General features: G+C 61.7%; 48 protein-coding genes and 1 tRNA gene (1 of these 49 running past the window's edge). 33 read left to right on the top strand and 16 right to left on the bottom strand.

Annotated elements, in window-relative coordinates; translation table 11 throughout:
* From lgt to pyk, 4 genes are all read left to right on the top strand, one after another.
* A protein-coding gene (gene lgt, locus ACFTSA_RS19965; RefSeq protein WP_377953512.1) for a prolipoprotein diacylglyceryl transferase crosses the window boundary here: on the top strand, positions 1–470 show its final stretch. The gene continues 817 nt to the left of window position 1, outside the view; the window shows 470 of its 1,287 coding nt (coding positions 818–1,287); its start codon lies off the left edge, out of view; its stop codon occupies positions 468–470.
* Positions 471–735: 265 nt separating this feature from the next.
* Entirely contained in the window at positions 736–5,352 is a 4,617-nt protein-coding gene (gltB, locus tag ACFTSA_RS19960) for a glutamate synthase large subunit (protein WP_377953511.1), read from the top strand.
* Complete coding sequence (locus ACFTSA_RS19955; protein WP_377953510.1) at positions 5,345–6,802, top strand: glutamate synthase subunit beta; 1,458 nt, start codon at positions 5,345–5,347, stop codon at positions 6,800–6,802. Before gltB ends, ACFTSA_RS19955 begins: the two co-directional genes overlap by 8 nt.
* An 83-nt stretch (positions 6,803–6,885) precedes the next feature.
* Positions 6,886–8,400 carry a pyruvate kinase gene (pyk, locus tag ACFTSA_RS19950; RefSeq protein ID WP_377953508.1) on the top strand — a complete coding sequence of 505 codons (1,515 nt, stop codon included), beginning with the start codon at positions 6,886–6,888 and terminating at the stop codon, positions 8,398–8,400.
* Positions 8,401–8,532: 132 nt separating this feature from the next.
* Here the strand turns inward: pyk and ACFTSA_RS19945 are convergent, their stop codons facing one another.
* Positions 8,533–9,138 (bottom strand): ANTAR domain-containing response regulator, encoded by a 606-nt coding sequence (locus tag ACFTSA_RS19945; RefSeq protein WP_003800911.1) that lies wholly within the window; start codon positions 9,136–9,138, stop codon positions 8,533–8,535.
* A gap of 206 nt (positions 9,139–9,344) precedes the next feature.
* Between ACFTSA_RS19945 and ACFTSA_RS19940 the strand changes: the two genes are divergently transcribed.
* Together ACFTSA_RS19940 and ACFTSA_RS19935 are read left to right on the top strand one after the other, a co-directional pair.
* Positions 9,345–9,426 (top strand) — tRNA-Leu (locus ACFTSA_RS19940).
* A gap of 88 nt (positions 9,427–9,514) precedes the next feature.
* On the top strand, positions 9,515–10,645 hold the full coding sequence (locus tag ACFTSA_RS19935) for a tyrosine-type recombinase/integrase (protein ID WP_377953507.1): 1,131 nt from the start codon (positions 9,515–9,517) through the stop codon (positions 10,643–10,645).
* A gap of 18 nt (positions 10,646–10,663) precedes the next feature.
* On the opposite strand, the gene ACFTSA_RS19930 is transcribed toward ACFTSA_RS19935, so the two are convergent.
* From ACFTSA_RS19930 to ACFTSA_RS19920, 3 genes are all read right to left on the bottom strand, one after another.
* The gene (locus tag ACFTSA_RS19930; RefSeq protein WP_377953505.1) at positions 10,664–10,909 is read right to left on the bottom strand and encodes a hypothetical protein; all 246 of its coding nucleotides are present in this window, start codon (positions 10,907–10,909) and stop codon (positions 10,664–10,666) included.
* A 191-nt stretch (positions 10,910–11,100) separates the two neighbouring features.
* Positions 11,101–11,316 (bottom strand): helix-turn-helix domain-containing protein, encoded by a 216-nt coding sequence (locus ACFTSA_RS19925; RefSeq protein ID WP_076797906.1) that lies wholly within the window; start codon positions 11,314–11,316, stop codon positions 11,101–11,103.
* 44 nt (positions 11,317–11,360) lie between these two features.
* Positions 11,361–11,621: an ArsR family transcriptional regulator gene (locus tag ACFTSA_RS19920; protein ID WP_377953557.1), complete on the bottom strand. Its 261-nt coding sequence runs from the start codon at positions 11,619–11,621 to the stop codon at positions 11,361–11,363.
* A gap of 184 nt (positions 11,622–11,805) precedes the next feature.
* Between ACFTSA_RS19920 and ACFTSA_RS19915 the strand changes: the two genes are divergently transcribed.
* Together ACFTSA_RS19915 and ACFTSA_RS19910 are read left to right on the top strand one after the other, a co-directional pair.
* The gene (locus ACFTSA_RS19915) at positions 11,806–12,147 is read left to right on the top strand and encodes a hypothetical protein (protein ID WP_377953503.1); all 342 of its coding nucleotides are present in this window, start codon (positions 11,806–11,808) and stop codon (positions 12,145–12,147) included.
* Between the two features lie 40 nt (positions 12,148–12,187).
* Positions 12,188–12,691: a hypothetical protein gene (locus ACFTSA_RS19910; protein WP_377953502.1), complete on the top strand. Its 504-nt coding sequence runs from the start codon at positions 12,188–12,190 to the stop codon at positions 12,689–12,691.
* Here the strand turns inward: ACFTSA_RS19910 and ACFTSA_RS19905 are convergent.
* Positions 12,645–12,968, bottom strand: coding sequence for an ArsR/SmtB family transcription factor (locus ACFTSA_RS19905; RefSeq protein WP_377953501.1), 324 nt, complete (start codon positions 12,966–12,968; stop codon positions 12,645–12,647). The genes ACFTSA_RS19910 and ACFTSA_RS19905 overlap by 47 nt on opposite strands.
* 184 nt (positions 12,969–13,152) lie before the next feature.
* On the opposite strand from ACFTSA_RS19905, the gene ACFTSA_RS19900 reads away from it, so the two are divergent.
* The 8 genes from ACFTSA_RS19900 to ACFTSA_RS19865 all read left to right on the top strand — a co-directional run bounded on the left by ACFTSA_RS19900 (position 13,153) and on the right by ACFTSA_RS19865 (position 20,229).
* Positions 13,153–14,067, top strand: a complete 915-nt coding sequence (locus ACFTSA_RS19900; RefSeq protein WP_377953499.1) for an RNA polymerase sigma factor — start codon at positions 13,153–13,155, stop codon at positions 14,065–14,067.
* Positions 14,068–14,592: 525 nt separating this feature from the next.
* The gene (locus ACFTSA_RS19895) at positions 14,593–14,829 is read left to right on the top strand and encodes a hypothetical protein (RefSeq protein WP_377953498.1); all 237 of its coding nucleotides are present in this window, start codon (positions 14,593–14,595) and stop codon (positions 14,827–14,829) included.
* A gap of 332 nt (positions 14,830–15,161) precedes the next feature.
* Positions 15,162–15,944: a C40 family peptidase gene (locus ACFTSA_RS19890; protein ID WP_377953497.1), complete on the top strand. Its 783-nt coding sequence runs from the start codon at positions 15,162–15,164 to the stop codon at positions 15,942–15,944.
* 176 nt (positions 15,945–16,120) lie between these two features.
* Entirely contained in the window at positions 16,121–17,164 is a 1,044-nt protein-coding gene (locus ACFTSA_RS19885; RefSeq protein WP_377953496.1) for a hypothetical protein, read from the top strand.
* Between the two features lie 188 nt (positions 17,165–17,352).
* Positions 17,353–18,108: a hypothetical protein gene (locus tag ACFTSA_RS19880; RefSeq protein ID WP_377953495.1), complete on the top strand. Its 756-nt coding sequence runs from the start codon at positions 17,353–17,355 to the stop codon at positions 18,106–18,108.
* Positions 18,109–18,116: 8 nt separating this feature from the next.
* Positions 18,117–18,932 carry an ETEC_3214 domain-containing protein gene (locus ACFTSA_RS19875; RefSeq protein WP_377953494.1) on the top strand — a complete coding sequence of 272 codons (816 nt, stop codon included), beginning with the start codon at positions 18,117–18,119 and terminating at the stop codon, positions 18,930–18,932.
* Positions 18,933–18,964: 32 nt separating this feature from the next.
* Complete coding sequence (locus ACFTSA_RS19870; protein ID WP_377953493.1) at positions 18,965–19,522, top strand: hypothetical protein; 558 nt, start codon at positions 18,965–18,967, stop codon at positions 19,520–19,522.
* Complete coding sequence (locus tag ACFTSA_RS19865) at positions 19,522–20,229, top strand: hypothetical protein (protein WP_377953491.1); 708 nt, start codon at positions 19,522–19,524, stop codon at positions 20,227–20,229. The genes ACFTSA_RS19870 and ACFTSA_RS19865 overlap by 1 nt, the downstream gene beginning before the upstream one ends.
* Positions 20,230–20,541: 312 nt before the next feature.
* Here ACFTSA_RS19865 and ACFTSA_RS19860 read toward each other — a convergent pair whose 3' ends face one another.
* Together ACFTSA_RS19860 and ACFTSA_RS19855 are read right to left on the bottom strand one after the other, a co-directional pair.
* The gene (locus ACFTSA_RS19860; RefSeq protein WP_377953490.1) at positions 20,542–20,934 is read right to left on the bottom strand and encodes a hypothetical protein; all 393 of its coding nucleotides are present in this window, start codon (positions 20,932–20,934) and stop codon (positions 20,542–20,544) included.
* 492 nt (positions 20,935–21,426) lie between these two features.
* On the bottom strand, positions 21,427–21,711 hold the full coding sequence (locus ACFTSA_RS19855) for a hypothetical protein (protein WP_377953489.1): 285 nt from the start codon (positions 21,709–21,711) through the stop codon (positions 21,427–21,429).
* A gap of 744 nt (positions 21,712–22,455) precedes the next feature.
* Here ACFTSA_RS19855 and ACFTSA_RS19850 point away from each other — a divergent pair.
* From ACFTSA_RS19850 to ACFTSA_RS19815, 8 genes are all read left to right on the top strand, one after another.
* A complete protein-coding gene (locus tag ACFTSA_RS19850) occupies positions 22,456–22,743 on the top strand; it encodes a hypothetical protein (protein WP_056345693.1) in 288 nt (95 codons plus the stop codon).
* Positions 22,744–22,749: 6 nt separating this feature from the next.
* Positions 22,750–24,153, top strand: a complete 1,404-nt coding sequence (locus tag ACFTSA_RS19845; protein ID WP_377953488.1) for a hypothetical protein — start codon at positions 22,750–22,752, stop codon at positions 24,151–24,153.
* Positions 24,146–25,651 (top strand): SCO6880 family protein, encoded by a 1,506-nt coding sequence (locus tag ACFTSA_RS19840; RefSeq protein ID WP_377953487.1) that lies wholly within the window; start codon positions 24,146–24,148, stop codon positions 25,649–25,651. Before ACFTSA_RS19845 ends, ACFTSA_RS19840 begins: the two co-directional genes overlap by 8 nt.
* Before the next feature lie 233 nt (positions 25,652–25,884).
* Positions 25,885–27,099 carry an ATP-binding protein gene (locus ACFTSA_RS19835; protein ID WP_377953485.1) on the top strand — a complete coding sequence of 405 codons (1,215 nt, stop codon included), beginning with the start codon at positions 25,885–25,887 and terminating at the stop codon, positions 27,097–27,099.
* 9 nt (positions 27,100–27,108) lie between these two features.
* Positions 27,109–28,917 (top strand): TraM recognition domain-containing protein, encoded by a 1,809-nt coding sequence (locus ACFTSA_RS19830; RefSeq protein WP_377953483.1) that lies wholly within the window; start codon positions 27,109–27,111, stop codon positions 28,915–28,917.
* Positions 28,907–29,416 carry a hypothetical protein gene (locus ACFTSA_RS19825; RefSeq protein WP_377953481.1) on the top strand — a complete coding sequence of 170 codons (510 nt, stop codon included), beginning with the start codon at positions 28,907–28,909 and terminating at the stop codon, positions 29,414–29,416. The genes ACFTSA_RS19830 and ACFTSA_RS19825 overlap by 11 nt, the downstream gene beginning before the upstream one ends.
* An 88-nt stretch (positions 29,417–29,504) precedes the next feature.
* The gene (locus ACFTSA_RS19820) at positions 29,505–30,662 is read left to right on the top strand and encodes an ArdC-like ssDNA-binding domain-containing protein (protein WP_377953480.1); all 1,158 of its coding nucleotides are present in this window, start codon (positions 29,505–29,507) and stop codon (positions 30,660–30,662) included.
* A gap of 60 nt (positions 30,663–30,722) precedes the next feature.
* On the top strand, positions 30,723–31,232 hold the full coding sequence (locus ACFTSA_RS19815) for a single-stranded DNA-binding protein (RefSeq protein WP_377953478.1): 510 nt from the start codon (positions 30,723–30,725) through the stop codon (positions 31,230–31,232).
* A 266-nt stretch (positions 31,233–31,498) separates the two neighbouring features.
* Here ACFTSA_RS19815 and ACFTSA_RS19810 read toward each other — a convergent pair whose 3' ends face one another.
* Complete coding sequence (locus ACFTSA_RS19810; RefSeq protein WP_377953477.1) at positions 31,499–33,232, bottom strand: ATP-dependent endonuclease; 1,734 nt, start codon at positions 33,230–33,232, stop codon at positions 31,499–31,501.
* Positions 33,233–34,256: 1,024 nt separating this feature from the next.
* Positions 34,257–37,826, bottom strand: a complete 3,570-nt coding sequence (gene mobF, locus ACFTSA_RS19805; protein ID WP_377953476.1) for a MobF family relaxase — start codon at positions 37,824–37,826, stop codon at positions 34,257–34,259.
* 1,368 nt (positions 37,827–39,194) lie between these two features.
* Between mobF and ACFTSA_RS19800 the strand changes: the two genes are divergently transcribed.
* The 9 genes from ACFTSA_RS19800 (at position 39,195) to ACFTSA_RS19760 (ending at position 51,059) form a co-directional block, all read left to right on the top strand.
* Positions 39,195–39,401: a helix-turn-helix domain-containing protein gene (locus tag ACFTSA_RS19800; protein WP_377953475.1), complete on the top strand. Its 207-nt coding sequence runs from the start codon at positions 39,195–39,197 to the stop codon at positions 39,399–39,401.
* A gap of 69 nt (positions 39,402–39,470) precedes the next feature.
* Entirely contained in the window at positions 39,471–41,918 is a 2,448-nt protein-coding gene (locus ACFTSA_RS19795) for an N-6 DNA methylase (protein ID WP_377953474.1), read from the top strand.
* Complete coding sequence (locus tag ACFTSA_RS19790) at positions 41,915–43,171, top strand: restriction endonuclease subunit S (RefSeq protein ID WP_377953473.1); 1,257 nt, start codon at positions 41,915–41,917, stop codon at positions 43,169–43,171. The genes ACFTSA_RS19795 and ACFTSA_RS19790 overlap by 4 nt, the downstream gene beginning before the upstream one ends.
* Positions 43,168–46,269, top strand: a complete 3,102-nt coding sequence (locus ACFTSA_RS19785) for a type I restriction endonuclease subunit R (RefSeq protein ID WP_377953471.1) — start codon at positions 43,168–43,170, stop codon at positions 46,267–46,269. Before ACFTSA_RS19790 ends, ACFTSA_RS19785 begins: the two co-directional genes overlap by 4 nt.
* A complete protein-coding gene (locus ACFTSA_RS19780) occupies positions 46,256–46,993 on the top strand; it encodes a M48 family metallopeptidase (protein ID WP_377953469.1) in 738 nt (245 codons plus the stop codon). Before ACFTSA_RS19785 ends, ACFTSA_RS19780 begins: the two co-directional genes overlap by 14 nt.
* A gap of 971 nt (positions 46,994–47,964) precedes the next feature.
* A complete protein-coding gene (locus tag ACFTSA_RS19775; protein WP_377953468.1) occupies positions 47,965–49,953 on the top strand; it encodes an ATP-binding protein in 1,989 nt (662 codons plus the stop codon).
* Positions 49,954–50,170: 217 nt separating this feature from the next.
* Positions 50,171–50,554: a hypothetical protein gene (locus tag ACFTSA_RS19770; RefSeq protein ID WP_377953466.1), complete on the top strand. Its 384-nt coding sequence runs from the start codon at positions 50,171–50,173 to the stop codon at positions 50,552–50,554.
* A gap of 60 nt (positions 50,555–50,614) precedes the next feature.
* Positions 50,615–50,878: a hypothetical protein gene (locus ACFTSA_RS19765; protein WP_377953464.1), complete on the top strand. Its 264-nt coding sequence runs from the start codon at positions 50,615–50,617 to the stop codon at positions 50,876–50,878.
* A 10-nt stretch (positions 50,879–50,888) separates the two neighbouring features.
* Positions 50,889–51,059, top strand: a complete 171-nt coding sequence (locus ACFTSA_RS19760) for a hypothetical protein (protein WP_377953462.1) — start codon at positions 50,889–50,891, stop codon at positions 51,057–51,059.
* Between the two features lie 454 nt (positions 51,060–51,513).
* On the opposite strand, the gene ACFTSA_RS19755 is transcribed toward ACFTSA_RS19760, so the two are convergent.
* The 7 genes from ACFTSA_RS19755 to ACFTSA_RS19725 all read right to left on the bottom strand — a co-directional run.
* Positions 51,514–52,542 (bottom strand): DUF4192 domain-containing protein, encoded by a 1,029-nt coding sequence (locus ACFTSA_RS19755; RefSeq protein ID WP_377953461.1) that lies wholly within the window; start codon positions 52,540–52,542, stop codon positions 51,514–51,516.
* Positions 52,543–52,823: 281 nt separating this feature from the next.
* Positions 52,824–53,828 (bottom strand): hypothetical protein, encoded by a 1,005-nt coding sequence (locus tag ACFTSA_RS19750; RefSeq protein ID WP_377953459.1) that lies wholly within the window; start codon positions 53,826–53,828, stop codon positions 52,824–52,826.
* Positions 53,828–54,310: a hypothetical protein gene (locus ACFTSA_RS19745; RefSeq protein ID WP_377953458.1), complete on the bottom strand. Its 483-nt coding sequence runs from the start codon at positions 54,308–54,310 to the stop codon at positions 53,828–53,830. Before ACFTSA_RS19745 ends, ACFTSA_RS19750 begins: the two co-directional genes overlap by 1 nt.
* Entirely contained in the window at positions 54,297–55,190 is an 894-nt protein-coding gene (locus ACFTSA_RS19740; protein ID WP_377953457.1) for an oxygenase MpaB family protein, read from the bottom strand. The genes ACFTSA_RS19745 and ACFTSA_RS19740 overlap by 14 nt, the downstream gene beginning before the upstream one ends.
* A 121-nt stretch (positions 55,191–55,311) precedes the next feature.
* The gene (locus tag ACFTSA_RS19735) at positions 55,312–55,947 is read right to left on the bottom strand and encodes an SRPBCC family protein (protein WP_377953455.1); all 636 of its coding nucleotides are present in this window, start codon (positions 55,945–55,947) and stop codon (positions 55,312–55,314) included.
* A gap of 236 nt (positions 55,948–56,183) precedes the next feature.
* Positions 56,184–56,408: a hypothetical protein gene (locus tag ACFTSA_RS19730; RefSeq protein ID WP_377953454.1), complete on the bottom strand. Its 225-nt coding sequence runs from the start codon at positions 56,406–56,408 to the stop codon at positions 56,184–56,186.
* A 114-nt stretch (positions 56,409–56,522) separates the two neighbouring features.
* Positions 56,523–57,671, bottom strand: a 1,149-nt coding sequence (locus tag ACFTSA_RS19725) for a glycoside hydrolase family 3 N-terminal domain-containing protein (protein ID WP_377953453.1), incomplete at its 5' end; no start/stop codon positions are given.

Genomic DNA, 57,671 nt, shown 5'->3' with positions numbered 1-57,671 from the left:
GCCTGAACGTCTGGACCAGCATCTTCGTGTTCATCGCCGCGCTGGCGCTGTTCATCTGGCTGGGCCGGCGCAAGGACGGCAACCCGGACAGCGTCTACCTGCCGGGCCGGGAGCCGGCCCCCGCTGTTTCCGCGGAGGCCGGGGTTCCGGCGTCCGTAAAGGCCGACGGCGGGAAGCCGGCTGCCGCTGGAACGGCAGTTTCGGCGTCGGGCCCGGAGTCGACGAAGGGCTCCGGTTCCGCTTCAATTGTGACCGGCAATCCGGTCCGTGATACGGACCCTGTTGTCTCAGATAGTGAATCGCGTGATAATCTCCCTGATAACCAAAACGGTTCCGGACTAGCTTCTGCCCAAACGGAAGCAGTCCCGGCATCCACCGGCGGAACCACAACCGCCGCGGAGTCGCGGAACGCCGGAAAGTCCGGTGGCACAGACACCGGGACCGCGCCGGAGGCCGACAGCTCACGCTAGAAGGCGCCGGTACCCAGGGCAGCAGAGAGTTACCGCTCGGAGCGCCCACCACCACAGCGTCGTGGCAGAGGCGACTCCGGTCAGCATAGAGCTGCTGGCCGGTCAAGCCTGGGGCGGGAAGCTGCGTAACTGTTAGTTCAGCACGTATGCCTGCCCTACAATTTCCAGTAAGTAGTAACACTTTGTTGTGCCCATCACAGTGGCGCTCTGAGTGGGGCCAACGTTGTCCCTTCCATACGCACGATCAGGAGGAAGGACGTCTCCCATGACCCAAACTCTTTCAAGCCCCAGCTGGTCCGAACCGAACCAGCCGGACGCCGCCATGTCGCCGTTCAAGCGGTTTGCGGCGCTCCCCGAGGCATCCGGGCTCTACAACCCGGAGCAGGAGAAGGACGCCTGCGGTCTTGCGATTATCGCCACCCTGCGCGGCGAACCCGGCTACGACATTGTCGACGCCGCCCTTACCGCCCTGCGCAACCTCGAGCACCGCGGTGCCGTCGGCGCTGATGAGGGAACGGGTGACGGTGCCGGCCTCCTGATGCAGGTGCCGGACGAGTTCTTCCGTGCCGTTACCGAGTTCGAACTGCCTGCCCCCGGCCAGTATGTGGTGGGCACGGCCTTCCTGCCTGCCGAGCAGCGCGAGGCCGATGCCGCCAAGGCCGGCATCGAGGGCCTGGCCGCCGACGAGGGTCTTACCGTCCTGGGCTGGCGCGAGGTTCCCGTCGTCGCCGACCTGGTCGGTGCCATGGCCCGCGCCTGCATGCCGTACTTCTCGCAGCCGTTCTTCGCCTCGGCCACCGGCGAGCAGCTGGACCGCAACGACCTGGACGGCCGCGCCTGGCGGATCCGCAAGCGCGCCCAGAACAAGTTCGGTGTGTACTTCCCGTCGCTGTCCTCCCGGACCATCGTCTACAAGGGCATGCTGACCACCGCGCAGCTGGAGCCGTTCTACCCGGACCTGTCGGACAAGCGGTTCAAGACCAAGCTGGCGATCGTTCACTCGCGATTCTCCACCAATACCTTCCCGTCCTGGCCGCTGGCCCAGCCGTTCCGCACCATCGCCCACAACGGTGAGATCAACACCGTCAAGGGCAACCGGAACTGGATGCGTGCCCGCCAGTCGCAGCTGGCCAACCCGCTGCTCGGCGACTCACCGGAAGAGCTGTTCCCGATCTGCACGCCGGGCGCGTCCGACTCCGCGTCCTTCGACGAGGTCGCCGAACTGCTCTGGCTGTCCGGCCGCCCCATCACGCACGCCATCATGATGATGATCCCCGAGGCCTGGGAAAATCACGCCACGATGGATCCGGCACGCCGTGCGTTCTATGAGTACCACTCGCTCCTGATGGAACCCTGGGACGGCCCCGCCGCCGTGTCGTTCACCGACGGCGCCCTCGTGGGCGCCACCCTGGACCGCAACGGACTGCGCCCCGGCCGGTACTGGATCACCGAGGACGGCCTGGTCGTCTTCGCCTCCGAGGTGGGCGTCATCGACGTCGAACCCTCCAAGGTGGTCAAGAAGGGCCGCGTCTCGCCCGGCAAGATGTTCCTGGTGGACACCGAGGCCGGCCGCATCATCGGCGACGACGAGGTCAAGGCCGAGGTCGCCGCCGCGAACCCCTGGGCCGAGTGGGTCAAGGACAACCTGATCGACCTCAACGAGCTGCCGGAACGCGAGCACGTGGTGCACACGGCCGCGTCCGTGAACATCCGCCAGCGCACCTTCGGGTACACCACCGAAGAGCTGAAGATCCTGCTCGGCCCGATGGCCCGCACCGGCGCCGAGCCGCTGGGCGCCATGGGCTCCGACACCCCGGTGGCCGTGCTGTCCAAGCGCCCCCGGCTGCTGTTCGACTACTTTGTGCAGTCCTTCGCGCAGGTCACCAACCCGCCGCTGGACGCCATCCGTGAAGAGCTGGTCACGTCCCTGACCTGCGCCATCGGCCCCAACGGCAACCTCCTGGACACCAAGCAGGTGCGCCAGCCGCAAGTCTCCCTGCCGTTCCCGGTGATCAACAACGACCAGCTCGCCAAGATCGCCAACATCGAAGACGCCGAGGGCAACCGCGTGGCCATGAAGGTCCGTGGCCTCTACCGCCCCGAGGGCGGCGAGAACGCGCTGCGTGCCCGGCTCACCGAAATCTGCGAGCAGGTGTCCGGTGCCATCAACCGCGGCGTGCAATACGTGGTCCTCTCGGACCGCGACTCCAACGCCCAGTGGGCCCCGATCCCTTCGCTGCTGCTGGTCAGCGCCGTGCACCACCACCTGCTGCGCAGCGCCAACCGCACCAAGACCGCCCTGGTGGTCGAGGCCGGCGACGTCCGCGAGACGCACCACGTGGCAGTCCTCGTGGGCTACGGCGCGTCTGCGGTGAACCCGTACCTCGCCATGGAATCCGTCGAGCAGCTCATCGCTGCCGGCGACGTGGTGGGCGTGACCCCGCAGGACGGGGTCTACAACCTGATCAAGGGCCTGGGCAAGGGCGTCCTGAAGATCATGTCCAAGATGGGCATCTCCACCGTGGCATCCTACACCGGCGCCCAGACGTTCGAAGCGCTGGGCCTGGGCCAGGAGCTCGTGGACGAATTCTTCGCCGGCACGCACTCCCAGCTGGGCGGCGTGGGCCTGGACGTCATCGCGGCCGAGGTTTCCGCGCGGCACCAGATGGCCTACCCGGAGGGCGGCATCGAGCAGCCGCACCGGCCCCTGCTGGGCGGCGGCGAGTACCAGTGGCGCCGCGACGGCGAGCCGCACCTCTTCAACCCGGAGACGGTGTTCCGGCTGCAGCACGCCACGCGTGAGCGCCGCTACGACATCTTCAAGGCCTACACCAAGGGCGTGGACGACCAGTCCGAGAACCTGATGACCCTGCGCGGTCTGCTCAAGTTCAAGGACGGCGTGCGCCCCGCCGTGCCGCTCGAGGAAGTAGAGCCGGTCTCCAGCATCGTCAAGCGCTTCTCCACGGGTGCCATGAGCTACGGCTCCATCTCGAAGGAAGCCCACGAGACACTCGCGATCGCCATGAACCGGCTGGGCGGCAAGTCCAACACCGGTGAGGGCGGCGAGGACGTGGACCGCCTGTTGGATCCGGAGCGCCGTTCCGCCGTCAAGCAGATTGCCTCGGGCCGCTTCGGCGTCACGAGCCTCTACCTGAGCAACGCGGACGACATACAGATCAAGATGGCCCAGGGCGCCAAGCCCGGCGAAGGCGGCCAGCTGATGGCCCAGAAGGTCTACCCCTGGGTAGCCCGGACGCGGCACTCGACCCCCGGCGTCGGACTCATTTCCCCGCCCCCGCACCACGACATCTACTCGATCGAGGACCTCGCGCAGCTCATCTACGATGCCAAGCGCGCGAACCCCTCCGCCCGGGTGCACGTCAAGCTCGTCTCCGAGGTGGGCATCGGCACAGTTGCCGCCGGTGTGACCAAGGCCAAGGCCGACGTCGTGCTGGTGTCCGGGCACGACGGCGGTACCGGCGCCTCGCCGCTGAACTCGCTCAAGCACGCCGGCGTGCCCTGGGAGCTGGGTCTCGCAGAGACCCAGCAGACCCTCATGCTCAATGGCCTTCGCGACCGCGTGGTGGTACAGGTGGACGGCCAGCTCAAGACGGGACGCGACGTCGTTATTGCCGCGCTCCTCGGCGGCGAGGAATTCGGTTTCGCCACGGCACCTCTGGTGGTTGAGGGCTGCATCATGATGCGCGTCTGCCACTTGGACACCTGCCCGGTGGGCGTCGCCACCCAGAACCCCGAGCTGCGCGCCCGCTTCAGCGGCAAGCCGGAGTTCGTGGTGAACTTCTTCGAGTTCCTGGCCGAGGAAGTCCGCGAGATCCTCGCGGAGCTCGGTTTCCGGAGCATCGAGGAAGCGATCGGCCACGCCGAGATGCTGGACACCCAGGAGGCCATCAGCCACTGGAAGGCCGAGGGCCTGGACCTGGATCCGATCCTGCACGGCCTTGAGTTCGACGACGACGCCCCGCTGCGGAACCTGACCGGCCAGAACCACGAGCTGGATAAGCACTTCGACCAGCGGCTCATCACCATGGCCGCCGAGGCGCTGACCGACCGTGCCCCGGTGAAGATCACGGTGGACGTCATCAACACGGACCGTTCGGTGGGCACCATGCTGGGCCACGTCGTGACCAAGACGTTCGGCACGGACGTGCTGGCCACGGACACCATCGACATCACGCTGAACGGCACCGCCGGTCAGTCGCTGGGCGCCTTCCTGCCTGCAGGCATCACGCTGCGCCTGTACGGCGACTCCAACGACTACGTCGGCAAGGGTCTGTCGGGCGGCCGGATCATCGTCCGCCCGGACCGCTCCAACGTGTTCCAGGCTGAGCGCAACGTGGTTGCAGGCAACGTGATCGGCTACGGCGCGACGAGCGGCGAGCTGTTCCTGCGCGGCCAGGTGGGCGAACGCTTCCTGGTCCGCAACTCTGGCGCCACCGCCGTTGTTGAAGGCATCGGCGACCACGGCTGCGAGTACATGACCGGTGGCCAGACGCTGATCATCGGCCGCACCGGCCGCAACTTTGGCGCCGGCATGTCCGGCGGCACGGCCTACGTGCTGGACCTGCGGACGGAACGCGTCAACAAGCAGGCCCTCGAGTCCGGCGAACTCCAGCTCCTTGAGCTGGACGCCGAGGACCGCGACATCGTCCACGGCCTGCTGGTCAAGCACGTGGAGGAAACCGAATCCCAGCTGGCGGCGCGTCTGCTCGACAACTTCGACGACACCGCTGCCCGCATTACCAAGGTGCTGCCGCGGGACTACGCTGCAGTGCTGCAAACCCGTCTTGACGCCATCGAAGAGGGCCTTGACCCCGACGGCGAAGAAGTTTGGTCTCGAATCCTGGAGGTGACCGGTGGCTGATCCACGCGGATTTCTGAAAGTACGTCAGCGTGAAACCCAGCCGCGCCGTCCCGTTCCCGTCCGCATCATGGACTGGAAGGAAGTTTACGAGGCCCAGGAGAAGGGTGTCCTGAAGAGCCAGGCCGGCCGCTGCATGGACTGCGGCGTGCCGTTCTGCCACCAGGGCTGCCCGCTGGGGAACCTGATTCCCGAGTGGAACGACCTCGTGTGGCGGGACAAGGGTGAGGAAGCGATTGAGCGGCTGCACGCCACCAACAACTTCCCCGAATGGACCGGCCGGCTGTGCCCCGCCCCGTGCGAGGCGTCGTGTGTGCTGGGCATCAACCAGCCAGCCGTGACCATCAAGCAGGTCGAGGTGTCCATCATCGATGAGGCCTTCGACAACGGCTGGGTCAACCCGCTGCCGCCGCACCGCCTCACCGGCAAGACGGTCGCCGTCGTCGGTTCCGGCCCTGCAGGGCTGGCGGCCGCACAGCAGCTGACCCGCGTCGGCCACACCGTGGCCGTGTACGAACGGGACGACAAGATCGGCGGCCTGCTGCGGTACGGCATCCCCGACTTCAAGATGGAAAAAGAGCAGGTGGACCGCCGGCTCGAGCAGATGAAGGCCGAGGGCACCCGCTTCCGCACCGGCGTCGCCGTCGGTACGGATGTCACCTGGGAGCAGCTGCGCCGCCGCTACGACGCCGTGGTCATCGCCACCGGCGCCACCGTGCCGCGCGACCTGCCCATCCCGGGCCGCGACCTTGAGGGCGTGCACTTCGCCATGGATTACCTGGTGCCGTCCAACCGCGTGGTGGCGGGGGAGTCCCCGGAGAACCACATCGACGCCCGCGGCAAGCACGTCGTGATCCTCGGCGGCGGCGACACCGGTGCGGACTGCATCGGCACGGCGCACCGCCACCAGGCAGCCTCGGTGACCACCCTTGCGATCGGCAAGCAGCCGCCGCTGGAGCGTGCCGGCCACCAGCCGTGGCCGACGTTCCCCACCCTCTTCGAGGTGGCCAGCGCCCACGAGGAAGGCGGTGAGCGCACGTACCTCGCCTCCACCGTTGAGTTCGTTGGCGAGGACGGCAAACTGACCGGCGTCAAGGTTGCGGAGACCGAATTCGTTGACGGCAAGCGCCTCCCCAAGGCAGGCACCGAGCGCATCATCCCGGCCGACCTGGTGTTCCTGTCCCTGGGCTTCACCGGCGCGGAACCGGCCGGCATCACCGAACAGGTCAACGCCGAGTTCGACGGCCGCGGCAACGTGGCCCGTGACGGCTACTACATGACTAGCACCGAGGGTGTCTTCGTGGCCGGCGACGCCGGCCGCGGACAGTCCCTGATCGTGTGGGCCATCGCCGAAGGCCGCGCCGCCGCTGCTGCCGTGGACAAGTACCTGATGGGCAGCACCATCCTTCCTGCACCTGTGGCTCCGACGGACCGCGCCATCGCCGTCCTGTAACGCGCCATCCTTCGTGGCGGCCGACCCGGGGAATTCATCTCCGCGACAACTTAACCAATGCAAGTGACAAATAGGGTAGGTATATGAGACGCGCAAAGATTGTGGCCACCTTCGGACCGGCCATTGCCAGCTACGAAAACACCCTCGCGGTGCTGGAAGCCGGCGTTGATGTAGCCCGCATGAACATGAGCCACGGCGATTACTCCGTGCATGACAACACCTATGAGAACGTCCGAAAGGCCGCGTCCGACCTGGGCAAGGCCGTGGCGATCATGGCCGACCTGCAGGGCCCCAAGATCCGTCTGGGCCGCTTCGTGGACGGTCCGCACCAGTTGGCTGTGGGGGACATCTTCACGATCACCACTGAAGATGTGCCCGGCACCAAGGACATCTGCTCCACCACCCTGAAGAGCCTCACCGAGGACGTCAACCCGGGCGACGCCCTGCTGATCGACGACGGCAAGGTGGCGCTGCGCGCCATCGAGGTGGACGACGTCAAGGTGGTCGCCAAGGTGACCGTGGGCGGGTTCGTGTCCAACAACAAGGGCATCAACCTCCCCGGTGTTGCCGTCAACGTCCCCGCACTGAGCGAAAAGGACGAGGACGACCTGCGCTGGGCGATCCGCCGCGGCGTGGACCTCGTTGCCCTGTCCTTCGTCCGTGACGCTGCCGACATCAAGCGCGTCCACGAGATCATGGACGAGGAAGGCCGCCGGGTTCCGGTGATCGCCAAGATTGAGAAGCCGCAGGCAGTGGAGCAGCTCCACGAGATCATCGACGCGTTCGATGCGATCATGGTGGCCCGTGGCGACCTGGGCGTGGAGCTTCCGCTGGAGGAAGTGCCGATCGTGCAGAAGCGCGCCATCGAACTGGCACGCCGCTGGGCGAAGCCGGTCATCGTGGCCACCCAGGTGCTGGAGTCGATGATCGACAACCCGCGCCCGACCCGTGCAGAGGCCTCCGACTGTGCCAACGCAGTGCTCGACGGCGCCGACGCGGTCATGCTGTCCGGTGAGACCAGCGTGGGCAAGTACCCGATCGAGACAGTCAAGACCATGGCCCGGATCATCGAGTCCACCGAGGAACATGGCCTGGAGCGCGTCCCCCCGCTGGGGACCAAGCCCAAGACCCGTGGTGGCGCGATCACGCGTGCCGCCGTCGAAATTGCCGACCAGCTGGACGCCAAGTACATCTGTACGTTCACGCAGTCCGGTGACTCGGCACGCCGCCTGTCCCGCCTCCGCCCGATCAAGCCGGTCTTCGCGTTCACGCCGGTGGAGCACGTGTGGAACCAGCTGGCGCTGACCTGGGGCATCCAGCCGCAGCTGGTCGCCATGGTGGGCCACACGGATGAAATGACCGCACAGGTGGACCAGAGCCTGCTGGACATGGGACTGGTGGAAGACGGCGACCTCGTGGTCATCGCTGCCGGTTCCCCTCCCGGAAAGGCGGGTTCGACCAACTCGCTCAAGGTCCACAAGGTGGGCGACCTCGCCGACACCCCGCGCGTCGGCGAAGCCGCCGAGAAGAAGGAAAAGCTCGGCCCGTGGCCGGAAAAGAAGAAGAAGAACAAGGCTCCGGCCGCTCCTGTTGAGTAGGTTGGCCTGAAGGGAGGACCCCCGTCACCGTTGGTGGCGGGGGTCTTTTTTCTTGTCTTGTCCTTCGTTGCACGGAAAGAAGGACCCCGGCGCGCTGCCGGGGTCCTTCTTTGTTCTGCTGCTTTTTCGGCGCTAGTTGACCTGGTTGATGATGGTCTCGGCCACTTCGCGCATGCTGAGGCGGCGGTCCATCGAGGTCTTCTGGATCCAGCGGAAGGCTTCCGGCTCCGTCAGGCCCATCTTGGTGGTCAGCAGGCTCTTGGCGCGTTCCACGAGCTTGCGGGTGGCGAACTGCTCCTGCAGGTCGGTGACCTCGGATTCGAGGGCTTTGATCTCCTCGTGGCGGGACAGCGCGATCTCCAGGGCGGGGATCAGGTCGGCCGGGGTGAACGGCTTCACCACGTAGGCCATCGCGCCGGCGTCGCGGGCGCGCTCCACGAGTTCCTTCTGGCTGAAGGCCGTCAGCAGGACCACGGGGGCGATGCGTGCCTTGACGATCTTCTCGGCTGCGGAGATGCCGTCCATGACGGGCATCTTGACGTCCATGAGGACCAGGTCCGGCTTGAGCTCCTCGGCCAGCTGCACGGCCTTCTCGCCGTTGTCGGCCTCGCCGATGACGTCATAGCCTTCGCCGCGCAGGATTTCGATGATGTCCAGGCGGATGAGGGTTTCGTCTTCGGCCACGACGACGCGGCGCGCCGGCTGGGACGTTTTGTTTGACTCCGTCGGTTCTGACACGGGATCTCCTTGAAAAGGTACGGCGGGACTATGACCATCTTAGTTGGGCCCCGCGCTTGTACTTGGATCGGCATGGCTTGTTGCGACGGCGGTGGCGCGATTCTGGGTTTTAGCCTATCTGCATGTAGAGTAATTCCGCGCACTGGTAGTGGCTGCGTTGATCACACTTCGCTGTGAGCCTACGATTGTTACTCCATGTACTCCGCGCCCGAGTGGCGGAATTGGCAGACGCGCCGCACTCAAAATGCGGTATCGAAAGGTGTGTGGGTTCGAGTCCCACCTCGGGCACAGTATTTGCGCAGGTCAGGGCATGTTTCCGGCGGAGGGTGTGCACAAAAGCTCGTTTTCTGTGCACACCGGGCCTAAAATTTTGCCCATGGCCAGCATTTGGGAGCGCAAAAAAGCAGACGGATCGACCTCGTTCACAGTCCGTTGGCGCAACCCGAAAACGAAGAAGCAAGAAGGAATCACCTTCTCGACCGCCGCTGAAGCCCAAACCCTGAAGCGGCTTCTGGACGCGAACGAGCAATCCTTCGAAATCGCGCAGCATGCGATGGTCAAGAACCAGACCAAAGCCCCAACTGTCGCGGCCGTCATTCAAGAACACATCGATTTGCTGGTGCGACCGTCCGTAGGGACGGTCCACACGTATCAAACGATGCTCAAGCTGCATATCGCCGACGTCATAGGGCACATCCCAGTCGACAAGCTTGACTATCGGCACGTAACTCATTGGATCAAGTCGATGCAGGCCAAGGGCAGGTCGCCTAAGACGATCAAGAACAACCATGCCCTGATCTATGGGGCCATGGAGACGGCTGTGATGCTGCGCTACCGGAAGGACAACCCATGCCAGCGTGTTCAGCTTCCGTCTAGCGAGAAGGCGGAGGACGAGGCCCGGTTCCTGACGCATGCGGAATTCGGGCTCATCCTTGAGTGCATGGGGGAACGGTACAAGGCATTTACAGAATTCCTGGTGATGACGGGACTCCGCTTTGGAGAGGCAACTGCCGTAACTGTGGCGGACGTCGACCTCCTGTCCAAGCCGGCGACGATCCGGATCAATAAAGCATGGAAACGCGGCACGAATTCGGAGTACTACATCGGCGCGACCAAGACGGGTGCAGGGAAGCGGACGGTTTCGCTCAATCCTCAGCTGGTGGACATCCTCGTCCCAATGGTGGCCAGCCGCCCCGGGACGGATCTGCTCTTCACGACCCCCAAGGGCGAGAGGATCATTCACAAGCTCTATTGGCATCACTATTGGGTCCCTGCAGTGGATGCTGCGCAAGCCCGCGGACTGACCAAGTCTCCGCGTATTCACGATCTGCGCCACACACATGCGTCCTGGCTGATCCAGGACGGCGTCTCCCTGTTCACCGTGTCCAGGCGTCTGGGGCACGCATCCACCCGTACCACGGAGCAGGTCTACGGCCACCTGATGCCGCAAGCTCTCCAGGATGCCGCTGACGCTGTAGAGAGATCCGCCGTGATCTGGCGCAGCTAACTTGGCTCGCCCGCGCAGTTACGAGGATTTCTGGCGTGCCTGCGCTCGGCTGCCAATGACCCGGACGGATGATGGCGTCTGAGCGGTGCGTCGGACTTCGCGCAACTGGGCAATCTCTTTCAGGTGGACCGAGGTAAACACGATCTTCCCCTTGCCCCAGACTGAATGGGGGAACTCGCCCTTGGTGGCCCCGTCGCGGAGCCACGCCTCGGAACACTTGAGGACTGAAGCAGCCTCGGCAGGTTCGAAGAATTCGAGTTTCATGCTGCTTCGGTCCCTTCGTCGATGGCGGCGTTGCCCCCTGTATGTTCAGCACTAGCTCATAGAGCAAGTAATCGCCGGCTGCATGACCGGATTGTCGAAGGGAGGGTTTGCTTGCGGTCCCGGGGGCGCCGTGAGGTGCGACCATGTTCCTCGGGCCTTGGGCCCGCTGTTCATCGTCCAGGGTTCGAGATCTATTCCTCGGCGTGCAGGGCGAGCCAGGCGACAAAGTCGCTGCGGTTGATTCGAAGGTGCCGGCCGATTCGATACGCTCGTGGCCCGACGTGCTTGGCGCGCCACTGGTAGAAGGTCTGCTCAGGGATCTGTAGCTGCGCGCAGATTTCCTTGGGAGTCAGCCATGTTTCATCCGCGGCTTCGGTGTTGTGACTGCGTTCTGGAAGTGAGGTCATAAGTGTCTCCGTCGTGCTTGCCAGCACGATGGCCAGCTCGGTTCCTAGTTCATGGGGGAAGAACCAGCGGGCGGCATGACGGTGCCGGTGAAGCTTTCTGCGAGGGCTTCAACCTGCCGCTGGACTTGCTCGGGCAAAGCGTCGAACTGACTGGCCGAGTGCTGCACCAAGCCGGCTCGCCGCAGGAGCAACAGTTGTCGGCGAATTGTGGATGGTGACGCGCGAAGCCCAGTACCAATCTGACCGCAGGTTGATGGGCCGTTCCGCAGGAGGAAACGGATGATTTGGCTTCGCGTCCGGTTCATCAGGATGTTCGACATGGAGAGACCACAACCCAAGAATTTGCGGGAACCTGCTGCTGTAGGCGGGTCTACAGCAGCAGGTTACTCTCGACGCAATCATGTTGGAAGAGGCGCGCCGTGGAAATGATCCTCAGCAGAATCGAATAGTCGGGCGGCGGCATGCCTCCCGACGGGTGAGGGGTACGACATGCAGGACCATCCGCAGATCACAGCCTTTTTGGAGGCGGCCAGAATCCTCCACGCTGATCGCTACTGGCAGTGCGGTTCACTTGGAGAGCAGGTGGAGCTGCTGCGGGCGCTGAGGGACGTCCTTACGGAAGTTTGCTTTCAGCTGGATGTTCACCGCGTGCTGCCGCAGGCTGTTCTACAGATTTGCCAGGATCTGGCTGGTCCGGGAATCCGCGACGTACCAGCCGCGCCGTCGGCCGGTTTCGTGCTGGTGTCTTACCTGGATGCCCGGATCGACCAGTTGATTGCCGACTCGAATGACTCAGGGAATACTGGGGCGGAGGGGAGCCGCGGGTACTGACAGTCACCGCGGTCCCCGGTTGCTGATCGAGGAGGGGCCAATGTGGGGTGCCGAGCCTGGGCGTGGTGATGCGCCGTCCCCGCAGGCCCAGCTGGCACGTCGGCTGAATCTGCTGCTCGATGCTGCGGTTGCCGAACGGGGCAAGCCCTTGACGTTCAGGGAAGTCCAGGCCGAACTCGCGGATAGGGGCATCAAGTTGTCCCGTGCACGATGGTTCTATATGAAAGAGGGAACCGGCCGCCTGGTCAGGGACCCGGCTTTGCTCGCGGGGTTGTGCAGCATCTTCAAGGTCGACCCCTCGTATCTGCTCGGGAACGACACCGAGCTGCCCGAGCGCATTGATTCGCAGCTTGAATTCGTTAAGTCCCTGCGGGCGGCCCGTGTGAAGTCCTTCGCCGCCCGAACCCTGGGCGACGTATCGCCTGAGACGTTGAGGGCTATCTCTGAATATCTGAACAAGGACATTGGGCGGCATCCCGAAGTCGAGCAAGCTGCCGCTAGTCCTCCAGAAGATACTCAAGGTGGGCAGCCAGAAGTTCCTTGATCCGTGCTGGGTTTGCTGAATACCGGGGTGACCTGCCGTGTCGTCTTCCGGGTTCTACGTCAACCACAACGGCGCCAGTGTCCTCAAGCGCAAGCAGGTGCTTTGCGACGCTTGGCTCGCCGGCGCTGACCGCCGCCACGATATCCCCCCTGGTTGCCGGGCCATGCGCTGAAAGGTAGCGCAGGATCTCGTTCCGTGCTCTGTTGCCGAACGTGGCCACGGCAGCCTCGACGTCGGCGGACCAGGCGTCGTCGTGAGGCTGCGTAATCCTAGGCATAGGACCATTCTTATCGAAGGTCGCTAGAAAAGTAAGTCGCGCAGTCTTGACGTTACTTTAGATATCTTTGACAATAGTTTCCGTAGTCTCTTTGTGGTCGTGGTTGGCCCTGATCATTTGCCACCACAGCGGAGGCGCCGGACTCGCTGGGCGCCGGAACTTATTGGATCGTCTACGCAAAGCGGTGAAGACCATGCGAGTCGAAACCAGGGCAGATCAAGCCTGGCAAGATCATGAAATCAAGATTGACGTCGATGTTTCCCTGCGCAGGGCCCCGGAAGCCGCTGCAGCTGCGGTACCGGTGGATCAGATAATGGTCGCCGTTGAAAGCGTGCGCGGCTATGTCGTTTCGCACCTAGGCCGCATAGGCCGGGCCTTCGATGCGGACGACGTACTGCAAGACATTAGAGTCGCCGTGTGGGACGGAGTAGCTCGGGGTCGCTATCGCCAGCTCCCCGGCGTTCCGTTCGGCGCGTGGGTCCAGGGGATCTGCACGAACATGTGCGCCGCTCACATCCGCTGGGAGATGAGCCATAAGACCTACCCACTACTCGGTGATCCTGCGGCCTGCGACGGAACGGCGTCTCTGGACGCTGCCGTGCTCCTTGGAATGGACCGGGCGGGGGGCCGGAGTTGTGAGAAAATCGTCGACCAAGAGTGGGCACGAACGATTATTGAACTGACCCGGACTAGCGTGTCAGCGAAAGATTGGGAACTCGCCCTCGGCAGCATTGGTGGACCACGCCGATACGGTCCACCGTCGCCGCAAGATCGCCGACGGTGGCATGCGGCCACAGTCGTGCGCCAGACGGCCCGGACCGTTGAAAAGGCGCTCGAGGTTGAGCCGGAGGCGGTCTGCAACATCGGCCAGCTGTGCGAGCAGGCGGCAGCGTGCCTGCCCACAGTGGTGCTCCGCCGAACCGCTGCCGCGATTGTCCGCCCGGGGGTGCGTGGACCAGCACGAACCACGGCTTTGGCAGCACTGGCCGCGGAGCTTGGCGTGACTGAGCGCTATGTGGCAGTTCAGATCGGTTTCGCACGCCGGCTGTATCAGGCCGCCTGGAGGATTATCCGGGCTGGGATGCAAGGCGTTGACTGATCATGTCCCTGGTTAGTCGTCCTGCCATGAGTAGGTGAGGAGGCAGGAATGTGGTTATCGCGGATAAGCTCGCTCCCCGGATCCGGCAGGCGTCGATGGTGGTTCATCGTCATCGCCCTCCTGACGCTGGCCGCAGTCGTATTCGTTCTTTCACGTCCTGTGGAGGTGCCTGCAACCCAGCCTGCCTCGTCGTCGCCGACGGTGCCGGCATCCCTAGCGCCGACGAAACCCCTGCAGGCAGAAGCGCCGGCGACGGAGCCTTCCATCACGAGCAGCACAGTGCCGGCAAAACCCCGAACTGTCGACTATCGCAAGCTAGCCTCGGCAACCGCGAAGGCGATCTATACATGGGATACGCGGGCGGCATCATACTCTGAGGTCTACTCCAGGCTCCGCAGTTGGTGGAACGTGCTGCCGGACGGATCCAACCCACTTGCGGTCTTTGTGCAGGAGTTCGAAGCGACCGGGATCAATGCTGGAAGCTACGCCGCTTTGGCTGGGCAACACGCGCGCCGGAGCGCGGTCGTGCAGTATCTTCGCTGCGACGTCGAGCTGGCCAAGGTGCGGGAGCGGCCGGCGCCGTGGGCAGGACTGCACGTGTGCACCGTATCCCTGCGGGTCCTGGACCAGACGAGTTCTTCTCGCAATACGTACACAGCGCCGGTCAGCGTCATGATGAACTGTCCGCCCGCTGATACAGCACCCGTTGATCACTGCGTTGTGGTGGGCTTCTACGCTGCTGCGAGCAGGATCGTCTACTGATGCCGGCACCAGCCTTGCTTGCGTCCTTGGCCAAGCGCCGTGTGATTCTACGGGCGTTTGTGGCCGCAGCTACAGCCCTTGTTATGGTGGGTGCTTTTGCGTTTTCCGCGTGCGTGGCGGTATTTGGCATAGATGGTGTGAGTGCGGCGCCAGCTTGCAGGCCAGAAGGCCTGAGCGGCGGCTTGGCCACCGAAGATCCAGTCCCTGTGAACATCGTTCCTGGCAGTGAGGCGCCAGCCGGGCTGTCCGCCCGCCAAGCCGCCGTTGCACGGAAGTACATATCCGTCGGCACACAGTTGGGGGTGTCCCGAGATGGCCAAATCGTTGCGATCATGATGGCACTGCAGGAGTCGAGCCTTAGGGTCTTGGCCAACTCGAACGTTCCTGCATCGCTTCGCTTCCCGCATGACGGCGTTGGCAGCGACCACGATTCCCTTGGCACCGCCCAGCAACGTCCAGCGGCCGGCTGGGGGAGTGTCGAGCAGCTAATGGACCCGACATACAACGTCCGAGCGTTCTATGGCGGTCCGAATGGGCCGAATCACGGCAGCCCTCAAGGGTTGCTGGACATTCCGGGCTGGCAGTTTATGAGTAAAGGTCAGGCTGCACAGGCGGTCCAGGTTTCAGCGTTTCCTGAGCTGTATGCCCGGTGGGAGCGTCAAGCCTCCGCCATTGTCGACTGGCTCAGCGACGGTGTGGCCACAAGTAGCTGCGTCGAGGCGCCCGACGCCTCGACGCAGGCCCTACAGCACGCGCATCTCAGTCAGATCCGAAAGGACATACTGCGGTTCACTCAGGAAGGTCTCGGGGGCAAGTACGTTTGGGGCGGAACGGCGTTCAAAGCATGGGACTGCTCCGGCTACGTGCAATGGATCTACCGGCAGGCAGGAATCAATTTGCCGCGCGTCGAGCAGTGGAGGGTGGGCGTGAGGACTCGAGCTCCACAGCCGGGTGATTTGGTCGTCCAGAACGCGCAGGGGCCGAACAACTGGGGACACGTGGGCATTTACGCAGGCGACGGCAAAATGTACAGCGCCCTCAATCCCGCCGTGGGAACTCTGCTCCATCCAGTTTCCTGGAACACCGATACGGCATACTTCGATCTGCTGACGTGACTATGCTTCCGACATCCCGCGGTTAATGGGAACGCAGTTACTGTCAGTAGCCTGGGGTATCACCGTCGTACTGGGATGATCTGTTCCTAGACGAGACGTCAAATCAAGGACACACCACGTCTGCGGTCAGTAACGTCAGCACGGAAAATGTCAGGCCTGTTAGATAGCGTTGCTACATGCGCGCCATCGACCTTGAAGCAAGAGTTCTTACTGCCGTAGAGCAGATCCGGTCGGGGAAGTCCGTCGAACATGATTTCGTAGAGTGCAAACGCGATTGGCCGAAGGAAGAGAAGGTTCGCCAGCTGGCAGGAAGCCTTAATCGCGCTGGCGGCGATCCGGTTATCTACATCATCGGCATCGATGAAAGCTCCGGTGAGATCTTTGACGTGAGCGCTACGGAAGTTGCGGACTGGTGGAGCCAGATCATGCCTAAGTTTGATCAGACTCCGCCTGAAATGATTCGGCATCTGCCTATTCACGTGGGAGATGACGGGTCACAGGTAATAGCAGTCGCCTTCGCGTCGGATCGTGCTCCTTACGTAGTGAAAACCGGCCAACAGAGCCCCAACCTTGAGGTACCGATGCGCGAAGGTACCCGAACCAGGACTGCTCGTCGCGACGAGTTGCTTCGCCTTCTGATCCCGACGGTCAGAGTGCCACACGCTGTCGTCCTAGAAGCGGGACTAACTGTCGAAGATCACCTCGCGCTTCCCGGAGGCGTGAACCCTGTCACCGGAAGCGTCATTCGGGAGCGTGCGAGAGAGCTCTTCTCATTTGGGTCACTGCGTATTTACGTCGAGCACGACGGCAAAGATCTAGTGACCTTCCCGGCTTACAGCATGCGTGGCCGGGTAATTGCAGAGGGAGAAAGCTTTCCTCTCAAAGTACGACAAAGCAGAAAAGCAACCTCGCTCCAGGGCTCGCGAGACCTAACAGCAGTTGCTCCGAACTATGACGGAGTATCGATCAGTGGTCCTGGGGCTGTGTCCCTGGATGTCCAGGTTCAAATCGATCCTGATGACGCCCTTTGGTTTGAAACGGCTCAAACTGTCGCCTTCGAGATCGAGCTTGACGTGTTGCACGCTTTCAAACCGCTGAGAGTGGAGGCCTCCCTGAGGCGAAACGAGGATGCCACGGATACTTACAGCACCGGCAACAAGTATGAGCTATTGCTGGGACAGTGGAGCTTCAATCATCCCGGGCGGTGGGTTCATGCCTGATATTCACGGGCCCGCCGCTGACGGGGCCACTTTTGTTGAGTCATGGGACGACGAGCCGGCATGCACGTTCACCCATGATGCCGACTCCGCCATCAACGAACGCAGCCCAAGTACACTCCGCTGGAACTCATTCCTAGGCGCCTTCCCTGATGTGGGGAAGGAAATTGAAGACAGGGACATTCCCTCGCATGACTGATGAGCAACTCGATGAGCTGGTACGAGCCATCCAAGACAACGGTCCCAGTGTTACTGACTGGATTGGAGCTTTGGCCTCCCTCCTGACGTTCTTCATCGCTGCGGCCGCACTGTGGATTGCCAAGGGCCAACTGAAGGAAGCGGAGTCGGCGCGTGAACAAACAAAGAGGCTGGAGCGAGAAAAGTCCCAGCCATACGTTGTTGCGTTCCTGGAAGAGAACGCCGTAGGATCACACATCCTCGATCTCGTAGTGAAGAACTTTGGGCAGACGGCTGGTCGCCATATTCGCCTCACGTTCGAGCCGGCACTGAACCGTACGGACGACAACGGCGGCGTCGAGCTGGTTGAGATCCCTGAGGTTATCTCCTTCCTGGCTCCAGGGCAGGAGTGGCGCACGCTTTTTGACATTACCAACGTCCGGGCTGATAGGGATGACCTACCAACGACGTACAAGGGGGTGGTGGGGTACGAAGGCCTCGATGGGGAAGCACAGAGTAGCGATGTCATCATTGACCTGAACGTCTACAAGTCTCGTATCTACACCGAGATCCTGGGCGTCCACCATGCCGCCCGAGCTTTGCGTGACATCAGCAAGAACCAAAAGCAGTGGAGTGAAATTCAAGGCGGTCTCAAAGTATTCTCACGGGACGGTGATGCCAAGGACGCCAAGAAGCTTGAAGCAGCCCGGCAATGGAGAGCGCGGCGTGCGGCAGAAATCGCTAAAGAGAACAGCGTAGAGGGTCAGTAGAGGCTGGCATGCTTGACGCATCCTTTTGGAACGCCGTGGGGCTGTGGGCGACTGTTTTTGCTGGAGTGGCTGCCGCTGTTCCGTTTGCAGCAGCAGTACGCGCTTGGTGGGCCCGTAGCGGCGGCAGTCGTAGAGAGTTGAAGCGACGGTTGGCCAAGATGGCTATCGGTGTGACGGATGATCACCTACGGTCGCTCTTTGGTGTGCCGATCATGCAGAGTAGGTCGTACACCATAGAAAATGGTGTCCATTACATGTTCATGACTAATCACGCCTGGATAGTTGCTCTGGTTGATAACGGAGCAGTCCTCTCTTGGTCGATCACGGTGACTGATCGTAAGTTCAAAATGAAACTGCGTGACCTCACGTTTGGACTGGTAGACGGAACGCTAGGGCATTCAACCTTTGCGGACGCGGTGGAGCGTCCCAACGGTGTGTACGAAGAACAGGGCGCGGCCACCTATGCCTATGCTGAGAGCGCCTATTTTGGACGACCTTCGCTGTACCAAACTTTCGTCTTTATGCACAATCAGGAAGGCATTGGCGACTATAAACCAAGTGGCCAAAGCGTAGTAGCTTCGGGCCCGTTTGCGAGACATGCACTTCCGACAGGAGATGCCGAAAAATTAAGCGAAGTCCGTAAGGCCACGACTATCAATACATTTTATGGTTACGGTGCTGGCGTCCCCGATTTAGAGGGAGGAGCGGCAGCGTGGCCCGTCGTTAACAGGGACTTTGTTGCCCCTCTGCGTGGTGCTTCTGCTGAGCGCAAGAAGTGGCTCAAGAAGAGGACCAAACAGCGTCGCAAGCTGGCTCAGCGGTAAGGCGAGTAACGGCGGTCCGTAGACATCCTCTGTTGGTACTCCCCCTGAGCAGTCTGGATGACGACGACAAAGATAGCGTTCATCAGCGCGGGAACGGTCAGGATGTATTCTTTCCTTTACGCTCGGAGACCAAGGAGAACTACGTGGGGATCATTCGCAAGACGCTCAGTATCGGCCTTACGGGGGGACTCATTGGTTTCCGATCGAGGTCGGAAAAAGTAGCCCGAGACGTCAAAGTAACGGCCAAGAATTCCCAATACCAGACCGCGCTGCTCAAGCGTCAGAACTCGCTTACACAGCAGCAGACCGACCTTATCGCCAAAAACCACGAGGAAGGCTACAAGATAGCAGGAAGGGTGACCCCCACCCCTGCCTCAACAGAGCCTACCGATCCGGTAGATATTGCGCTCTTCACCAAGGCATCCGACATTGTGGTTCGCGACCAAGTGGTTTCGCGTCGAGTACTGCGCGAAGAGTTGGGGGTGAGTTATGCAACTGTAGAGCACCTGCTCACGCTCTTGGAACAGCAGGGATACGTCAGTGACCAAGGCCCCAATGGCGAGCGTGACGTGCTCTGGCCTAGGAAATGATGACGGACTTCACTGCTGAAGTAGAGCGACTAACAAAGGCGTGTCGCGCTATCTTCGGCGACCCATCTACTTGGATAACGGCTAACGGTTACCCTGACAGCCTGGCACTTTGCGTCATTGATTCTCTTTGGTCCACTGGTCCTAGGTATCAGGCCGTCGAGAATGTCGTTAGGCGCTACTCTTCACATCGTCAACTGAACGGTGGCGACGCCGCCCAAGATGGCACGTTTGAGCTCATGAATGTCATCAAAAAGGCTGGGGGCAGCAACGAGTTCGCCAAGTTGGTGGAAAACCACAACAAGGCTCATACACGTCCAGGGGCCCTTTTGAAGGCGGAAGTCGTTCATCAAGCTGCTATTGCCCTCCATGGAATGGGCATCAGAACCATGCAGGATTTGCGGGCACAGTACGAAGAAGACAGGCATCTACCTGAGCTAAAAAGAGTCTGGTTGCAGTTGCCCAGCCAAAAGTCAGGCGTTACGTTCAACTACCTACTTATTCTCGCTGGCTATCCGTCCGTGAAGCCGGACCGGATGGTTATCCGCTTCGTGAAGAAGCAGGCGGGCATTACTCGGGATGCAACACCGAGTCAGACCGCCGATATGATTATGGCAGGAGCCGAGTTGTATCCGGTGGCAGCTAATCGCCTGGATCACGTTATATGGCGCCAGGCCTCGGGTCGCAAGGTATTCCGGGATGAGAAGTAGGCTCTATCTCGGCGTGGTCTAGCTTACTTGTGCGCCGATAGACGAGCAATGGAAGTAGGAGCTCGTTTATTCTTCACCCGCAAAGAAACCGAACTACAATCGGTGGACTTTTTTACGAAGCTGACGAGATTGAATCCCTGCATCTCTACCGTGACTACATATTCGACCGGCCCGACTTACCGAGCACTTGAACTATTGCGAAGTCTTCGTTGGAACAGATCGTTACTGGCATGCCGGCTGAGGAGCCGTGAGCGTTGGCGGACACATAAGAATGGTCCGGCCCTACTAGTGGCGCGGGAGAAGGCGTGCTGTTCAATGTCCGGCGATCGTACCTATGACTATGGCGACGAACACCATGAACACACAGAAGGCCACAAGGAAGACCGCTGCGCCTATGCCATAGGCGATGCCTTGCTTGTCTTTACCCGATATCGATTTGCTTAGGTATGGCGCAATCCATCGACCGATCACCAGAAAAACTACGGTCCAGCCAAGGGCGACGACGGCGAAGCCAATAAGGAAGCCTCGTACATCCGGCTGCGTGATGTAGCCGGCTGCTCCTGCATAAAGCAGACCTATGATGACGACCAGGAGACCCGATGCCGTGCGGCTGGCGACGTCTTTCCAGAACTTCTCATCCCGCATCCATGCGCCAGGCCATTGCCACGGCTTGGACTTGTGCCGTTCTTCCACCTCTTCGCTCACCGGTTGAGACTACATCAGCAGGATGACATTCCTATTGACGCCCTGACGCGCGAGGATAATCTGCAAGGCAGAAATGTCAGAGCACGACCCTGCGGACAACCACGAACTGCAAAAGTGCATCGATGGCTTGTTTGATGAGTCTGATCAGGTGACGATCGCCATCCTTAGCAAGCACCGGGGCGAGATGCGCTGTGCACCGGGGTGTTCTCAGAGGAACAGTAGTGAGTGAGGGCAGCCGGCCTCCGCTCGATTAGGAACCTACCTACGCCTACATAAGGGATGTCCTCAGCGAGAAGAAGATAGACAGTTGGGCGGCTATCTTCGGTGAAACGGCGGAAGGATCACGACTTCACCAAGGGTGTCGTATACGCGGAGTGTGCATTCCGTGACCGGGAACTGAAGGGACTGATAGCGGCGATCAAAGAGATGGGTGCTGTGGCTTAGAGACCTCGATACAACGCGCAAAGGGACGGCTACCGAGAGCCGTCCCTTTCATAGCTTGCTACTACCCTTCCACTCTTCCGGCGTCACTCGCTTGATGTTTGAAGCCTGCGCCCAACCCAAGTGGTAGCCGCCAGATGAATCAAGCCACTCAATCAGTCCATAAGTGTGCGTCCAGGCAACCGCCTTACCGTAGATGCCGCTGACGTAGACCAAGGGGCGCCCGTACTTGGGGAAGTCTCGTACGGGCGCCGGGTCATCAATCGGACGGGTCTTGTCGGCATCCATCCGCGCCATCATGCGCTCGATGTCTTTCGGAGCTCCACCCTTGATCACACCATCAAGTATAGAACATACGTTCGAATGCGATGGTGCCCTAGTTATGGCGATAGGGACTGTAGTCATCTTGTTTCCCCCCGACATCTGGCGTGATAATCCACTGCGACACAGCGGACTCGCCCGGTTCTATCTGTCCCAGCGTCAGCAAAGATGGACGTGGAGGCTGTGACTGCCCTTGATGGCGATGCTATGCGGAGAATTATGGGTTTAGCTCGCGGACGACCATCAGGCACGAGCAGGAAGCGGCAGACCAGGTTGCTGAACTGATGGACAAGATCAAGATGGCGGCCCGCCTGATGTGCACGGGTATTCTCTTCCCTGCGTTATGGTGCAAGAGGCGTGGAATGTAAACCACTTTTCTTGCCGACACCGAAATATGAACGTCGGGTTTGGAAGCGTTGAAGTAACCCCGTGCAGGGCAGAGTCTGTCCCGCCGGCGCGCGGAGCCACCGACGCAGTCCGATTTCGGCAAGTGAAGCCTTGGTCGCTCGGTTCAGTTCACGGAAGGCATGTGCCTGGGCTGGGGGGCCAAGGCTGTGTCACGGCCGTGACTAGGTATTCGACAACTTCAGGCGCCGCTACGGCTCCAGCTGGTCCTTGTGCCGCCGTCGCTGTCGGCCCTCAACAGACTCAATTGCTCAGTAGACATGATCCGATTGGTCATGCTGCCTCGTCCCAACTTCTCCATGAACCTGTGAGCCAATCTGCTCATCCCATGGAAGTCGACAGACGGAGCGTGCAATGTTTCTCGCAGCGGTGGATCCAGGCATCACCCCAAACGCTGATTTTCCCTTCCTTGAGTCACTCAAACAGATCGGCGGCGGCATCCTGGTTGGAGCCTTCGTCGTCATCGCGATCGTGGCGATCATCGGAGCTGCCATGCTCCTCGCCGGCAAGCTGAGCCAGTCCTCCCGGTTGGCTTCAGGCGGCGGCATGATCCTGCTCTGGACTGGACCCGTAGCTGCCATTTTGGGCGGCATCAACGGCTACATCCTCTGGTCCCAGACGGCGTTCCCGCTCGGATTTTAGGCCCACTTGGTCATGCCGGTTGAATGTGATCTGAATGGATGGTGGCCGCCCGGCTGCGGTCTCGTCTCTCAGGCGAACGACGGCGTCCAGAGTTCCATTACGGCGTTCTTCGCCGACATTCTCGAGAACGTCGCTTCCTGGATCTGGTCGTTCATCACTGGTGCGTTCGGGGCCTGTGACATTGACGATTCCCAGTGGGACTCCGTCAAGGGGCTGACGAACTGGTGGGTCGTCGTCATGATGACACCGCTCGTCATTGCCATGATCCTCCAGTTGTTGTCCGGACTGATCAGCCAGCAGCCCCGCCGTCTGATCCGGGCCTTGGTTGGCGGTGCCGCGGCGGTTCCCATGGTGGCGGGCGCTGTTTACCTGGTCCGGGAGCTCGCGAAAGTCGGAGATTTGGCCGCAACCGCGCTCCTGGACTCCTTGGCTACCGACCCCTACGTCCTGTTCATGCGGCTCTTCGGCTTCGAGAAGGCTCCGGCAGACTTGGGCAGAGAGTGGAACGTTGTCTCATTGGCCCCCGGGACAAGTGGGGGCGCTGGGGGTGCCGTGGTCGTGACGGCGATGGCAGTCATCGTTGTCTGGATTCTGGCCTTCATCCTGATGTGTTCGATGATCTTTCGCTCCTTCGCTCTCATCCTGCTCGCGGCCGTCGCACCCGTGGCTCTCATGCTGATGCCCTGGGAGAAGACGCAATCGTGGGCGCGGCGGTGGGGCGAGATTGTGGTGGCGTTGCTGATTGCCAAGCCGCTCGCAGCGACGGTGCTAGCCGTGGCCATCAAGCTTTTTGCCGAATCAAAGTCTTTCGCCGGACTTGCCGCCGGCGTCGTTGGCATGGCTTTGGCCTGCGGCGCACCGCTAATGGCTCTGCGCCTCGTGAGTTTCGCTGGTGGCGAGTTGGCAGCTGCTGCGCAAACTGCTGGTGGCGGCCACGTCCTTTCCCGAAGCTCCGGTTTTGCTGCCCGGCAGATCAGCCGCCAAACAGGCGGTCGCTTCACCCTGGCTGCGTTGGCGAGCCGCTCCGCCGTAACCCGGCCGGTTCAGTCGAGCCGGCCGCAGTTTCCCACCCGGGCGCTGCCGCCAAGAGTGCCGCTGCCCCGACAACTGATGGGCGCTACGCCGTCCCGCACTTCCGGCGGGAACACCTCGGCTTTGATGCTCGACGGCGATACGTCGCCTCACGGTGCATCGTTTCCGCGAGCGCGAACCGGGGTTACTGAGCCGGGCTGGAGCCCGGAACCGTCCGGCAATGGAACGCCGGCTAGTGCCATAAGGGAATCTCGGCAGTCCCCGGCTTCGAAGGCCCCTGTCGCCGCCGCTGCCTCCCCAGAGGCGGCTGCGCCGCCTTCTCTCATCCGCCCCCAAACCACGGCCAAGCCTCCGATTGACAGTGATACCCATGTCTGAAAACTCTCGAACTCTTGAACCCGTCAAGTTCCCCCGGTACGAGCGCCGAGGCCTGTTCATGGGTCTGAAGTGGTACCAACTGCTCCTGCTCGCGGCCGGTGTTCTCGTGGGCAGTGTGGCTTCGGCAGTGCGTGGACCTGTTGGCCTCTTTACCTCCGGGCCGCTGTGGATGGTTCTGATACTTCTCGGATTACTGCAGTACTCGCGGATTCCCTACCCCGTGTGGATCAGCCATGCCGTGCTGTTCTTCTACAGGTTGGCCGCCAAACAGACCCGCTACCTGATGCGTCCGGAGCAGCCTGTCCTTGCTGGGCGACTGGCGCTTCCAGGCGGGTTGGGGAACCTGGAATTGCGCCGCGCTTCCCGCGGTGAGTCGTTCATTGTGGACTCCCGCGGCAAGGAGGCGATAGCCGTCCTGCGCTGCAGCACCAAGTCATTCGCACTCATGGACGGCGATGATAAAGCCTGGGCCGTGCAGGCATGGTCTCGGGTACAGGCAGGACTGGCCCAACGGGGCTGCGTCGCAAGGATCGCCGTCCAGGACTACACGGTCCCATATCCATCCACGGCCCTTCGGGACTTCTACGAAGGCACCGTCAGACGGCAAACCGATCACTCCGACGTACGCACCTGGGGCGAGCGCTCTTACGAGGATTTGATCGCTGCGGCTGGTTCCGCCATGAGTCATGAGCTATTGCTAACGATTGTTGTGGACACTGCCAAAGCCCGACGTCGGATACGGGAGGCAGGCGGGGGAGTCCTCGGCGTCGAACGGGTACTGCGGCTGGAAGTTGAGGCTATGACTACCGCCTTGGGAACACACAGCGTCAGCGTCGACCAGTGGCTGCCGGAGGCAGGCCTTCTCAACATCGTTCGAGCCGCCTTTGATCCAGCATCCGCAGCAACCATGGACAGGCAGCAAGCCGGCGCTCTAACGGAACCGGAGGGTCAGAGCGAGCCGGAGCCCACGGCTTCCAGTGTCCTCGCTGCGCCCATCGCGGTGGAGGAGCACTGGACTTATGTGCGGACGGACACCGGCTTTCACCAAACCTTCTGGATAGCCGAATGGCCGCGACAGAAAGTCTTTCCGGGCTTTCTCCACCCGCTTATCTACGTCGGTGAATTCCGCCATACGGTGACCGAAGTGATTCGGACTGTGCCGACAACCGAAGCACTCCGCGACATTCGTTCTGCCCAGGAAGCCCATGAGACCCGACGGCGGATCAACACGCGCTTCGACAGACCACTTACCCGCGAGCAGACGGCAGAGGAGGAAGAAGTCGCACAGCGCGAAGAAGAGATTGTGGCCGGCCACGGAGATGTGCGGCCAGCCGCGTACGTGACGATCACCGGATCGACGATGGAAGATCTCGCGCGGCACAGGCAAGAACTGGAGTCGGCCGCCGCGGGAGCCTTCGTTGAATTGCGGCTGCTCGCTGGCCAGCAGTGGGCAGCGTTCGTGGCGGGGGCGCTCCCGTTCGGGCGGGGTCTACGATGAAGCGCGCAACGCAGGCTGTTCAGTACATGCCATCGGGCGCGAAGCGGCAGAGGGAACGGCGGCCACGGGACACCAACGCAAGCCCGGCCTCCAAAGCTCTCATCCAGAGCTTCAGCGAGAAGCTTGGCGCCCGGCTGGACAGGACGGAGCCCGGCGGCGACTGGGGGAGCCGAGAACCGAAGTCCCTCCGCGGTCCACATCGCCTGCGCCCTGCTCCACACCGGGCATCCACCATGACTTTCGCAGCTGCCTACCCGTTTATCACCGAATCAGGACTCGGGCACGAGGGAACGTACATCGGTACAGACGTTTTCGGCTCGGGTGCGTTTTCCTACGATCCATGGATCCTCTACGACAAGGGGGTAATCAGTGGCCCCTCGATTGTCGTCATCGGCACGGTGGGGACGGGGAAGTCCATGTGCGGAAAGTCCTTGGTGGCCCGGTCCATAACCCTTGGTCGGAAAGCCGCCGTCGCCTCCGACCCCAAGGGCGAATGGGTTGCAGTCGCCAACGCGGTCGGCGGCAAGGTCATATCAGTCGGCCCGGGTCGGCCAGCCCGCGTAAATCCCCTCGACGCCGGCCCGCGGTCCAGCGCCCTGAGCGAGGCACAGTGGCAGGCTGTGGTCCGTCAACGCCGCCGCTACCTGCTGGTGGCTCTGGTCTCTCTGATGCGGCAGGGTATGCCGCTGCGGCCCGTGGAGCACACCGCCCTGGACATGGCGCTGACCGAGACCGTCGCCGAGAATTCGAATCCGACTTTGCCGATGGTGCTGGACCACCTGCTGAGTCCGTCCAAGGAAACCAGCGGGCTGGTTGGCAAGGACGGAGGCCTGGCAGTCGCTCACTCTCTCCGGCGGACCGTCTCCGGCGACTTAGAGGGAATGTTTGACGCTCCCTCCACCGTTGCCTTCGACGCCGACGCACCCATGATGGTGATGGACACTTCGGCACTTATCGGCGCTTCGGAGCAAGCACTGGCGCTCGCGGCCGCGTGCGGTGCCACATGGCTCGAGGCGGCCGTCACCAACCCCGACGGTGGGAAGCGCCTGGTGGTCTACGACGAAGGCTGGCGAATGCTGGCAGACCCCTACATGCTCGCCAAAATGAGTGAACAGTGGCGCCTGGCACGCACGTACGGCATTGCGAATCTGCTCATCATGCACAAGGTGGCTGACCTCAATGAAATCGGCGACAGCACCAGCGGTCACCGACAGAAAGCCCTCGGCCTGCTGACTGAAGCAGATACCAGGATCATCTACCGGCAAAAGCACGATGCCATGCGTTTGACCAAGGAAGCCCTTGGGCTGTCCGAGGCTGAATGCGAGCACGTCGAGAACCTCCCCAAGGGCGTTGGGCTCTGGAAGGTTGGTAACCGGTCCTTCATTGTGGCTAACCGGGTCACGACCGATGAGTTGAAAGTATTCGGCACCGACGCCCGGATGCTCTGAGGCCATCCCATGACTACCCGTCGAGGTACCGAAAACCCTCTCCTTACCGCCGGACTTGTTGCCGCGGCCGGCTACATCTGTCTCTGCTATCTGGTCCAGGGCGCTGCAAATCTTGCTACGACTTGGCGCTGCGGCAGCGTTCGGCCGTCGCCGTTCAACCCTGCCGCCGTCGTCGGGCTCTTTGCCGGCCGGATCGAGTGGATCATCCCTGAGCCGAGGCAGTGCGACGTCGGGACCGGAGCCATCTGGTGGATCGTTGGGCCAGTGCTTCTCACCTTGGCTGCGCTCGCCGTGGGGTCTGTTGTGCTGTGGCGGAGGTGGAAGCAATCAGGCGCTTGGCTGCGTCTGGACATCCTGAACCGCGAAGGAATCGCCCGCCGAGCAGAAATTCAGCAGGACTTCGGAAGCAGGGCTGTTCGACGACGGGGAAAGGTTACAAGGCCGGGACTGGCCAAACCACGGACTCAGGACGTGGCCTGGACGCTGGGCCGATCCCGCGGCGTCACGATCCATGTCTCCACCGAGGAGTCGATGGTCATCCAGGGAGCTCCCCGCTCAGGCAAGGGCCTCTACGTGATTATCAATGCAATCCTCGATGCGCCCGGGGCTGTGGTGACGACATCCACACGCGCGGACAATCTGGCTGTCACCATGAGGGCCCGTTCTACCGGCGGGCGGCCGGTTACTGTTTTCGACCCGCAAAGCATGTCGGGTCTGCCGTCAACCCTCCGCTGGTCGCCTGTCCGCGGATGCGAAAACCCTGACATAGCTACCCGCCGCGCCCTCGTCATCACCGCGGACACAGAGATGAAGGGCGAGAATGCCGCGTGGCAGAAGCGCTCGCTGATCATCCTGCAGTGCCTTCTGCATGCCGCCGCTTTGTCTGGGGAAGGAGTCCGGGCATTTCGCCGCTGGTCGTCCAGCCCGGTGCTGGCACGGGAAGCACTCGAAATCCTCAGCCGCAAGGAAGCAGCACTGGGCTGGCAGGCAGATTTGATGGGCATTCTCGAGGACGACCCGAGGAACACTTCCAACTCGTGGATCGGTGTCTCGGCCGCCGTCGCCCCGCTTTCCTCGCCGAAAGTGCTCGCCGCCCTGGATCCCCAGGACAAATCTGAGGAATTCGACCCCAAGGAGTTCATTCGGGACCGCGGCACTCTCTATCTGATCGGCACCCGGGCGGGAGCCGCAGCGGCGGGGCCATATCTTTCAGCCTTGATCGATGACATCGACAACGCTGCCCGCGAGATGGCGTTCGTTGCCCCGGGAGGGAGGCTGGACCCGCCTTTGTCCCTAATTCTGGATGAGATCGCCAACCTGGCTCCGTGGCCTGGGCTGCCCATCGTTCTTTCTGATGGCGGTGGCATCGGAATCTCCACTCTTGTTGTCCTGCAGTCGCTCTCCCAGGCACGGACCGGCTGGTCCGTCGATGAGGCGGCCACTATCTGGGACTCCGCCATCATCAAGGTGATTTTCGGAGGGGGCTCCGACGAACGTGACCTGCGGTCCCTCGCTGGACTGCTGGGGGAGCGGAGCATCACTCTCAACACCCGATCCTGGTCCGCGCAGGGGCGTCAGGACGGAGAACAAATCCGAGAAAGCCCGGTCCTGCCGCTCCATGAGATCCGTCGCCTACCGGCAGGCACGGCGCTCATGCTCGGCCGACGAAGCCGCCCGATCCTCTTGGATCTGAGGGAATGGCATAAGCGCAAGGACGCCGCAGAGCTTGGTCGCTCCAAACGGGAGGTCGAACAGGCGCTGGCGGACGGTCATATTTTGCGACAGCAAGGTGCTGGTGAGGTGAACGATGATCAGTAGTGACGACGTCGAACGCTTTGAGATTCCGTCAGCCGGAGCGGAAGACGACGAGCTGACCGCGGAGCTCTTCCGCTCTGCGTTCCGCCCACCTAGCCGGGCAGCCGGCGTAACCTATCGCTGGCGTGAGTTGACCCCTGAGCAAGCCCGAAGCGTGTGGACCGCTCTGGCGGTCTGGGTGCGATGGCTCGTAGCCACCTATCACCTGACGACGTCGGTAGTACCGGACTGCTGGTGGCGACACTCCGAGATCGTGGCCGAACTCTATGCACTCCATCGGGCGGAACTGGCCTCATACGCCAGTGACGATTCTGGTTTCGGACCCCTGGCCTTTCACGAAAGGCTGCCCCACGCCGTCGAACGTCTGCGGACTCATACCAGGACTGCCGGTTGTGTCGGGCTGCAGGCTCATAAGGACCCGGCGCCGAGAATCCTCCTGACGGACACGCCGGAGTTTATCGAGTGGCAGGCGGCCGCCCACCAGCTCGTCGACGAGTTCTGAAGTCATGCTGCTGGCGCAGCCGAGGACATGAATTGGTATCCGCAAAGAGGTTCCGGCGGATTCCCAAGGAGCAAGGAAGGCGGCTGTCGTGGCCCCTAGACCTGAAGACGCATGGAGCGCCATTGCCGCCGATGTCGCGCACGGCACCGATGAGGCCGGCACTACGCGTATGACACCGGAAGAGCGCATCTCCACTTTGACCGAGGGGCTCCACAGGATCCTGGAGAAAGCTGTGGAGTCCCCTTCGCACTGGCAGGTTCTCCTTAACGCCTCGTCAACTTTGTGGCGATACTCGGGCGGCAACGTCGCACTGCTCATGATGCAGATGGCCCAGCGCGGCACCGAAGAACCCACCCTTGTTGCTGGGTACAAGGAGTGGGCCCGCCACGGCCGTATGGTGACGAGAGGCGAGCACGCACTCTGGGTGATCGCTCCATGCACGGCGCGAGTGCAGCAGGTGACGCTTCCCGACGGTACGCGGCAGCGCATCCCTACGGACGGGCAGCTGCCACGCGGAGCCATCGACGAAGGAAAGAAGACGGTCATCACTGGTTGGCGCGGCCAGGCAGTCTTCGATGTGTCGCAGACGCAGGGCACTCCGCTGCTGGTGCCGCGGGGTCTCGGCTCCGGGGCTGATGCCGCTGAACTATGGAGTTCTCTGGAAGCTGTGGCGAGAAGTCATGGATTCAAGGTCGACGTCACGGAAGCGCAGTATGGGCTGACCAGTGGCTTCACGGATTTCGCCGAACACCGGGTACAGGTTGGTGCTTGGCTAAGCTCTGAGGAGCGGACAGCGGTCCTCGCACATGAGCTCGGGCACGTGCTGCTTCATGGGCCCGATGACAGGCTGGGACGCCTCTACGGGAGCAGTGCCGACCACCGTGGACTGGCCGAGGTTGAAGCCGAATCAGTGGCGTACACGGTGCTGAAGGCCCATGGAATCGACCGAGGCCCCCAATCGGCGACCTACCTGGCTGGCTGGGCTGATGCCGTCCTCGACGCGGAGAAGGATGCGGTGTCTCAAGAGGCGACCAGCAAGCTTCCTGGATCCCGTGCGGACATCGCGAAGTCGGTACTGGGCCGAGTAACTGCCGCCAGCAAGGGAATTCTCGAAATCACGCACCCGCCGGGATTCGGCGGCAAGATCACGGCCGTCGAGGCGGACCCTCGGCTAGACCCGACGGCGACTTACGTCGGGATGGGTCGGCCGGCGTCGACCGACGGGCCGGTGATGGCTGGGCCCTGACGTCGACTGCGTTTATCTGTCCGGCGGGAGAGTCCTGCTGGTTCCTGAAAGGAGAAGTAAATGGGCACCAAGATCCCAATCAATATCGCGGGCAACCTCGTTGCCGACCCTGAGCTCACCGTTGGTGAAAGCGGGGTGGCGCACGCCAAACTGAGGGTCGCTGTCAATCAGCGAATCCAGGGGGCGGACGGCACATGGCAGGACGGAGAGCCCGTCTTCCACAACGTCTCGGCCTTTCGAACGCTGGCGGAGAATGCAGCGACTTCGCTGAAGAAGGGTGACCCGGTCACCGTCGCCGGTGAGTTGGAGTTCCGTTCGTACGAGAAGGACGGCGAACGCCGCGAGGCTCGCCGTATCGTCGCCGATACCATCGGACCAGATCTGCGATTCGGCACCGCGGCGTACCAGCGTACGTCGCATGCGGCGGGCGTGGTGGCCTCTCCGGAAGTTCAAACTGGTGTCGAGGCGGCAGCTGTCGAATCTGTGGCGCCAGCGTACAACGTCTCGTTGAAGCCTCCGGTGTTTCTGCCTCATAAAAGCCAAGCGGCAGGGAATCAGATCAGTTTCTAGGCAGGTGGCCGAGGTCCCCTTAGCTCTCGGTGGTGTTTTCCCGGATCGGGACGGACATCGCGGGGAGGTCGAGGAAAGCGCTTAAACCGCCCCGTAGATACGTGTGATCGTTGGACGAATGAATCGGCGGGCAGCCCAACTGCCTGCCGATTCAGCTTTTGCGCAAAGACATTAGCTTGCAGCGCTGCAACAAAGGGCGTGATGCCAGACCAAGAAGACCTGTCGAATCGAGCCCGGCCGGAGGGTCCGCAAAGGCGCTTCGTTTGTTACCCAAGTTCGGCTTCGATGTCCGTAAGAAGCTGAACCATCTCCCAGTCCAAGTTTTCAGAGGTCACGGCAGCAGCGAGCTTCCGTGCAGTCAACACTGGAAACTTTGTGACCGGAGAACGCCGATTCCAAGCCGTGATTAGATCCTTCGGCGGTAGCATGCTTAGACGTTGATCCAAGTTGGTCTCCCACAGGGTTCGGAAATCCCGAAGTGCCGTCGTTATCTTTGTTGATTCGTCGTGATGTGTCGGAAGGGTCTTGGCAACACTTGATGAATACTGCCCAAACACATCATCAAAAAAGCCCGCGGTGATTGCTTCCAACTCGTCAGTAACGGCGGCTAGGCCCAGCTTGGTTAGGGCAGAAATTAACCGTGGGGCGATGAGGTAACTCTCCAACTCCTTCTTACGCCAAACGTGTGCTTTGACGCCAGATGCGAGGAGATCGCTTTCGATCTTCTCGCATTCAGCGCGCTGACGGTAGTCTCTATCGAGGATCAAGCGAATATTTATGTTGCCACCCATATAGTGGGAGGAAAGCCAGGCAAAGGACTCAACGCTCGGCCACCGACTGAAGCCGCCGATGGGAATGATGGCCAGGGTACGCTCCATTGCCAGTCCGGTACACCCGAGGCGCTCGGCGATGACTCGAAGTATCTTCATGTCCAGGCCCTCGACGAAGAGAGCATTTCTTGCCTTGAGAGCCCGAGCCATTGAAAGGTTGAAGGAACTACCCAATCCATCGGCAATCACCCCCAACCCATTTTGGCTCGATGTGCGGACCGCAGCTGCTGCCGTGCGCTCGATCCAAACGAGTGATGACGGCTGAGCCTCAGAAGCCACTTCCGCTGCATGGGACGACATGATCACCTGCTGGTTGGTCTCCTCAACTACACGGACCAATCGACGTTGCAAATCAGGGTGAAGAAATACGTCAGGCTCATCTAGAAGTATGGATGCGCACTTCCGGCTGCGCCACAGGTGAAAGAGCAGTTGAAGCCAGATCTGAATGCCATCACCAGCCCAAAAAATTTCTTTTTCCGTGCGACTGACGCCGTCCATGTAGAAGACGTCGAGCCAGTCTTCTCCGTCCACGCGGCGTGCCATGAGCTCCAATGAAGTGATCTCGGGAGTGTTTGTTAGCAGGAACGTAATCAGTTCACGATGCTCGGCAAGATCGTTAGCCTGTGACGCGACGAGGTGATTCCTGAAGTGGCGGCTGGACAGGCGCGTCTCCAGGTGTCCCTTCAGGTGGAACGTGGTCAATCGTTTTTCATTACGTTCCAGGGGTGTCAAAGTTGGGACAATACCAATTGTTGGTACCAAGGCCTTGGCTGCGGCGGCTGTCTGCACGTGGCTGCCTTTATGGTCGAGCCAGAAGAACGGCGGGTCGTCTTCAGGCCAAACAATTCTAAGAACAGCGCCAGACGTATAACGTAACTCGAGTCTGGATTCGCTATCATCGCTAAACTCATGCCGTACGTTCTCCAGGTTAAACGAGTCGGTTTTAATTTTCCCCAGAAAGTAGCCGGCCACCGTCCTTCCATCAATTGAGAAGTACTCCTGTGGGCGATTTCTCGTAGCAAATCGTGCTGCCTCATTGCAAAGCCTTATTGCGGCAATGAGGGTGCTTTTTCCGGCATTATTGGGGCCGAGAAGTAGCGCGCTTCCCGAAAAGGAGACGGTATAGGACTTGAAACCCTTGAACATTTTGAGTCGTAAGGACTTAATCATTTTTGATCTTTCATAGGACATCTATTTCTCACAGGAACTGAAGGGCAGACGAGAACGGAGGCGACCAAGGTTTAGCGCCTCGGCAGTAACGACCCGCGAATCCTAATAGGTGTGGATCCGTTCAATACGAATTTGGCTGGTTCATCAGTACCCGCAGATTGTAGACGACATTCCAAGCCATGTGGGCCTTGTCGTTGCTGGCCAGCGTTTCCACTTTCCCCTAACTGCGGGCACTGGAGCGCTCCCACTTTGGCCGATCTGCTCACCTGCTGCCGCAGGGATGGTCCCCAATGCCGTGCAGAGTTGATCTGTCATGCACGTACTTTCGAGAATTGTATGCGCGTGGCAGTGACATTTTCGGGAGGCTGCGCAGGGCGTCAGCAAAGGACGTAACGGTTCATTCTTGGCCGGATCCGGTTGGTCTGCTACGGCCGAGCCGGGCGACATAGCCTGCTGGGCACAAACGAGTGGTAGGCCTAAGCCCGACCAGCTGCCGGAGCCCATGAAAAGTATTCAGCAGAATGGATGAAGTATACGGGCGGCCAAGGGGCGCCTGGCATAACTTGAGCCGGATCTGGAGCGATTAGTAGAACTGTTCCCGGCCAAATCGGTTCTGGCAGAGCTTCGACCCATGCTCGCTGAACGTGGTCAAAGCGGTTCCACTTGATGATGATCCAAGATCCTGTGGGCTCAAGGGCATCGACGCTCAGCACGGTGACCTCCGCCGTCGTGCCGTGTAGACGCTTCGCCGCATCGAAGTTCTTCCACCTCTCCCTTGCTGCCGCCGTCCAAGTGCGCCTCCGACGTACCCGGGCCAGCCAGATCGCACCAACCATGGGCGCAGCGAGAAGGAATGCAATAGCCGCCATCATTGATGGCCATTGAGACGGCCACGTCGCGCCGGTAGATGCTAGAAAAGCGGCGGCACAGATCACCGTCACCACGCTGATGAGGATCAGCGCAGGTGTTGCAAGCTTGGGCTTCAGGACTGGGTTTACATCCACTGGTTATCCCCGCGCCCAGTTTAGAGCTGCCAGCCGACATTGATAAGGCTGTCTGCTTGAGTAACCGGTTCTCCAACCCAGACGTGCCCCGGAGGCTGTTCGGTAAGCGGGAGAGCCAGCTGGCCGATGAGCCGGTCAATGCCCGCGCGTTGCTCCCCTTGCTCCCACTCGTACGCTGCCGGGACGGGTCCCAAAGGAAGCGGTGAATCTTCAATGCCCCATCTATCCCTGAAAATCGCGACTCGGCGTACGACGTCGTGTGCGCCATCTGACCGAACGTCCGGGGCCAAACTCTCCACAAGGTTCCGTTTCCATACCGCATCATGAGTGAGGGCGTCTGTGATGATGTGATCCATCCTTTGTTGCGTCCGTTCCTGGACTTGGCTGATCAGGTTAGTCAGGTCAGGGCGTGCGGAGTGCACTGGGGCTAGCGGATCTTCTGCAACTGCGGGCATCTCAGTCAGGAAGCGCCGGAGCCGGGAATGGACCACGGCTGCCACGTCTTTGGCCGATTCGCTGGTTCCCAGGGCGGCCTTCACCACGCGCTGGGCGCTTGGACGGCTGACTTGAACAGAGCGGCGCCAGGCCACAACAGTCGCGCCCCAGGATGGAGACTGCTGCAGCTCACCCGCTGAGCCGGGGGAGTAGGCCTCGAGGAATGCGGACAGGTCCTCGGCGGCGGCGATTTGCGCGAAATAGTCGAACTCAGCACTGAGGCGCTGCAAGCTATCCGCTTTCGTCCTTTCCGCGTCGCGGACTTCGTGGGCCGTCCGTTCAGCGCCCTCGGCAGCAAGGGCTTCGCCTAGGATCTGCTGCCATGTGGCTTGCAGGGCGGGATCCAGAGGTTCGTCCTCCAGCGGATCGCTCTCGCTGACATAGGCATGGTTTCCCACGCGTCCACGGGTCATGCTCACATACAGCAGCTCGCGTGTGAGACGACCCTGCGTCACGACGGTATGTCCTGTGTCCACGGTCAGGCCCTGCGAACGGTGGGCAGTTGTCGCATATCCGAGCTCAACTGAACTTTCGACGTAGTCGCGAGTCAAGGATATGGTTGCGCCGGTGTCCCGACGTACCGCGGTGAGGGAACCTTTGCGCCTGTCTGCGCGGACGACGTTGAGCATGGTTCCATTTCGGATGAAATCTCCGTTGCTGTCCATGATTGTGCGGTCATTCTGGCGGGCGATTATTGCGTCACCGCGGCCTGCACGAGACCCGTCGCTGATCGGCACGGCTTGCCCGGCATCTACGTCACCTTGGATAACCCGGTCAGCCTGAGCGCGCTGATTGAGCATGCTCACCGTGTCATTCTCGGCTGCAATGAGAATGGACGACTTGCCAGCTTTGATATCCGCCTGCCAATTGAGATAGGCCTGATCAACCATGTCCAGGTACGAACCGTGCCGAAGGCGACCGTGACGGTTGTACTCAGCAACGGCGGAAAAATCTCCCGACCGGAGCATCAGCGATGCACCTTGCTCCCAGGCCTGCTCGAACCGCCAAATAGTTGTCAGCCGGGACGTCTTGCCTTGACGGTCCAGCCAGCCAAGGATGCCGCCGGCATCAATGGCGTCCAGTTGTCCCGGGTCGCCCACCAGCAGGACCTTCGCCCCGGCGTCTCGCGCCTGCTGTACCAAGGCGGCCAGCTGAAGAGTGGACACCATTGAGGCCTCGTCGACGACGATCAGCTGGTTCCGATGAAAACGCCACCTGTCCTGTTCGGCAGCGAGCCATGCGGCCTTCTGTGCCAGCCGGACGGTGTGTGGGTTCCTGTCGCCCTGGCGACGAGTAAGACGCTGCTCCACATCGAAGAACTGGGCCGCCCGGTTACCGGCTCCCTGGCCAGCGGACTCGTAGAGCCATTTGGCGACATTCTCAGTGGTCATTGCAAGCTCTCGCCCCAGAACCGCGGCGCTTGCTGCTGCCGGTGCCAGGCCAACCACGGTACCGGTGCCGAATCCTGCTTCCCAAGCTGCCTTGACCGCACCGAGTGTGGTGGTCTTGCCCGTACCGGCGGGACCTACGATGGCATCGAGCTGGTTGCCGCTGAGCAAGACAGTGGCTGCAGCCGCGCGTTGATCGGAGTGCAATTGCAGACGGCCTTGGTGCTTGTAAATGGAGAGCGATTCCATGGTGACGTCCGCGCACACGGCCGGACCGCCGTCGTCGTTCCTTGCATCCATAACAGCATCCTCGGCGGCAAGAGTCCCGGCATCCGTGAATAGGCGGGAGCCTCGGAAATCGAAGACCGAATGTCCCGCGAAATGAAGGTCAGAATGCGCATTGACCGGGACGGTGTAACGGCGCTCGTTGAGCGCCACGGACTGGTTTTCCGCGGCCGTGGCCACGGCATCGATCATGGCCTTACGATCCTCCCCTGTCTTGCAGCGAATTTCGGCGCAGACACGTTCGGCTTCCGCGAGGAGGTTCCACCGGTTCCAGGTGGCGCGCTTCATGGCCACACGCTCCCGTGCCAGTGAGCCGACGGCGTCGATCCAGGACGGTGCGAAGTCACGAGCGCAGAATGGGGTTCTGTGGGAGCGCCGAACGGTTGCGGCGAGAACATGGCTCGGGCTGAAGCCCTTGCTGATTGCCCGTTTCTGCCAATGAGCTGAGAGTTCGTGGAGCGGCGCGACCGTTTCCGATTTGGCTGTACGGGTTGAAAGGGTGGCCTGCTGTCGGAGCTTGATGACGGTTGTCGCGGATGGGGGAGTGCCGTGGCTGGCAGTCCATTTGGCAACGAGCCGGTCGGTTTCGAGATCGATAAGGCGGGAGCGGTTGGAGAACTCGCGAATCAGCACATCGTCGACGCCGGTAAGTTGCTGGCTGGGATTGTTTGTGTTCGCGGCGGGCTTGCGGAAGTCGGTCTCGGTGCCGAGGTTTCGGCTGAGGGCGTCGAAGAGGAGGCCGTTGTAGTGCTCGCTGGCCGCGACTGCCGCCTTGTAGAGCGTTCGAGAGTCCAACGTGACCCAGGCGCTGTCCGTGATGCGCTGGATCCGGTTGGCGATGACCACGTGAGTGTGCAGCTGAGGATCCCCGGCACGTGACTCCCAGTGGTCGAAGGCGGCGGCGATCGCCCCGCGGGTGCCGATGTGGGCGACGCCGTTGCGGCCGGCCCTTGTGTGTATGACTGACGCTTCTAGCCACTGCAGGGTGGCGTTGACGGCTTGGTGGTGGGTCTGGAGGATTTGGTCCTGGACGCTCCGTGGGCTGAGCGCCCAAAGGACCGAGACGGATTTGGGCACGCTGAACGTCAGGTCGAATCCGACGACGGCGTGGCGCGTTTCGGTTCGTCCCCCGCCCTTTTGGACGAGCGTCGGCTGGCCGTGAGGTCGGCCGAGGGGGGTGCCGGTGTCTGGATGAGCGGCATGGTCGAAGATGGCTTTGGCGTCAATTTCCGAGACGACGTCCCCAGTAGACCGACCTATTCCTTGCATGCCGGAGCCTATCCAGCGTCCAGGCGGTGTTCCCGACTTCATGTAGTAATTAGTGGCATCCGCCGGAGCGACCTTTACGTCGTCCATCATTGTGGTCTTGAACAGGTACTTCAGGCCGGACTGGGCCGAAAGTCGGGCGATGGACATAGTCATCGCTGGTGTCCCCGGTTGGCGGCGCTGCTCCATCCCCTGCGGCGGAACAAGTCCTTGGACTTGGGGTCGAGTTCGACGCCGGAAGCACGACTGAGAGCCAGTAGCTTGCCGGCCAGGTGAACGAAGTCGTGGGCGTCCTTTTTCTGAATGGCCCGGAGCCTGTCTAGCTCTCGGCGAAGATTATGGGCGCTGGCCCGTTGTTCCGCGACCTCGGCTTCGAGGCGATCGATGTCTACGGCTTGAAGTCGGAGTTGGGCGTGGAGCGAATCCACGACTCTGCCGTTGGGCACTCGGACGCGAGTCAGTCCCGCTGTTGCTCGGTCACGTCGCGTTGGCGTGGCGGGTTTGGAGCCGTCTGGTGATGCCGCGGAGGGCATCGGTGTTGACCCCGAGAGGCGCTGCCGACGTCGACGATCGCGCTGTCTGTTAGCGCAGCGAGTAGAGCAATAGAGCTGAGAAGAGCGGCTCGGTTCGAAGCCCTCCCGGCAGTCAGCACAAAATCTCTTGCCCACGTTGATTCATCGGCGGCGAGTTGCCTCGCGACATGACCAGCCGTGAGCCGGCCTCACGGCCACCGCCTTGGATGCCAGAGGTGTGAGGCAGTCGAGTCGCTGGCAAACAGACACGGCTGGTAGCCGGCGATGAATTACGACCGCGTTCGGGTCTCTGGGGACCCCTGCGGTGAAGAAATTGGCTTCGGCGGATCGGCCACGGAAAGGGGTGCAGACGCCGTCAGGCTGGCAGCAGCGCAGGACTAGCTGTACTGCCCAGGCCACGGCCACGCCTAGAGAGGCGGCTTGCCGCGGCTTCTGTCTGGCTTGCCCCTGATGCCCGCGGCCTGCTTCTCGCTGTGGTCACCGGCGAACAGGAGGGCTCGGCGAGGAACTGCCGGCTGCCATGAAAACCGCTTGCCTGACGCAGCTGACGGCTGTTCCAGAGTGACAGTTATCTTTTCGGGTGGGTAAGCGTTAGCCCAGAACTTTCTGCGCGTCGTGGATGCCCGATTCCCTTTACGGCGCTCATGCCGCGAGTGTCTCCTACCAGTCGATGGACAGACGCGACATTCGCTGGCGGGTTCCTGATAAGTGCGCTTATCGGGGCATGGAGAAGGACTGCCTTCGCGTGACGTGGTGAGGGAGAAACAACCGCAGTCAGGTCCCGGATAAGATCACGAAGGGCTGTGTGGCCCCCCTGCCATGGTTCGTTGGTGTTGGAGGTGCTGACGATGGTCTCCATGGTTCATCGCTGGCTCAAAGGTGCATGCGTGCCCGGGTGAATCCGCTCAAACCGAGTCAGACCGGGTCGACACCTGTAAGATCGGGTCAGACCGCTACCAGGCGGCCGCCGGCAGTCCCGAGGAGTGCAGTAGTGAGCGAACCGTGGCTTGCCGCCGACGCAATCGCAGCCCACCTCGGCGTAACCAAGGAGACTGTCTACACCTGGATCGCCGAACGATCCATGCCGGCCCACAAGGTCGGCAGGCTCTGGAAGTTCCAGACCAGCGAGGTCGACGCCTGGGTCCGCAGCGGCGGGGCCGCGATCTCGGACGAGGGCGATGGCAGTGGAAGACCCTGAGCAGAGTTGGCGGTCCGGGAGGCCTGCTCTCGGCCCTGGGTACATGCATGAACGTAGAAAGATTGAACTGTGGCGCTGAAAAAATCTGACCTTTACTCCTCACTGTGGAGCAGCGCCGACGAGCTGCGCGGATCGATGGACGCCAGCCAGTACAAGGACTACGTCCTCACGCTGCTGTTCGTGAAGTACGTCTCCGACAAGGCGAAGGCAGACAAGTCGGCGCTTATCTACGTCCCCGACGACGGCTCCTTCGACTACCTGATCTCGCTCAAGGGCAAGCCCGACGTCGGCGAGAAGGTCAACGTCGCGATCAGGCGTCTCGCTGAAGAGAACGACCTGCTGGGCGTCATCAACAACGCAAACTTCGATGACCCGGCCAAGCTGGGCTCCGGCAAAGAACTGCAGGACAAGGTCTCGAACCTGATCGGCATCTTCCAGGACATTGACTTCACCGGCTCCAAGGCCGAAGGGGATGATCTCCTGGGTGATGCATATGAGTACTTGATGCGGCACTTCGCCACCCAGTCGGGTAAGAGTAAAGGCCAGTTCTACACCCCGGCCGAGGTCTCCCGCGTGATGGCGCAGCTGCTCCAGATCCCTGTAAACACTCCGAAGTCCACCACCGTGTACGACCCAACCTGCGGCTCCGGGTCGCTGCTGATTAAGGTCGCCGACGCCGCCCCGAACGGCTTGACCATCTACGGCCAGGAGAACGACAACGCCACCTGGGCGCTCGCGCGGATGAACATGATCCTGCACGGCAACGAGACCCACGACCTGCGCCAGGGCAACACACTGGCCAACCCAAAGTTCACCTACAACGGCAACCTCCAGACATTCGACTACCTCGTGGCCAACCCGCCATTCTCTGTCAAGAGCTGGCGCAACGGCTTCGATTTCTCCTTCGGCCGATTCGACGGATTCGACACCCCGCCCGACAAGAACGGCGACTACGCGTTCCTCCTGCACATGGTCAAGTCGTTGCGGTCGCGGGGCAAGGGCGTTGTCGTCCTCCCGCACGGTGTGCTTTTCCGCGGAAACTCAGAGGCGAGGATCCGCACCGAGCTGATCAAGCGTGGCTACATTAAGGCGATCATCGGTCTGCCGGCGAACCTCTTCTACGGCACCGGCATCCCCGCTTGCCTGATCGTGCTCGACAAGGAGGACGCCCAGGCCCGCTCCGGCATCTTCATGATCGACGCATCCAGAGGCTTTGAGAAGGACGGCCCCAAGAACCGGCTGCGCCCGCGCGACATGCACAAGATCGTCGATGCCTACACCAGCGGCAAGGAGATTGCGCGCTACTCCCGCATGGTGCCGGTCAGCGAGATCGCGGATCCGAAGAACGAGTACAACCTCAACATCCCGCGCTACATCGACTCTTCCGAGCCCGAGGACATCCAGGACCTCCGCGCCCACATGCAGGGTGGTATCCCGGACCGCGACCTCGACGCGCTCCAGCCCTATTGGGATGCGTTCCCGAACCTCCGCAGTGAACTCTTCCCACCGCTGCGCCACGGCTACTCGGCGCTCGCCGTCGACAAGTCGGACATCCAGGTCAGGGTCACCCAGTCACCCGAGTACGGGACCTTCGCGAACGGCATCGCCGACACCGTCGACGCCTGGTGGGCGGACAAGCGCAAGTTGCTCGTGGACATCTCACCGACGACCCGCGCCAACGATCTGATCCAGAACGTCTCCGAGGCGTTGCTGGAGGCCTTCCGCCCACGCCCGCTGATCGACGAGTACGGCGTGTACGAGCAGCTGATGAGCTACTGGAACGCCTCGATGCACGACGACGTCGCCCTCATCGTCAGCGACGGCTGGGACGGCTCTGCGAGGCCGCGCCTGGCTCGCACCTGGAAGGACAAGAACAACAAGCCCAAGTACGAGGAAGCCCACATCGTTACGGGTGCTCGCGCCACCGCGAGGCGCTGGGTCATGGACCTGATCCCGCCAGAGTACGTCGTCGCCCGGTTCTTCCCAGAGGAGAAGGCGGAGCTCGATGGTCTCATCCTCGAACAAGAGGCCGCTAGCCAGGCGGCCGAGGAATACACAGGGGAACATGCAGTCGAAGAAGGCCTGCTCTGGGAGGCCGTCGAGGACAACAAGATCACCAAGGCGCTTGTGGCAGGACGCCTGCGCGTGGCTAGACGGGAGGGTGCTGAGGCCGATGAGATCGAGGCACTGCAGCATGTGATCAAGCTCTACGAGGCGGAGGCGGCTGCGAAGAAGTCGGTCAAGGACGCTAGCGCGAAGATCGAGCAACTGGCCCTTGCGCAGTACGAGAAGCTCACGACGGACGACATCCAGTCGCTGGTAATCGATGACAAGTGGGGCGGCACGATCCGCCGCCACATCGGGGCGGAGGTGACTGCGCTTGGGCAGGCGCTTATCGCTCGCCTCCGTGTCCTTGGCAATCGCTATGAGTCGACTGTTGGTGAACTCGAGGCCGAGGTAGAAGCTTTGAGCGCCAAGGTCGCTGCGCACCTGGCTGTGATGGGGTTCGACGGATGACAACTGCCATGTACGAGCTGCCCATCGGATGGCAGACAAGGCCGCTTGGCGACTTGGGTCGTGTCGTTCGGGGTGGCTCGCCTCGGCCAGCAGGTGACCCTCGCTACTTCAATGGATCGTTCATCCCTTGGTTGACGGTCGCTTCCCTTACATCTATCCCGGCCAGCCAGATCCGGGTCAGCGAGACAGCAGGGTGCCTGACGGAAGAGGGGGCGAACCGAAGTCGGACGCTGCTACCGAACACATTAGTACTTGCTAACAGCGGCGCGACCCTTGGAGTCGCAAAGATATTGGATCTCCGATGCTGCGCAAACGACGGTATTGCAGCATTGATCGACCAACACGCTGGGAACCGGGAATTCATCTGCCAGTACCTCAACACGCGAACTGCGTACCTCCGCGACGTTGTGGCACCTGGAAACGGACAGCCAAATCTGAATACATCGCTTATCAAGGACATTGAGGTTCCCTTTCCCCCTGAGCCCGAGCAGGAAGCGATCGCTGAAGTTCTCGCTGACGGAGACGACTTAATCACGAAGCTCGTCCGACTCATCGCGAAGAAGCGTGATGTCCAACAGGGCATGATGCAGGAACTCCTCACGGGCCGCTCTCGCCTCCCCGGCTTCACGGGCGAGTGGAAGCTACTCCCGGTGGCGGACAACTCGCATCTTAAAGCCCGTATAGGCTGGCAGGGTCTCACTACCGGCGAGTATTTGACTTCTGGTGAGTATCGACTCGTCGGTGGCACTGATTTCAAAAACGGCCACGTCGATTGGGAATCCACCGCGTTCGTGGACCAGTGGCGCTTCGACCAGGACAAAAATATTCAGCTTGTGGACGGTGATGTCCTCATAACCAAGGACGGCACCATTGGGAAAGTGGCAATTGTTGATTCGATGCCGGGCCCGTCAACGCTGAACAGCGGCGTATTCGTTCTCCGCCCGAAGCGTGGTGCGTACGATTCAGAATTTGTTTACTGGATGCTGCGGTCTCGCGTATTCGAAGAGTTCGTTGCTGGTCTCAGCGCGGGCTCGACCATCACCCACCTCTACCAGCGAGACCTGGTTACCCTCGAACTTTTGGTTCCGCCTACGCTCGAAGAGCAAGCAGCGATTTCCCGAATCTTGACAGATGCTGACGTTGAAATCGTGGCCTTGGAGCGTAGCTTGGAGTCGGCGCGTGCGGTGAAGATCGGGATGATGCAGGAACTGTTGACGGGCAGGACCCGCATGCCGGTGATGGAGGAAGCATGAGCACGGTCGGGCAGAAGGAGCGCGAGACCCAGGAGCGGGTGGTCAAGCTCTTTCAAAAGAAGCTGGACTACACCTACGGCGGGAACCTGAAGGATCAGGACAACCGCAACGTCGATGAAGCCAAGCTCCGTGCTTACCTGCTTCGTCGTGGATACGACGAGGCTCTGGTCTCTCGGGCGGTTCATGAGCTCTTGACCGCTGCAGCGTTCGGCGGCGGCTCTTCGTTGTACGATCAGAACCGCAAAGTCTATGAGCTGCTCAGATTCGGCGCGAAGGTCAAGACCGACGTCGACCAGACCACCCAGTCGGTCCACCTGATCGACTGGACCAATCCGGCGATGAACGACTTTGTAGTGGCCGAAGAAGTCACAGTCAAGGGCCAGCATACGAAGCGACCCGACCTCGTCCTCTATGTAAACGGGATCGCGCTCGGTGTGGTGGAGTTGAAGCGCTCGACGGTGAGCGTCGCCAGCGGTATCCGTCAGAATATCGGCAACCAGCGCCACGACTTCGTCCGCCCGTTCTTCACAACGGTCCAGCTGCTGTTCGCGGGCAATGATGTCGAGGGGCTGCACTACGGAGTGATCGAGACCCCGGAAAAGTACTGGTTGCGGTGGAAGGAGGAAGGCGAGAACGCTGACCTTGACCTGGCGATCACCCAGATGTGCTCCAAAGAGCGCTTCCTGGAGATCATCCACGACTTCATCGTCTACGACGCGGGCGTGAAGAAGTCCCCGCGCCACAACCAGTACTTCGGCGTCAAGGCCTCTCAGGCCCGCATCGCGAAGCGCGAGGGCGGCATCATCTGGCACACCCAGGGATCGGGCAAGAGCCTGACGATGGTATGGCTGGCCAAGTGGATCCTGGAGACCCAGCATGATGCCCGCGTCCTAGTGATCACCGACCGCACTGAGCTGGACGACCAGATCGAGGGCGGCTTCTCCGGGGTTGGGGAGAAGATCGTCCGCACTCAGTCGGGCGCGGACATGCTCGCGATGCTCAACACCTCGAACCCGCGGCTCATGTGCTCTCTGGTACACAAGTTCCGCGGCACCGACGAAGAGGCCCGCGACAAGGACGCCGAGGACTTCGCGAAGGACCTCAAGACGAAGATCCCCGACGGTTTCAGGGCCAAGGGCAACATCTTCGTGTTCGTCGACGAGGCCCACCGCACCCAAAGCGGCAAGATGCACCGCATCATGAAAGACCTGCTGCCGGGGGCGATGTTCATCGGCTTCACCGGCACGCCGCTGCTGAAGAGCGACAAAAAGACCAGCATCGAAACCTTCGGGTCGTTCATCCACACGTACAAGTTCGACGAGGCCGTCCGCGACGGTGTTGTACTCGACCTGAAGTACGAGGCCCGCAAGGTAGAGCAGGAGCTCCAGGGATCCACGGCGGTCGACAAGTGGTTCGACGCCAAGACCCGCAACCTCACCGACCTGTCGAAGGCGCGGCTGAAGCAGAAGTGGGGCACGATCCAGAAAGTATTCTCCTCTGCACCCCGCTCGGCGCAGATTGTCCAGGACATTCTCATGGACATGGAAACCCAGCCGCGGTTGCTCAGCGGCCGCGGCAACGCCATGTTGGTGAGCGATTCGGTCTATCAGGCCTGCACGTTCTACGAGGCCTTCGTGAAGAGCGGCTTCAGGGGCAAGGTCGCGATCGTCACCAGCTACAAGCCCAACCCGACCGCGATCTCCAAGGAAGACGCGGGTGAGGGCGACACAGAAGAGCTCCGCAAGTACGAGATTTACCGGCAGATGCTCGCCGACTACTTCGGCGAGCACCCCGACAAGGCCATCAGCCGGGTCGAAGAGTTCGAGACCGATGCCAAGAAGAAGTTCGTCAACGAGCCCGGCCAGATGCGGCTGCTCATCGTCGTCGACAAACTCCTGACCGGTTTCGACGCGCCGAGTGCGACGTACCTGTACATCGACAAGAGAATGCGCGACCACGGTCTCTTCCAGGCGATCTGCCGCGTCAACCGTCTTGACGGCGACGACAAGACCTACGGGTACATCGTCGACTACCGTGACCTGTTCAAGTCGCTCGATAAGACCGTCACCGACTACACCTCCGAAGCGTTCGGCGAGTACGAGGCCGATGACGTCGACGGACTGATCAGCGACCGCAATGAGCAGGACCGCAAAGATCTCGAGGAGGCTCTTGACGCCGTCCGGGCTCTGTGCGAGCCGGTCGCCCCACCCAAAGGCACGCTCGAATACCAGCACTATTTCGTCGCGTCCACGCCCGGCGATGCCGACCAGATCAAGGATAACGAACCCAAACGCGTCCTGCTCTACAAGTCCGTTGCCACCCTCGTACGCGCCTTCGGTGCCGTCGCCAGCGACATGGAAGCCGCCGGCTACACGACCGCTGAGATGGCGTCGATCAAGGACGAGGTCGCCCACTACGCCGCCGTCAAGAGCGAGGTCGAGGCCGGAGCCGGCGAGAACATCGACATGAAGCAGTATGAGGCAGGGATGCGCCAACTGCTCGACAACTACATCAATGCCAAACCCGTCGAACAGGTCGCCGACCTGGAGAAAACCCTGGTCCAGCTGATCGTCGAGCGCGGGCCCGACGCCATCGACACGCTGCCACCTGGAATTAGGGGCAGCAGCGCAGCCACGGCGGAGACGATCATCAACAACGTCCGCAAGACGATCGTCGACGAGCACGCGATGAACCCGCGCTACTACGAGCACATGTCCGAACTCCTCGACGCACTCATCGAGAAGCAGAAGGAAGACGCCGAGGACTACGCGGACTACCTCCGCAAACTCATGGAGCTGACGAAGAAGGTCGGCACCCGGGAGGCAGCAGACGGCAAGGCCTACCCGGAATGGGCGAGCACACCAGCGCGTCGGGCGATCATGGACTTCGGATGGCGTCCCGAAGGTCTGGTCGTCGACCACGAAGCACTGCATCACCGAATTCAATCGAGCAAGGAACACGGATGGGCCGACGCCGGTGCCGGCAGGATGAAGGAGCGCGCGCTCGCCCGTGAGCTGCGTAAGGAACTCCCAGGTGTCGAAGAGGAATCACTGGCGGAGTTCATCGAACTGTTGAAGAACAACGATGAGTACCGTTAACGCCTACCTCACCGTCGCCGGCCTTGGCGTCGACGTCGTCTACAAAAACATCAAGAACCTGCACATCTCGGTCTACCCGCCGGTGGGCCGGGTGCGGGTCGCCGCACCGCAGCGGACTACTGAAGAAGCTATCCGGCTCGCGGTGGTGCAGCGGCTCTCGTGGATCAGGCGTAAGCGGGAGCAGCTCCAAAACGCAGACAGGCAGACTGAGCGCAGGATGGTCTCGGGGGAGACGCACTTCGTGTGGGGGCAGCGGTATCTCCTCGACGTCTCCAAGACGAGCGGTGCGTACGGTGTCGAGATCAAGGGCAATACGCTCTGGGTGATCACTCCATCCGGAACCGACGCCGCCGGGCGGTTCGGGGCACTGGATCGGTGGTACCGGCGTGAGCTGAAGGCCGCCGTGCCCGCGCTGCTGGAGAAGTGGCAGCCGATCCTCGGGGTCGAGGCTGACAAATACGTCGTGCGCCGGATGAAGACCAAGTGGGGCACCTGCGTCACTACGTCACGAACGATCTGGCTCAACCCGGAGCTGGCGAAGAAGGACCGGCGGTGCCTGGAGTACATCGTCGTCCATGAACTCGTGCACCTTCTGGAACGTGGCCACGGCGAGCAGTTCGTGGCCTTGATGGACCAGGCCCTTCCCGACTGGCGGGCACGTCGCGACGAGCTGAACGAAGCCCCGCTCGGGCACGAGGAGTGGGGAGAATGCGAGCGGGCGTGATGAAAAAAAGCAACCGCAGGGCCTGGTGCAGGTGCTGACGAACGTTTCATCAGGTCATGCTCGTGTTCCGGCGCTAAGCAGCCTTCTTCGCGGCCCGCAGCGCCAACGCCTACGCCCTCGAAGAACGAGCCGAAAAGGCCGCAGAACAGCGATACTGCTTGAACCGCATGGGTGCCGCCGCCCGCGGAGAGCTGACCGTCGAGGAATATGTATGCAGCGTTCCTCAAGCTGATGGGCGAAAGGGTCTTTTGGCCGGAAAGCTGAGCGCGACGGATTGGGACCTCTACCGACGTGGTTCAATCCCAGGTCTCGCCAAACCAGCAGCTGCCATCTTTGTGCTCCTGGATGACCAGGACCCGCTCCTCGCCGAGCAGGATGATGTCTTCGTAACTGAGCATGGATCCAGTCCAGCATCGGTCGCCGGCAGCCGGTAGGGGAGTCGTGGCCTATGTTGAAAACCGCGAGAACTTCCGGACTAGGCAGCTGCCTCGATGAGCTCGCAGAACGCACCCTCTGGCTCGGAGGGAACGGGTCATAAATGGGCGGCCGGTGTTCCACTCAAGAGCGCGGGTGGCTGGTCCTGGTTGAGGCCTGGCGGCCCGAGGGGTCCTACGTCTCGGGCGGCGGGCTTTGCGGCCCGAAAAGCCAGTTCCATCCGGCATTCGCGGTCCTGAACATTAGAAAGATCGCGATTATGCCAAGCAAAAAGGAATTGGGGGTCGACAACGCCCACACGCCTACAGCCATTGAGGCCACGAAACCGAGAACAGCTTCCCGCCCCCATTGGGATCTGGTCTTCATGGGCACAGCCTACAGAACCGGAACGGTGACGAACACCGAAGCGATGCCGGATTCCGACTCTCAAAGTGGGTCCATCCACGACGACGTGTCCACACCTACGAAAGTGCTGTTCATGACAAGCGGGCACGGAAATGCGGTCGGCTGTCGGTCCTCGCTGGCAGAATGTGACAGTGGCACGCATACAGCTGGAGGCTGGGAACGACCTCGTCCAGAGGCTCGCACACGAGAACGACCCGATCAAGGCGGTCATCGAGCTCGTCTGGAACAGTCTGGACGCCGACGCCCACGACGTCGTGGTGACTCTTCATCGCAATGATGCAGACGGCGTGATCGGTGCCGAGGTCACTGACGACGGCCACGGGATGGCCCCCGAAGAACTGTCGTCTGCCTTCCGATGGGTGGGCAACTCGTGGAAGTGGGCAGCGGGACGCAGCAAGGGTGAAGAGCGCCCACTGCATGGTCGCCTCGGCCAAGGCCGGCTGCGCGCATTCGCCCTCGGCACCCAGGTCGTTTGGGAGACAGTCGCAGACAGCCTGGATGGCAAGCGTCTCAGGTCGGTCATCCGCGCCTCCGCAGACGCCAGGAACGACTTCGACACATCAGATCCGGTGAGCACTGATGAGAGTACGGGCACCCGGTTCGTGGCATCCGGGCGCGATGGACTTGACCGCCTTAGCAGCGACAAAGCGAGCGACCGAATCACGGCAACATTCGCTCCTTACCTCATCGCTCGACCGGACGTCTCGATCACCTACGACGGATCGCGGGTCCGGCCCGAAGAGAGCATTGACCTCGATACCACGTACGACCTGGAGTGGGCGCACGAGGGTATCACACGGCACGCCAAGCTTCGCATCATCGAGTGGAAGGTCGGCAACGAACGGGCGATCCACCTGTGCGACGGCGCGGGTGTTCCGGTCGACGCTGTCGACAAGGCCCCGGCCCCCGACTTCCGCTACTCCGCGTACGTTCTCTGGGATGAGATGCCTGAGCATCACAACGAGTGGATGTTGGCGCACCTGGAAGCCACGCCGTCGATACTCGGGCTACTGCTGGCTGAAGTAGACGAAGTGCTGGAAAAGCATTTCGAGTCACGTCGCGCCCAACGACGTCGCGAACTCGTGGAGGAATGGAAGGCAGGAAATGTCTACCCCTACGAGGGCGAGCCAGCAACGGAGGAAGAGAAGGTCGAGCGCGCGACCTTCGACGTGGTCGCCACCTCGATCCGCAGACACATCCCGAGCGGCAGGCAGCAGAAGAAGCTGACGCTCGGACTCCTGCGTGAGTCCATCCAGCATCGGCCGAGTGACGTGTCCGTGCTGTTGGATCAGTACGTCGGCCTCCCCGCCGACGAGCGCGAGCAGCTCGAGCACCTCCTCAGGCGCACCAGCCTGTCGCGGGTGATCCAAGCCTCGAGCAATGTTACGAACCGACTCGAGTTTCTGCGTGCGCTCGAGCTGATGGTCTTCGACCCGGAGGCCAGCAAGATGATCGGGGAACGGGCGCATCTGCACCGCATCCTGGAAAGCGAACTGTGGGTGTTCGGCGAGCAGTACAACCTCATGATCAGCGAGCGGGGCCTGACGGCCGCCCTGGATCGACACCGCCAAATCCTGGACGAACCGCGCACCGACTCGACGCCCGTAAAGCTGCTCGACGGCAAGTCCGGCCGCCTGGACCTCCTTCTCTCGGTCGCCGCCACCGAGCACGACCGCAACAGGCATCTCGTGGTTGAGCTTAAGGCCCCCAAGGTCGTCGCTGGCCCGAAGGAGCTCGCCCAGATCAAGGCATACGCCAAGGCGATGGCCAAGGACCCGCGGTACGCGAGCAGCACGACCGAGTGGGACTTCTGGCTCGTGACGGGTGAGATCGACGAAGACGTCCGGCAGGAAGCGAACCAGCGAGGCCGAGAGCGCGGCCTCGTGTTCGAGCCGGACCTGCCTGAGGCACCCGGGGCCAAGGTCCGCGTCTGGGTGCGAGACTGGGGTCAGATTATCGACGATGCGCGGCGTCGGCTCGACTATTTCCAGAAGAGCCTCCAGCACGACCCGTCGCTCGACGATGCACGTGACTACCTCCGCCGCAACCATGGTGATGTCATTCCTGAGGCCCTACTTGCAAGTGCCGAAGAAACGACCGAAGAGAACTCTAAGATCTGATCAGACCCTGATCGATGCGCCGCTTGCCATGAACCTACCAGGCCCTCCACAGAGGAGCGGCACAATCAGCAGGATGACGACGGCGCTGCCCGACCTCTGGACTGACTGGTGCTCGGTCTCAGGCGTGCCTGCCGGAAAGATCGACGAGACCTCACTCTCTCGCTTTACACGGCAGGCACAGCCATCCCGGGCTGTGCTCGCAGAACTACGCCGGCGGATGGCTCCCAAAGGTCCTGCAGCCCCCGCGTGGCCGCGCGATCGCCGTGAGGATCCCGGTTCCCTAGAGCGGCTGATCCGGCGCGGTACGGCAATCATCCAGCGCCCGGACACCCACTGGGTCTTCAGGCTGCGGCTGCGCCGGATGCTGTTCTCCGCGGTGCTGCTCGCGCCTGCGTCGCACGGCGGCCTCGGGCTGGACAGAGCGGGGGCGCTTGGGTTGCGGCCGGACAGGATGAGCGAGCTGCGCCAGGGGATTGGCATCGCCGAGGACCCGAGCGCCTGCCCGGCGTGCGCCACCTGGTCGTGGCTCGATGTGATCGGCACCAACAGCGGGTGGTCCCACGGTTCCGTCCGGGCTCTGGGGCACCGCCGCGACGAATAAGGACCCGCGCACCGGCACCTGCGGCCGGATCCCAATCCGGACTGGTACCTTTGCATCGGCATGCTGCCAGCTGTGGACCGCTGGGGTTGGATCGACGCCTACCGCTCCATGCATCGATCCTCGCTGTCGGCAGTCATCAGCGCCGTGGCATTGCTGCTCGACGGTCCGGAGCCCGCACCTGATCCGGGGCCAGCTGCGGCTGCGGTGCAGGCCAGTCCCCGGCGGCAGATGACGCGCGAGGAGGAAGAGCGGATACTCAAGCGCGCCGATGAACTAACCGCCCGCGTCGAGGTGATCCTTCGCGAGTTCGACGCCGGCCGATAAAGTCGTGTGTATGGGAAACAACTGGGAGCAGGTCCTCGGGACCAAGGGTGCAGGCCTCTCCGACGCCTACGACCAGAGCGCCTCCGACGCGCTGTACCAGGACCATCCAAACGCAGCTCCACCATCAAGTCCGGAAGACCCGGGGGATGAGGTCGTCCGCCTGCCGTTCGACGAGAGCTGAGCCTCCAAGGCTCCCACGGCGGGACGTCCGTTTCGGGACATAGTCCCATGTCAGCGCGCATGCACACTTAGGTGTGCACTCCCCCGGGAACCGGGAAGACCATGCCCACAGAAAAGGACTTAGTACAGCCCTCTGCGTTGGCACAGCCTAATAAGGCCATTTTTGACGCTCCTTGCCCTGATGGGCACCGGGGAGGCCTGAGCCCAGGTCTTCCCCGGCCAGAGGCCCTGGAACCCGGATGCCCAGTCGCTCACAGGAAGCGCATTCCTGCCTAGGCAGCTATTGAGGGTCTTCGTAGTGCTAACCCACCTCTGCTTTAAACATTCACCGGCGGCAAAACTGCGGCCTCATTCTTGGTGTGCTGCTGCTGGCGGCGCGTTTCATGCGCCTGGGTAGGATCCTGGCCGGAGAACGAAAGACCTTCTGCGCGAGATGGTCGAGACACCGCCAGCCGTCAGACTCCCAAGCCCGGATCTCGGTACGCCGTTCCCTTGTCTATGTTCCAGCCAGCGACCACTCCCGAGCCGATCATGATGTCGCTGACCCTAGCAAGGTGATAACTAGGGTCAGCCTCGAGAGCGAGCTGAAGGAACTGGTGCGCCTTGCTGCCTCTGCCTTCCCACCAATTGATGAAGGCCACCGCGGTGAGGATGGGGGCCGAGTGCTTCGTGCTGCTGTGCGTGTAGGCATGGAGGAGTAACTGCTGCGCCCATTCGACTCGGGACCACTGCGGCTTATCGTGGGTTTGGGCGAGGAGGATCCGATCCATGCGTTCGTCAATGCCTGGGATGTCGGCCATCAGCCTGTCGCGAATGAAGGGGAACTGGAGATCCGCGATCAGGTTCACGATTTCATCCCGGTCCGGGTAGCTGTGCGACTCAAGCATTTCCATCCAGCGTGCCCTGGCTTGCTCGAGCGCTTCCCCTACTTTCAGGCCTCCGAGTGCAGCTACACGGTCGCGGACAGCATCCGTAGTTTCGGTTTCTTTCGTTGATGCGGGCAGAGTGATCCGATTTGTCGGTTCGATGGTGCTGCCGCGGTAGACGAATTCCGCGTTGATCTGGCTGGACTGTGTTGCCGCGAGCGGGAGCGACCGACCGTCCTCGGAGTTTCCATCGTATTGGGAGACCCTTTCATTCCCGACCAGGAGTCCATCGCGGATGGACATCCCCCGTTCGGCGAGGGCACCAGTCAACGCGGCGATGGTTGCCGCCTGGGGCTTGACCGGACCGGCCTGCTCTTCCTGAGAGGTGTACACGGCAAATAGCACACTTTCGGCATTGGTGTCATGGGCAAGGTAACCCGCCACCGTCTGCGCGTAGCTGATCTCAGTGCCCGGCTTCGGCAGATCAACGCGCAGTGTCGCGCCAACATGCTTATCCGACAAGGTGATGCAGACCAGGCTTTCGCGGGGCCAGAACCCCAGCGTGTGGCCGACGAAACTGAGAACGTCGGCTGGGGTGCGGATAGTGAGCTCTTCCATGATCCTTCTCCTTTATATCGGCCGGCGGACCGCGGATGCGCCCGTCAGTTTTCGGCGTCAATCTGATAGGAGAGCCACCGCTGGGCTTGGAGTCCGGACGAAGGGACGGAGGAGCACCGAATGAACTCTTGGTTCGTGAACGGCGCGCCGCCCACAGGTGCCAGAGGGCCTGCCCAGCGATGATCGGGATCAGAATGACAAACAGCGAAGTTGCTTTTGTTCATTCATGGGCAGGTGCGGGCACCGCGGCATGACCAAGGGGCCGCAGTTCACGGGGAAGATTATTGGGTCAGCTGCGCGCCGGATCGCCTTTCGAGTGCATGTTCGGCGCGTTCGACGACGGTCCGGTCGTGGGCGTCCAGGCGCCGGGCAGCTTCGGGGTTGGCCATTTCACAGTCACGTATTTCTACCAACCACCGGTGAAGCTGGGTTTCAGCGTGCCCACAGAAGAACGACAGCCGGCTGGCGCGTCTATCCTGCAAAACTAACTCGTGCTGGCCAAAGGCTATGCGGTTCCATATAGGACTGATTTCCCAGAGCAACAGTCTGGTGCGGAGCCCGAACGTGCCATGCTTGAGACGTCCCGCGAGCCGGGGGAGAAGTAGCCCGAGGCTGACTAGGAGCACGGCGCACGTTTCGCCCACCCAATAGAAGCTAGTGAGCACAGCAGCCGTCGGGCTGGCGGTGCCTTCAACCTTGATGACCGCCCCGTAGAGCAGCCGGTCGAGAAGGACCAGAGCGAACAAGACGCAACCGACGGCGATGAGGGTGAACGCCGATCGAAACGCCGGCGTACGCATGTGAGGAATGTTGCTCCTGCATACCCGGGCTATGTCGACGCAGATCCACATGATGAAGGCCGAGCCGGTCCAGAGGAAAACTGCCATCCCGGGCTGGTCACCGTATGTCAGGGGAAGGTTGGGATCGGTGAGATCTACACGGCTGGTGAGAAATCCTGCAGTAACTGCCGCGCAGGCGGCACCCGCAGCCCAACGGCCCAAGGTGAGTTGCCGCCGTCGTACTTCTTTGTCCGCGACCGCAGCCAGCAGGATGGCAGTTCGGAACTGCCAAAACCCAAGAAGTAGAGACAGGAGGGTGGCAAGCCCTACGCGGTTCTGGCCACCGAGCAGCGGATCGATGCCGTAGTAGACGGCGGGGACATACAGTGTGCAGGCAATTGCGGCCAGGATAGTCGCGCGAAATACGCTGCCGCGGTCAGGATCTCGGGCGATGGGCAGCCGAAGGACAGTAAGCACCCACAGCGCGGCTGCGGGGACGGCTTCCATCAGCCGAACACCTGGCGAAAGGCCAGCGGCTCGGGCAGGCTGGGGACCTCGCTGTTGATGATCCGCATTGCAAGCTGGTCGGCGAGGGCCTCGGCTGTGAATTCGGCGTCATCTGTGTAGCTTCTGCGGCCGAGAGCGCGGAGTACCTCGACGCCGAGGTCCGGGAGGAATGCCGTGACCAAGTCTTCGGTCGGTTCCTCGAGGTCATGCTGAAGGATCATGTGGCTGAACTCGTGCAGGATGATCTGTTGCCGGTGCCAGCTGGATTTCACTGTTGAGTGCAGGACTATGTCGTGGTCGGCGCAGATAAGCCAGACACCGCACAATTCTGATCCGCGCATGCCGGGGAGTTCGTCGACGATGATGGGACGGCCGCGTTGCATTTCCAGTTTGTTCTGGATGTACAGAAGCGTCGCGTCGTCGGGCAGACCGAAGCCGTGCTCCGCTCGCCGGGCTATCTTTCGGGCTTCACGATAGTTCATTGCTTCGGGCCGCGGGGGAGTGGGGAACATTGACCGGACCGATCTGGTCCAGTGAATACCCGTTCGGGTATAGGGACGAACCGGCTTTGCCGGGCGTGAAATGCGGATGCTTCTTGAGCGGCCGACGACGGCTTATTGTATTCCGCACTGCTAGTCCCGTTTTGAGGGCGGCCCGGGAAGCCCTGGTGGAGTTCGGGAGGCCGAGCGCCGCGGTGAGGTGGTCGTCGTCGAGCATTGTGCTGATGATCTGTTTGGCCAAGGGGCGCAGGGGAGCGGGCAAACGGCTTTGGAACACCTGGACAGTGGTGTCCATGAGACGCTGACCTTCGGCGGATGGCGCGACATGCGCAGCCTCGTAGGCGTCGAAGAACGCCTCGGCTTCAGCGTATGTTCGGGGCACGCTCGCCATGCTCATCCGGGAGCCCAGTTCGGAGAAGAATCGCACAGCGGCCGCCAACTCTGCTGTTGTGGGTTGGCGCCACGCGTGCTTCTGCGTCCAACGGATTGGGACCACGAGCAGTGTGAGGAGGACATAGAGGAAGTCGTCTTTGCTGCCGGGGACGTTGCGATGCACGCGGTTAAGCAGTCCAACCATTTCGCGGCCGCGCTCGCTGTCCAGTCCGCAAGCGATGAGCTCGTAGATGACGATGGCGGTGTCGTAGGAGCGCTTCATGGGGCGCTCCTGGATTTCGGCGTTGCTGTGCAGTGTTGAAGCGATACTCGGGATGGCGAAATTGCGGTAGTACGAGAGGAAGAAGCCGAGTTCCATGTCTGCCGCAAGGTCGAAGAGAGCCATGTTCCGGAAGGTGGCCTCCCAGTCCTCGGGGTGGGTGTTCTCCTGGCGGTGCCGGCTCACGGCTTGCGTGTCGTGGATGTTCATCGTGCCCCTTCGCCGTGCCTGAGAGTCTGCGCTCGAAAGTGGGGCACCAGCTCCCCAGCTCGCGTGACCGATTCCATGGTAGGACGGTTAGATCAACGTGGCTAGTCAATCGTAGACGGGTCTACGAGGCGGCGGTCCTTGCCTCATTTGCCAGCGCTTTGACGAGGCCTTTTTCTCCCTGTTTCATCATGAGCGCATGGGCTGCCGTGAAGACCGGTGCAGCGATCGGCGTAAGGAGGTTCATCCAGCGCTGGGTCGGGTGGACACGCCACTCGATGTCCATGCGCGTGGCTACACCTTGTTTCTCGGGGGTGAGCACTACTCGCCCGGTGCCGTTCAAATGTCCGCCGGCATCGAAGTCAATTTCCTGGGGTGCAACTACATCTGTTGGGTGGATGCTGATGGTGAGCGCGTAACCCAGCGATGCCTTGAAGTTGAGGTGGGCGGTAGTCGCCTTGAGGATGTCTTCCTGGGAGTTGCTCACGGCTTTGGTGCGTACCAGCGGCCCCGCGAAGCTGCAGCGTGGCCACCAATTGGGCCAACTCATGTCGATGTCGGCGATTACCTCCCAGACTTGCTCGGGAGTCGCCGGGAGGTGCCAGGTGGAGCTGAGGTCGAAGAGGCGTGGGGTCATAAAAGCCATTTTGGCATTACTGTGCAGTGTTCGGGGCTGAGCACCTTGGGTAAAGGGCTGGAGTAGATTCGAATCCTGCGGCAAGCCAATGCCTCGAGTAGCCGGGCCGACAAGAACCTGCATGTCGCTCTTCTTTGCCGCACTGCCGTTAGGGACACAGCCAGAAGTTTCAGGTTGCGACCAGAAGCTTCTGGGGTCGGTGTGAGAATAAGAAGAAACGAACCCCATTCTGGTGGCCCTTGCGCACTCACGCGATGTCAGGTTGGGGTGTGCTCTAACCAGGCAGCTAGCTGTATCGTCAGTCGTGAAGCCCGCGCCGATTTTGTGCCACAACGCGACATTGAATTGGGTGTCTTGCTCTAGTTGTGTTGCTGGCGGATGAGTCCGAAGGGCACTGCAGGGTGCGCCCGGACGATGTAGCGGCCGGGTCCGATTCGGGTGATCATGATCCCTGTCTCGTGACGAATGGCTGCGGCTTTTACCGTCTCGACCGCATTGTTCAGGGCGTGGTCGATTTGTGAGGCGACGTCAACGATGACATCGACCATTCCTGGTGATGGATAGGTTTGTGCTGTTGCTGTCACGGGACCTCGTATTTGCAGGAAAGTTGTTATCACAGCTGTGACTGAAGGGTGCGGGGAGGGTAGAGGCGGCGGTGCTGCGCCAGCCGCCTCTACCTTTCTCGCTGCGACCTGTGCTTACACGGTTGCTGGCGTGAGGGTGATCCCGTGGCCGTGGCCGAAGCATGGGCTTTGGGTGTCGAAGGGGACATCTTCGCGTGAGTTTTCGATCGCAGCCATGCTGTTGGGCAGATCGAACGGGAGTTTGCCGGTGAAGGCAGTGCGTCCACGAAGGGCGTCGACCAGGACTTGGTCGCTGGCGCCGAATTCGCCGACGAGGCCGGCGAGGTGTGGGAGGAGTTCCTTCACGACGGCGGGACGTTCGAGGTAGACGGCTGCGACCGTCGGGGCTTGGGCTGCGAGCTCAGCGATGCGCTTTAGGGTGTCTTGCGGAAAATCGAGTTGGCCGCGGTGGAAGAAGTCACCGAGCGCGTTATCGGGGTCGGGCTGCCATGGTGCATCAAGGCGGACGAGGTTGACCTCGGCATGGGCCGGGGTGGCGACAATTTCGAAATCGTGCTCAACAGTAGACCAGTCGATGCCTTCGGAGTAGACTCTCGTGCCGGCCCGGAGTGGGAGGGTGTCGTCGGTCTTGAGTAGCGTCAGTGACGCCGCCTGCGCGTCGATGCCACGAGCTTTAAACTCCCGGTTCGTCCCGACCTCGCGTGCGTTTTCAACATCGACGTAGCGGTTCTCGAAGAGGCCGAGTTTGAACTTTTCCTGCAGCAAGCGTGCGACCGAACGGTCTACAAGCCCCTCCTCGAGCTGACCGTCCCTGACTGCCTGAACAACCCGCCAGGTGCAGCTGTCGCCGCCGAACTGGTCGACTCCGGCGCCCATGCCGATGGCCAGGCGTTCGGTCGGCGTGAGCTCTTCCAGACCGTACCCATTGGGGCCAAAGGTCAGGCCGGCGTGGAAGGTGGGTTCGAGGAGGAACCAGTCGCTGACGACGATGCCGTCGAAGCCGTACTTGCCCCGGAGAAGATCTCGGATCACTGGTTCGTTGAAGGCGAAGCCGCGCTCCTGCCAGTCCGTTCCTACCGGCATGCCGTAGTACGGCATGACCTGGGTGACTCCGGCTTCAAATGCTGCCTCGAAGGGGCGGAGGTGGAGTTGCTGCTGTCCGCCGGGATAGACCTGTTCAGGGAAGCGTTTGTCGTGGGCGTCGTCACCGCGAAGCTGTGGGCCGGCACCGGGGAAGTGCTTGACGACCGCGGCTACACTTTC

The sequence above is a fragment of the Arthrobacter sp. NPDC057013 genome, from assembly GCF_042674585.1.
Taxonomy (GTDB): domain Bacteria; phylum Actinomycetota; class Actinomycetes; order Actinomycetales; family Micrococcaceae; genus Arthrobacter.
The sequence above is the reverse complement of the archived record's forward strand: the minus strand, read 5'-3'. Positions and strand labels throughout refer to the sequence as shown.

What these genes read in the sequence shown, in the direction of transcription:
- ACFTSA_RS19935 (WP_377953507.1), top strand. Translation starts at nt 9,515, where the DNA reads ATGGCCAGCATTTGGGAGCGCAAAAAAGCAGACGGATCGACCTCGTTC.
- ACFTSA_RS19865 (WP_377953491.1), top strand. Translation starts at nt 19,522, where the DNA reads ATGACGGACTTCACTGCTGAAGTAGAGCGACTAACAAAGGCGTGTCGC.
- ACFTSA_RS19885 (WP_377953496.1), top strand. Translation starts at nt 16,121, where the DNA reads ATGCGCGCCATCGACCTTGAAGCAAGAGTTCTTACTGCCGTAGAGCAG.
- ACFTSA_RS19825 (WP_377953481.1), top strand. Translation starts at nt 28,907, where the DNA reads ATGATCAGTAGTGACGACGTCGAACGCTTTGAGATTCCGTCAGCCGGA.
- mobF (WP_377953476.1), bottom strand. Translation starts at nt 37,826, where the DNA reads ATGACTATGTCCATCGCCCGACTTTCGGCCCAGTCCGGCCTGAAGTAC.
- ACFTSA_RS19765 (WP_377953464.1), top strand. Translation starts at nt 50,615, where the DNA reads ATGCTGCCAGCTGTGGACCGCTGGGGTTGGATCGACGCCTACCGCTCC.
- ACFTSA_RS19920 (WP_377953557.1), bottom strand. Translation starts at nt 11,621, where the DNA reads ATGAACCGGACGCGAAGCCAAATCATCCGTTTCCTCCTGCGGAACGGC.
- ACFTSA_RS19875 (WP_377953494.1), top strand. Translation starts at nt 18,117, where the DNA reads ATGCTTGACGCATCCTTTTGGAACGCCGTGGGGCTGTGGGCGACTGTT.
- ACFTSA_RS19840 (WP_377953487.1), top strand. Translation starts at nt 24,146, where the DNA reads ATGTCTGAAAACTCTCGAACTCTTGAACCCGTCAAGTTCCCCCGGTAC.
- ACFTSA_RS19745 (WP_377953458.1), bottom strand. Translation starts at nt 54,310, where the DNA reads ATGAACTATCGTGAAGCCCGAAAGATAGCCCGGCGAGCGGAGCACGGC.
- ACFTSA_RS19810 (WP_377953477.1), bottom strand. Translation starts at nt 33,232, where the DNA reads ATGATTAAGTCCTTACGACTCAAAATGTTCAAGGGTTTCAAGTCCTAT.
- ACFTSA_RS19750 (WP_377953459.1), bottom strand. Translation starts at nt 53,828, where the DNA reads ATGGAAGCCGTCCCCGCAGCCGCGCTGTGGGTGCTTACTGTCCTTCGG.
- ACFTSA_RS19780 (WP_377953469.1), top strand. Translation starts at nt 46,256, where the DNA reads ATGAGTACCGTTAACGCCTACCTCACCGTCGCCGGCCTTGGCGTCGAC.
- ACFTSA_RS19890 (WP_377953497.1), top strand. Translation starts at nt 15,162, where the DNA reads ATGATGGCACTGCAGGAGTCGAGCCTTAGGGTCTTGGCCAACTCGAAC.
- ACFTSA_RS19915 (WP_377953503.1), top strand. Translation starts at nt 11,806, where the DNA reads ATGCAGGACCATCCGCAGATCACAGCCTTTTTGGAGGCGGCCAGAATC.
- ACFTSA_RS19880 (WP_377953495.1), top strand. Translation starts at nt 17,353, where the DNA reads ATGACTGATGAGCAACTCGATGAGCTGGTACGAGCCATCCAAGACAAC.
- ACFTSA_RS19760 (WP_377953462.1), top strand. Translation starts at nt 50,889, where the DNA reads ATGGGAAACAACTGGGAGCAGGTCCTCGGGACCAAGGGTGCAGGCCTC.
- ACFTSA_RS19835 (WP_377953485.1), top strand. Translation starts at nt 25,885, where the DNA reads ATGACTTTCGCAGCTGCCTACCCGTTTATCACCGAATCAGGACTCGGG.
- ACFTSA_RS19905 (WP_377953501.1), bottom strand. Translation starts at nt 12,968, where the DNA reads ATGCCTAGGATTACGCAGCCTCACGACGACGCCTGGTCCGCCGACGTC.
- ACFTSA_RS19790 (WP_377953473.1), top strand. Translation starts at nt 41,915, where the DNA reads ATGACAACTGCCATGTACGAGCTGCCCATCGGATGGCAGACAAGGCCG.
- ACFTSA_RS19815 (WP_377953478.1), top strand. Translation starts at nt 30,723, where the DNA reads ATGGGCACCAAGATCCCAATCAATATCGCGGGCAACCTCGTTGCCGAC.
- ACFTSA_RS19910 (WP_377953502.1), top strand. Translation starts at nt 12,188, where the DNA reads ATGTGGGGTGCCGAGCCTGGGCGTGGTGATGCGCCGTCCCCGCAGGCC.
- ACFTSA_RS19830 (WP_377953483.1), top strand. Translation starts at nt 27,109, where the DNA reads ATGACTACCCGTCGAGGTACCGAAAACCCTCTCCTTACCGCCGGACTT.
- ACFTSA_RS19740 (WP_377953457.1), bottom strand. Translation starts at nt 55,190, where the DNA reads ATGAACATCCACGACACGCAAGCCGTGAGCCGGCACCGCCAGGAGAAC.
- ACFTSA_RS19755 (WP_377953461.1), bottom strand. Translation starts at nt 52,542, where the DNA reads ATGGAAGAGCTCACTATCCGCACCCCAGCCGACGTTCTCAGTTTCGTC.
- ACFTSA_RS19770 (WP_377953466.1), top strand. Translation starts at nt 50,171, where the DNA reads ATGGCTCCCAAAGGTCCTGCAGCCCCCGCGTGGCCGCGCGATCGCCGT.
- ACFTSA_RS19925 (WP_076797906.1), bottom strand. Translation starts at nt 11,316, where the DNA reads ATGACCTCACTTCCAGAACGCAGTCACAACACCGAAGCCGCGGATGAA.
- ACFTSA_RS19735 (WP_377953455.1), bottom strand. Translation starts at nt 55,947, where the DNA reads ATGCAGGTTCTTGTCGGCCCGGCTACTCGAGGCATTGGCTTGCCGCAG.
- ACFTSA_RS19850 (WP_056345693.1), top strand. Translation starts at nt 22,456, where the DNA reads ATGTTTCTCGCAGCGGTGGATCCAGGCATCACCCCAAACGCTGATTTT.
- ACFTSA_RS19785 (WP_377953471.1), top strand. Translation starts at nt 43,168, where the DNA reads ATGAGCACGGTCGGGCAGAAGGAGCGCGAGACCCAGGAGCGGGTGGTC.
- gltB (WP_377953511.1), top strand. Translation starts at nt 736, where the DNA reads ATGACCCAAACTCTTTCAAGCCCCAGCTGGTCCGAACCGAACCAGCCG.
- ACFTSA_RS19930 (WP_377953505.1), bottom strand. Translation starts at nt 10,909, where the DNA reads ATGAAACTCGAATTCTTCGAACCTGCCGAGGCTGCTTCAGTCCTCAAG.
- pyk (WP_377953508.1), top strand. Translation starts at nt 6,886, where the DNA reads ATGAGACGCGCAAAGATTGTGGCCACCTTCGGACCGGCCATTGCCAGC.